Source organism: Nostoc sp. FACHB-152 (assembly GCF_014697475.1).
In the GTDB taxonomy this organism is placed as follows: Bacteria; Cyanobacteriota; Cyanobacteriia; order Cyanobacteriales; family Nostocaceae; genus Nostoc_B.
Genome location: NZ_JACJRV010000009.1, coordinates 115344 through 173014, shown reverse-complemented (window position 1 = coordinate 173014; position 57671 = coordinate 115344). Strand labels below are relative to the sequence as shown.

Sequence of the window (57671 nt, the reverse complement as noted above, 5' to 3'; positions counted from 1 at the left end):
TGATATCAAACTTGTTTTTCCTGTTGCAAATGCACCTACCATACAAACTTTTTTTTGAAGCATATCTATTTAGTTTTATCAATTATCAATACTTGAAAAGAGACGCGACGATTTAACCGTTGGGACTCTAAATTAAATTCGGTCTTGTAAGGTAGTTTAGAGCCTAATGCAACAATCTTAAATTTATTCTTACTCAGTCCCTGATTATTGAAATAAGATAGTATTTTGTTAGCACGGGCTTGGCTAATTAGGATATTTTCTTGTTCTGTTCCCTGATTATTAGTATGCCCTCTAATTTGAATTTGGGCAGCTTTACCTAAATAATTGGCTGTTTTGAATAGTTTGTGAATAATTACAGCTAAATTGGTAAGCCTGTTAGCTTCTCCTGGAATCAACTCACTTTTTCCTTCTTCAAACAGAAATATTGTTTCTTCAATTTGCTTTTTAGCTAACTGTAACTCTCTCAGTTCACTTGGTAAAAGATTTTGCGTTTGGAATTGTGTAATTCCTGGGATAAAACGCCACAGTTTATGTGCGTCTAAAATCCATTGCTGAGGTGCGTAACCATTAGCAGATAAAATGCCTTTATTATCAACTTGTAGCGAAATAGTTGTTGGTGGTTGCAATAGTCTTGCACTTCTTTTAGAGAGTAGTTGAGGCTCAAAAGATAAGTAAGGTTGCCACTTACCAATAACTTTTTGAGGATTTAGATGTGTTTGCTGTATTAAAGTGTTGGGGTCTACAGCTAATGGGTCGCGCATTCCCCAAATAAAATGCCTACCATTTTGGTGCTTAGTATTAATTACCACAATGCCTGGTTGAGAGTTAAGTTTATTGATATAAGCTTGCCAACGGATGTGTTCTCTGAGAGTAAAAAAGCCCCAAATTCCACCAGCGATCGCAATTAAACCTAACAAAGCCCAGGCATAAGTATAATTCTGCTTAGATGCAGTTTTATACTGAACTGTTAAACAGCTGTCTAAATAAGGCTGGCTAGCTTGAAATGGTTCTGTTTCTCCCTCAAAATTATGTAGTTCTGTTCCTAATTTCAGATGAATTTTTTCGATGGCTGCTTGAAAAACTTCTCGTAATTCTTGAGGCGGTTTACCGCGAATTATCCCAGCGATGATTGCTTGTGGCCCGGCTTCAATCCAAATTATCAGTTCGCCAAATCGCAAACTACTTAATGTAGCTTCATTATGGACAGTAAAAGAATCTTTAATAAAATCTTGAATCGCTGTCAACATAGCCGCCACTAAATCTGGGTCTTGAGCGGCTACTTGCTTTAACATTACATGATGCAGTAATAATCCTGTTTTTCTGTGAATTAAAAATATTTGTTCTACTCGATAAAGTAAAGTCCGCAACAGGATAATTTCGGCAAATGATTTCCCTGTACGCTTTGCTTCTAGCCTCCATTTAATGCTTTCTGGCGATAAGCTGTGTTCTAGGGTTTGATTGAGCGATTGCATCATCTCATCTAAAGCTGCGGCGATCGCTTTGCGGGTGGCTGGCCCTATTATGGGAAAGAATGCTTCTGAAAGCACATTTTCGTCTTGGGTGACAGAAGCTTGAATTGCTTCTTCAACGCTGGAAACAATAGCTTCTACTAATTGTTTATCTTGCTTAGAACGCAAAACGACAGCTTCAGGAAGCAAGCGACTGATATCTTCTGGTTGAATTTGGGGATTATTTAATCTTTCGTAGAGTTTATGCAGTTGCGTTGGTTCGACACCAAGAAGGACACTGCGAAGTAAACTCAGTTCATCTTGATTGAGAGAATCTAAGTTAGAAGGTTCGCTATTGTTATTTGTAGTTTCTGGAGAAACTTGATTTGGGGGATAGTCATTCATTGTCTGAATCCCCTAATTTAAAATTAATATACAGTCGCATTCTATAAGAAAAACTGGCGAATAATACTTAAGATTTAGTGTCAGAATTCAGCCGCATCGCTAATTCTGAAAACAAAGCTGCCAGCTTAGAACGGTCTGTTTTCTCTTTTTGTAGTTCTTGCGTTTCTCGTTTCAGTATATTCAAAATTTCTTCATATTTTTGCTGAAGATCATCTTGTAAATTCTTAGATTGGTTAAGTATATGTTCGCGCAATTCTCGTTGACGGTTAATAGTTTGCTCGTCTAGTTGAGCAATTTTATTTTCTAGAGATAGATTAATATTTTTTTGATCTTCTAAGAGCGATCGCACCACTGTATCACGTTCTAATTGCTCTTTTTTCAGCCTTTCTGTTAAAGAATCAACTTCTTGCCTAATATAACTTTCTAAAGCGTCTAAACGCTTGCGAGTTTCATCCCGCACGTTAACAAGTTCATTAATCAAACGTTCTTCTATGCGTGCAAATCTTTTGTCAACCTCTCGTATCTGGTTGCCAAAAAGAATATCTCGCACCTTATCTAAACTATTGCTTTCGCCAATGCCATTACTACTAAATTGCAGCTTGTTATTGTCTATATTTGATACCCCTTGCCCTGGCTCTACCACATTATGATTGATATATTCTTCAGGCGGGTTCATAGGTTTAATCCTTCTTAAAGCTGAATTTGATTTTGTGCTTATATTGTATGATGTTACATTTAGAGTCCGGTCGAAACCTTACATTTCAATATATTGAAACACATTCATAAAGTTCTTCCCCCTCAAGACTTAAACATAATTTATTTTTATTTATGCTAAAGCAGAAATCGCACTAATACATACAAAGACGAAGTTGCCAGTTGCAAAAACATCACTGGAAGACCGTAGTGGAGAAAAGTTTTAAATGAAATGCGACGACCATGCTGTTCTGAAATACCAGCTGCAACTATATTAGAAGATGCTCCAACAAGCGTACCATTACCCCCCAAAGTTGCACCAAACATCATTGCATAAAACATTGGTAAAACTTCAGCCGGAAATTGACCTTGAAAGTCTTGTGCTAAAACTTCTGCTGGTGCTAGTCCGACGGTGACAACATATTGCTTAAGTAACGGTACCATCGCTACTACCAAGGGAATATTCGGTACAACACTAGATAATATCCCTACCAAAAATAATAAAACTAGCGAACCAAGAACAATATTTTTACCTAAAATAATTGCTAAAACTCCTGACAAACCATTAATTACACCAGTTTTTTCTAAACCTCCAATTAACACAAAAATACTCATAAAAAATATTAATGTACTCCAATCTACATCCCGCAAGATATTATTAACTGTATCGATGCGGCTGTGATGAGATAATAACAAAGCCAAAGCTGCACCTAATAAAGCTACAGCCGCAGGTGAAATAGGAACTGGTAAAGATTCGCCAATTACAAAAAATACTAATACGAATGTTATTATTACTGCCCCCGCAGTTAAAACTCGTGGATGATTAATTTTTGGATGTGGCAATTCTTCAAGACTATCAAGTTTAATATGCCAAATTTTACGGAATAAGAATGGTAGCGTTGCTATGACTGTGGCAACTGCAATCACTCCTCCTAAACTTAATTGCCACAAGTAATCGATAAAACTAATATTAATGGCATCTCCAACAATAAAAGTAGCAGGATCACCAACTAAAGTTAATAGACCAGCACTATTAGCTATAAAGACCATTAGTATTAGTAATGGTACAAAATTAATACCTATTTCTTCTGCCATTGGGGGAATTAGAGGTGCTAATAACATAACTGTTGTAGCATTGGGTAACACTGCACAAATAGGGGTCACAATACCAACAATACCTAGTAAAAGACGTTTACCATCGCCTTTAGCTAATATGACTATTTGAGTTGCTATATAATCAAATATTTTAGTAGGTTCAAATGCGCGCACTAAAACCATAACACCAAAGAATAAGCCTAATGTTCCATGACTATTGCCGATATAACCCACAGCGTCTTTTAATGTCATGACGTTGGTGAAAACTAGTAATAATGCTCCTAATAAAGCAGCAATGGTAAGATGCACCCATTCCGTCATAATTAGGATGATTACACCCAAAAACGTAACAATGCTCAAGATAGCTTGCCAATGTTCCACTTTCTTACCCTTGATTTCTGATTAGCATACTACAGAAAAAGCCACCTAAAGTATAGGTAGCTGTCTATAAATCTTATTTAGGTAAAGAATTACTGCAATTTAAGAGGATGTTTTAAAAGTAGTTTGCTGTAATTTAGTCAAATTATTACCCCCCCTTAATCCCCCCTTTACAAGGGGGGAAACCGAGTTCTCTCCCCTTTATAAGGGCAGGGTTAGGGTGGGGTAAAAAATATTTGCTACATCAATCATAACTTTTCAAACAACCTCTAATACAGTAGTTATTCATCAATCCCATTGGGTATACCTAAAATAGCACAAGGGAGATTAAATCCTAGTGTCTGAATAATAGGATGATTAAGAGATTTACAGCCCATAAATAAAACATCAGCCGCTTCTGATTCCACGACTTTTGTTAATTCTTGAGCAACGTTACCAAACCGTAAATGCGATTTAAAAGAACCCTGCCATTCTTCAGCTAAACTTCGGGCTTGCCAAAGAATTTTATCTGCTTTTTCTAATGGTGCTACAGCTTGTTCTTGTAAATTTCGCTTTATTTCTTTTAATTTTGGTTGAGTTAATACGGATGTCGCAGATTGGTATACATCACTTATCCCACATTCACATGGGTTTAAATAAGTTGCCCAATTAAAGTTATCAAGATACTTATTACTTTGGTTATCTTCGACGACATAAACAGCTTGGACTGTCACTTGCTGATTTGTAGCTAAACGTGTTTGGTGAGCAATCCAAAAAGCGAGATCGAGTGCTGTATGACTATTAGGTGAAGCGTTATAAGCAACAATTAAGTTGACAGATTTTGCTGTTGAGATGTTTGTAAAAGAATTTGTTTTTGGCTCTGGTATTAATACCATTTGCTCAACTAAATCATTTCTTCCTATGGCGCTTTGGAGGCGCACTAACATTGGCTTAATGTTCACAGTTTAACTTCTCCTACATGGGAATGATTGACAAATGAGAAGCAGGGTGAATGAAGGCTGAAGTATGAAGTCTGAAGTGTGAAACATAAATTCATCTTCTAGCATTCATCTTTTAACCTTTACTTAAAGAAACCCCAATAACAACTGTTATTACAGCCAAATTTTGGGAGTTCCTTCCATTGCCGACGGAGTTAGCTGACGGGCTAAGACTGGAAGGTGTCTCTCTTGAAGATTAGCCCCTGATATTTGGTTCCTCCATTTCAAATCATTATTGATGGTTGATTTGAATTAGGCTACCCGCTAAAAGAAATAATAAACTAATTTACTCATTTTGGGTGAAGTATCTATCCAGAAAATTCAAGGCATAATTACGCAATTCAAAATATTCTTTGGTATTACGCATGGCGGCGCGATCGCGTGGATGTTCAAATGGTACTTCTAAGATTTCCCCGATATTAGCTGCTGGGCCATTAGTCATTAATACGATGCGATCGCTCATATAAATTGCCTCATCGACATCATGCGTAATCATCATTACTGCTTGCCGATTTTTTTCCCAAATATCTAATACTTGTCGCTGTAATTTACCTCTAGTTAATGCATCTAAGGCTCCAAAAGGTTCATCCATCAGCAACATTTTTGGACGAATTGCTAAAGCTCTAGCAATACCTACTCTTTGTTTCATACCTCCAGAGATTTCATCAGGATACTTATCTGCTGCCGGGGTTAAGTTTACCATTGCCAAGTGTTCGTTAACAATGCTAATTTTTTCAGCACGGGTTGCATTTTTTAACACTTCATCCACGGCTAAACGAATGTTTTCTCTGACAGTTAGCCAAGGTAATAAAGAGTAATGTTGAAATACCATCATCCTTTCTGCACCGGGCTTCCGGATTTCTTTTCCATCTAGCCGCACTGAGCCAGAAGTTGATTTTTCTAACCCCGCAACAATTTTTAACAGTGTTGATTTACCGCACCCAGAGTGACCAATTACTGAAATAAATTCATCCTCCCCAATGCTGAGATTTACACCATCAAGAACAACAAAATTACCTTTATCTGGTGTCGGATAAGACTTGACTAAATTTTCAATTTCTAGAAAGTTATTAGGAGGCATAACTTGCTGATCAGTATTTATTGATGTTGCTGTATATTTAGTCATTAAATACTCCTAAAAAATTTGAACTATTTGTTAGTTAATCTAGGGATTAGAGGTTAGAGGCTAGAGACTAGAAAATAAAAGAGATGCGGGAGATTTGTATGTTTGCTTGTAGGATTTATCTCATGAGTGCTTAGTAAAACATTTATAGTTCCTAGCCTCTATTCCCTAGCCCCTACCTAAGACATGAAAAAACGAATGGGAGAATTTGCCCGAATTTCAAAACTATTGAGATAACCTACGGGGTCGCTGGGGTCAAAGGCTTTTTTGTCAATAAATACTTCTGCCTGTTCGACTTTGTAATCATCTTTGGGACACTCGATACCCATCTCAGATGCTATCTCTCGATATAAATCTGTTCTCCAGCCTTTTGCGGCTAGTTGTTCGGCATTTTTGGGAAATTCCTTGATTTGTCCCCAACGGGCGGCTTGAGTCATTAACCAAATACTTCTCGACCGCCACATAAATGTTGAGTGTTCGCCTGGTTGTTTAGGTATATTCTCTGGAATATCGTAGAAGATAGTGGTGTCCGCAGCTTTGATAGTGCGGTCTTTGCCATCAAAACCGCCGTAATTGTAATTGCCAAGAATTGCTGGGCCTGTAAATTTTGTAATTGGCGCACCCTTCTTTTTCGGTATAGCACCTGTAAAGGAACGGTCTGTAATTAGTTCAGCGACTTCTTGGCGATTTTCTGGCTTACTGCAATATTGGCAAGCTTCAATCATTGCTTTCACCAGAGAACGATAGGTCTTAGGATATTTTTCGATGAAGGATTCCATCACACCCAACAACCTATCTGGGTGTCCTAACCAGACTTCTTTACCTTGGGCGAAGGTAAAACCAACACCTTCATTACCTGTAATTGCTCTGGTGTTCCAAGGTTCAGCTACCATGTAAGCTTGCATTGCCCCAATTCGCACATTTGTCACCATCTGGGGCGGTGAGACGATGATGACGCGAAATTCTTTTAAAGGATCGACACCAGCCGCCGCAGATATATAACGCACGAAATATTCGTAAATCGCAGAACTTAAAACTACTGCCCAAACTTTATTTTCTGATGATTGCTTATCAAAGTAGGCGCGGAAATCTTTGCCAAAGGCTTCTAATGCACCGTCGCCATATTTTTGTTGATACTCGTACCACGGACGCAGCCCAAAATCCCACATGGCTTTGTTCATCGTCATGGCGTTACCGTGGCGGTGAATGGTCATGGCTGCACATAAAGGTGCATGGCGCGCGCCTTCTGCCCCAATTCTGGCGTTGGTGACAGCACCAGATACCACAGGGGAAGCATCCAGGCGACCAAAAATTATTCCATCGCGGGAAGTTGCCCAACTTGCTTCGCGGTTGAGTTTGACGTTTAAACCATACTTGCGAAAGAAGCCTTTTTTCCAGGCGATCGCAAATGGCGCACAATCATTAACAGGAACGTAACCAACAGTAATATCAGGTTTTTCTAAATCGTCAGATTTGACTACGGGTTCGACGGCTAAGGCTTCTTCTGTCAATCCTTTTGCAGACCTATCTCCTGAAATTCCACAGGAAGATAAGGCAACTCCGGCGGTTGTTGTTCCAATTCCTAAGAGAAAATCTCTTCTAGTCCAGTTATTGTCACTCATTGTTATAGTTCTTTATTATGTTCGCGCAGAGGCGCATTCGGCGTAGACGTTCTCGTTCGCGCAGCGTCTCCGTCAGGAGAAGAGTAGGCGCAAAGGTACAAAGCGTCTTATTGTATTGATCTAAATTCTGTTATTTAGCCGTTGTGGGGCGATGAGTTACAAATTCTTGAAGTTTACTGACGGCAAAATCGAGAATTAGTCCGGTTACGCCAATGACAAATACCGCAAGAAACACTGAACTGAGATTTAACCGACTCCATTCATCCCAAACAAAGAAGCCGATACCAATACCACCTGTCAGCATTTCGACTGCAACGATAACTAACCAAGCAATTCCTAAACTAATTCGCAAACCTGTGAAGATATAGGGCAAACTGGCAGGCCAAATAATTTTGGTAATTCTTCGCCAACGGGGCATTTCTAACACTCGTGCTACATCTAAATAATCATTGGGAACGCTGGCTACTCCCAAGGCGGTGTTAATAATTGTCGGCCACAAGGATGTGATGAAAATTACGAAAATTGCTGAGGGGTCTGCCAAGTTGAAGATAGCTAAAGCAATTGGCAACCAAGCCAAAGGTGATACGGGTTTAAATATCTGAATGATGGGATTAAGGGCTAACATTGCTGACTTAGACATCCCAATGAGAAATCCCAAGGGAATTGCTACGATTGCACCTAAGACAAAACCTATTAAGACTCGTCGCAGACTAGCAATTAACAACCAACCAATTCCCAAGTTACCCGGCCCACGTTGATAAAACGGATTTAAAATGTAATCTAGATTTGCTATTAATGCCTCTGGTGGTGTGGGCATTAATTCATGATTGGCTAAGGCAACCACCCACCACAATAAAATAATTCCTAAAAAACCTAGAATAGGTAAAAAGACGACATCCTTACTAATTATGGGCTTTGTCTTTTGCCACGCAGCTTGACTAGCGATCGCTAAAATCGCTGCTAAATTTAATTGCAATATCATCTATAACCTCACCAGATTTAAGTACAGGTACAAAAATCTGAGCAGTACCAGCCTTGGACACTGATGAGATCACCACATTTTAAAAATGCTATCTCTTCAGTCTCCTCTCAATGCCTACGAAGTTAGCTGACGGGCTAGGGCTGAGAGATGCCCCTCTTAAGAAGTATGAAGTCTAAAGTATGAAATTAGTTTAATCAACTTTTAGCCTTTAGCCTTCTTTAAAATACGCCCCAAAATTTGGTTCCTCCGCTTCAGCGTTACGTGCTTTAACGCGCTGAATTAGGCTGACTTACTCTAATTGTTGACAATATAGCGAACTTTAACATTGCTGTCCAGTAAAAACAACTTCTTGGGATAGATCTATTGGTTTATTTAGCGTAATTTAATCCGTCTTTGGGTTGGCAATGAGGTGTAACACATATGCACTCTTGACTGATGAATACTGATACTCAGCTTTACAAACCACTCAAGACTAGTAGGTAAAATCTATCTCTATGAGTACGTAATCTCTTTCTTAATGTAGTTGAAGTATTTTGTTAATTTTGGTGAAAAAACCCCATTCTCGATAAACTAGTTCTAGATAAAAATTTATTCACTAAATCTTTATAAAAATTAACGTAATGGATTTTAGTCTTGTACTAGCTGAAAATACTAACAATATCATCGAGAAATGGGTGGCAGCAGTTCGCCAAGACAGGCTGATTGAAAGTGCTGATGACTTGTCTTACACAGCGATTAAAAATCATATTCCTGATATTTTTAAAGCCATGATTAATGTACTTGCAGAAACTCAGGTGAGTGATGATATTAAATCGATACTTACCGCCAGTTGGCAACATGGCTTACTTAGGGCTGAACAAGGCTTTGACCCTACCGAAATTGCTAGAGAATATCGTTTGTTGCGAACAGTAATATTTGATACTTTAGAAGCAGATTTATTGCAGGGAACACCTGCGGAAATTGTGCGTTATATGCGTTTAATTGATGCTGTAATAGATGAAGCGATCGCTCGATGTTTTAAAAGTTATGTTGATGAGCGTTTGCGAGAATTAAAGCATCTGCATTTATCATTAACTCTGCATAATGAAGAACTCACACGCTTAATTAACGCCAATCAAGATACATTTTCCCAACTAGCCCACGAACTGAAACATCCTTTAACATCAATTATTGGTTACTCAGATTTATTTTTACGCCAACAACGACGTAACTCTAGCATTAAAGATACGTATACTAATTTAGAACATATTGAGCGAGTATTACGTAATGGCAGACATTTACTGCGCTTAATTAATGATGTATTAGAGCTATCAAGATATGATGCTGGAAAGGTACAACTGCAAGTCGCACCCACTAACATACAAGAATTGGTGATTAATGTGTGTGAAATGTTAGAACCTTTAGCAGAAGAGAAAGAGTTACAAATTATTGTAGACTGCGATCGCTGTCCGCAAGAAGTGCTAACTGATGAGTTTCAATTACAACAAATTATCACCAATCTTGTGAGTAATGCCATTCGTTATACAGAGTCGGGCAATGTCAGGATAATATGTCAAACTTTGGACGAAAACAATTGGTCATTTGCTGTTGCTGACACCGGAATTGGTATTGCACCAGAAAACCAAGCGCGGATATTTGAACCTTACTATCGTGTAAGTAAAAATGCTCGATCCTACTTACCTGATAGTACAGGATTAGGGCTAGCGATCGTTTCTCGCTTAGTAAAATTACTCCACGGTGAAATTAACCTACAATCTCAGCTAGGAATTGGCTCTACCTTTACTGTAACTTTTCCCGTAGAAATCAATAGTTGACAGAGCTAATCGCATCCTTCACAAGTTCCTCAAATTTTTTGCCTAAATTAAAAAGTGGGTAACTATAACAAAAAGTTGGGAGGCTTAATGATGGTTAATTACAGGGAAAAAATAATTGCTCTTTGGACAGCATTTCTCTTAGGGACATTATTTCACACTCAACTAGGTTTAATGCCACTTTTTCATGGTTTATCTGTAGCCGAATCTCAACCAGCCTCAAAACTGAGCGATATTTCTGTCATTATGTGGCTAATGTTGGGATTTTTTGTCCTACCAATGTTGGCAATAATTACAACTACTTTTAACGATTCCAAACGCTACCGCGTGTTTCATTTTGCATTGACTATATTTTATAGCGTTATGAACTTGCTTCATGTTGTAGCAGATTTGTTTGTCCAGCCAATCCTGTGGTATCAGATAACCTTGATGGTAATTTTATTCCTCATAGGTTTAATATTAAATCTTGTGTCTTTTCAATGGATGAAATTACAACCTAGAGGTAATAAACCGCAACCAAGACTAACATCTTCGCAAACTTAGAAATTGTGTAAAGCTATAACTTACCTTCTTGTTTCAAATTAGCTAGTGCATTTTCAGCAGCAGCTTTTTCAGCTTCTTTTTTGTTGCGTCCCGTCCCTTCTCCATACTCTTTTCCATCCACAAATACTGTAGCCACAAATACTGGTGCATGAGATAGACCGCCTACTTGTTGAGTAACATATTTAGGCGGATTTGTTGTCACATTGCGTTGTACCCATTCCTGAAAACGGTTTTTTGAGTCTACATTAGAGCGTACTATCACAATATGTTCAGGTACAGAATCAAATAATGGTTCAACAATTGCCCGCACTGCTTCAATATCACGATTGTTATCCAAGTAATAAGCACCAACAACAGCCTCAAAAGTGCTGCTTAGTAAATTAGGGTTTTGAAAACCACCATCTCGAATTGTGCCTTTTCCTAATCGCATTCTAAAATCTAAACCAACCTCTTCAGCAAACTTTGCTAATTGCTTTTCATCTACTAAAGCAGAACGCCGCCGTGTTAATTCATCTTCACCCCTTTCTGGATGACGACGATAAAGATACTCACCACTTAAAAAATTGAGTATAGCATCACCAAGAAATTCTAAGCGTTCGTTATGTTCGCCTTCTCCTGGGTTTTCATGAACATAAGAACGGTGAGTCAGCGCATGACGTAAAAGTTTTTCATCCCGGAATGTTAGAAGTTTATGCATTTTTATTATTTGTTTAGTTGGGAAGAATAGATATTAATAATGTGTGTTTTTTTTTAGCAGAATCAACATTTACAATTTGATGATAGGTAATATACAAACTTACCTATAATACATATAATTATGCCGTTCTACTTAATATCGGTAACAGTAATTTGAGTTTTATTTCTCATTAATTCAGGTAATTCATCTACAAAGTAGAAATTATTTCTACCAACTAGTCTCATTAGTTTTGGACTAGCACTACCTTTTTGAGCAAAAACTATTACCTTCTTACCCATAGCTTGGAGAATTGCAATTAAGCCAGCGTAATCCCTATCTCCTGATACAAGAATAAGTATTTTAGGAATATTTGAGCGTTGCGGAGCAAAAAGTCTCACGCAATCAGCTACTAAACGATGATCTGCACTGTTCAAAGAAGAGTCTGGAACATCAACACTTTCAAAATCAAGTATTTCTAGTATGTCTTTGATACAAACTTGACTAGGATAATGTGAATTATAGTAAAGTTTTTTGTAAACAACTTTTCCTTGTAATTTTGCGAAATCTAGTAAAAGTTTAGCTGTACCTTTAATTTTTTGAACATAAGGAAGTGCAAGCCCAAACAAGTGAATGGTAAGTTTTAAAAGTTCAGCTTTGGCGGAAATACTTTGCTCAAATCTAGAGACAGATCAGGAAAACAAGGCAACGATATAACTTGATTATGTAAAACAATCCGCTTATTTAAATAGCCATACTTACTATAATTATCTTGATATGGTTCGCTGTAACATTCTAAATGACTATCAAATAAATTAAATATCCAATAATCAGAAATACCAGCTTGAGCATAAAGAGGAATTTTTACATCTTGGTCATAACTTAAAGAAGAGTCTGCAACTTCCATTACTAACAAAACATCAGCAGGACTAGGATGAGCCGATAGATAATTATCATCTTGGTTCTGCACAATAGCAAAATCTGGTTCAGGTTCACTATTAGATGGTAAAGAAATTGGATCTTGACATTGCAGAGTAGCTTTTTCTCCTATCAATTTTGGTAGTTCTCGTAATAAGTTTCGTACACAAGTAGCATGAGCAGTACCTTTTGATACCATTTGAATAATTTCCCCGTTGATTAATTCAATGTGGTCATCTTCATGAAAAAAGCCAATTTCCGTGAGTTGGTGATATTCATTTAGCGTGAAGCGTTTAGCTTGAGTAATAGTCATAAATTTTACATCCAATAGCACTATAAATGCTTGTTGAGTCCTGTAATTCTTATTCTAAAATACTTCTAGAACAATTACTTATAATTTGTTTTGAGCGATCGCACTATATAAAATACCCAATATTCTTTTAATATCCTTAATATAATACTCACTTAAATCAATACTCACAACCTTGCCTTCAAGCTTCATGAATTGCCAGATAGTACCAATGGTCACAGCCCCATAGATTGCCTTAATAGTATTGCCACTTTTCTCGTTAAAAACTTGGGCTGCTATCATTTCAGCAATACATTGTGCTAACCCAGACCTTAAATTCTCATTCTTACTTTCTACTAAAACAACCACTGGACTACGCACAATTAGCTGCTCAGGAGAAAGGCTCAAAATAAAATCACAGAAACCATTCAGTCCTCGTTGAGTATCTACAGTAAAATCAACACCCGAAAATAAACTAATCTCATAATTAAATTTTCTTCTAATTTCTAACAAAATTGGGCTAATTATCATTTCACTACGAGCTTTCTCTGAACTGATAGCAACAGCTAAGTCAACATTTTCTCGCAGTATCGTAGTTAACAAATCACTACATTCTTGTGCTGGCACGTTGGCAAATAATCCAGAAGCCTCATCAATAATTAAACCAAAAGAATCAATAACTTCAGTAAGTTTAAAGTCGCTGTAAGCCATAAAAAATAACCTAAATAGGAGGAATAAAATCTAACTTAATTCTAAATGCGCCAGAAATTGATATGCTAAAAACCGAGAGTAGTGAAGCATGGCAGAAATAATTAACAAGTCTTACCTCCTGCCTCCTGCCTCCTGCCTCCTGCCTCCTGCCTTCTTATTAATTTGCAAACAATGCCTGCGCCTACTATCACTCCAAAGATCGCCTCCTTTCCCTTGACTGCCGTAGTCGGTCAAGAAGCGATAAAATTAGCCTTGCTGTTAGCAGCAGTCGATCCTGGTTTGGGGGGAGTGGCGATCGCAGGCCGTCGCGGTACGGCAAAATCTGTAATGGCTCGTGCTATCCACGCCCTACTACCGCCGATTGAAATTGTTCCAGATTCAATTAGCAACTGCGACCCCACCCGCCCCGATGAATGGGATGATTTACTGTTGGCAGAGTATGCCGAAAAAGATATTCAGGATGTCCCTACACAAATTATTCCTGCGCCTTTTGTGCAAATTCCTCTCGGTGTGACTGAAGACCGACTTTTAGGTTCCGTGGATGTGGAACAGTCGGTGAAGCAAGGAGATACAATCTTTCAGCCTGGGTTACTTGCCTCTGCTAACCGGGGTGTACTGTACGTAGACGAAATTAATTTATTAGATGATCAAATATCAAATCAACTATTAACAGTATTATCCGAAGGTCGCAACCAAATAGAGCGGGAAGGAATTAGTTTTCAACATCCTTGCAAATCTTTATTTATTGCCACTTACAACCCAGAAGAAGGCGCACTGCGAGAACATTTACTCGATAGAATTGCGATCGCCCTTTCTGCTGACGGTGTACTCGGCCTAGATCAAAGAGTACAAGCAGTTGAACAAGCGATCGCCTTTTCCCAATCTCCCCAAGAATTTCTCCAGCAGTACAACGAAGACATTGACGGACTCAAAACCCAAATTATCCTGGCGCGGGAATGGTTGAAAGAAGTCACCATCACCCACGACCAAATCGCCTACCTAGTAAATGAAGCAATTCGCGGTGGTGTCCAAGGACATCGCGCCGAATTATTTGCTGTGCGCGTAGCCAAAGCCGCCGCCGCCTTAGAAGGACGCACCACCGTTAATGCCGAAGATTTACGTCGGGCTGTCGAGTTGGTAATTGTACCACGAGCAACCGTAGTCCAGACACCACCCCCCGACCAACCACCACCTCCTCCTCCCCCACCACCACAAAGTCAAGACGAGTCAGAACAAGACCAACAAGAGGAACAAGAAGAGGAAGACAAAGAAGACCAACCAGACGAACCAGAAGAACAAGAACCACCAAGCATCCCCGAAGAATTCATCTTTGACCCGGAGGGAGTGATTCTGGATGAAAGTGTGCTGTATTTTGCCCAAATGTCCCAGCGTCAAGGTAAATCTGGTAGCCGCAGCATTATTTTTTCCGAAGACCGGGGACGTTACGTTAAGCCGATGTTACCCAAAGGTAAAGTCCGACGCATCGCCGTAGATGCTACCCTGAGAGCATCCGCACCCTACCAAAAAGCACGGCGTGAGAGACAGCCAAACAAAAAGGTAATTGTTGAACAAGGTGATATTCGCTCAAAACGCTTGGTACGTAAAGCCGGGGCGTTAGTCGTGTTTGTCGTAGATGCTTCTGGGTCAATGGCTTTGAACCGGATGCAGTCAGCGAAAGGTGCGGTAATGCAACTGTTGACAGAAGCTTATCAAAACCGTGACCAAGTAGCCTTGATTCCTTTCCGGGGAGAACAGGCGGAGGTGTTATTACCGCCAACACGTTCTATTGCTTTAGCAAAAAATCGTCTGGAAAGATTACCCTGTGGCGGTGGTTCACCCTTAGCACATGGTTTGACCCAAGCTGTGCGCGTCGGCATGAATGCTCGGATGAGTGGTGATATTGGGCAAGTTGTAATTGTAGCAATCACCGATGGTCGGGGGAATATTCCTTTAGGGCGTTCATTAGGTGAACCCCAAGAACCAGGAGAAAAGCCAGATATCAAAGGCGAATTATTAGAAATTGCTGGTAGAGTTCGAGCTTTGGGAATGCAATTATTAGTAATTGATACTGAGAGTAAATTTGTTTCCACTGGCTTTGCTAAAGAATTAGCACAAACAGCCGGAGGCAAATATTATCATTTACCGAAAGCTACCGATAAAGCTATTGCCGCCATGACCAAAGGTGCGATCGCTGATCTAAAATCACGATAGTTAGTCATTGGTCAATGGTCGAAGTATGACGTTTCATACTTCATACTACCCTTCGGGAACGCCAAGGGCGAACACACTTCATACTTTTTTAATACCTATGGTTCAGTTTTCTAATAAACGTTTAACCTTGGAAGAGTTTCTTGCACTTCCTGATGAAGATGTTAAATACGAATTTGTTAACGGTGAAGCTGTTCCTAAATATAAAAACGATGAAATGTCACCAAAATTTTTTCATGGTTCGACTACTGTTGCCTTATTGCTCATATTGTCTGCATGGGCAGAAAAAAAAGGGCGAGTAGTAGTTGAGTGGGCAATCAAATTAACACGAAATGAACAAGATTGGGTACCAATACCAGATTTGACTTATGTTTCTTACAACCGTCTTCCTGTTGATTGGTTAAAAGATGAAGCTTGCCCAGTTACACCTGAATTAGTTATTGAAATTATCTCACCCGGCCAAACTTTTGGAGACATGGCAGAAAAAGCTACAGATTATCTTAAAGCTGGTGTTTCTCGTGTTTGGGTAGTCGATACAAAAGCTAGAACTATTACTGTTTTTGCACCGACTTCTTTCCCCATAACTTATCGAGATCATCAAATAATTACTGATGAATTGTTACCAGAGCTTGAAATTACTCCTAATGCTATCTTTCAACGTGCAGGTTTAAATCCCTAAAGTTTAGTTTATTTAAATAGTAAAGTTTTTTGGTGATGCCTACGGCGGGCTATGCCTACGCACACCTAGATTTCCCGGCTATTATAACCGTCAGCATCCTCATTAAAGTGCAGCATAGATATTGGGTTCCGATTCTTTCCCCCCAAACTACCAGCTAGCTTATGAAAAATATTAAAAATTGTTTATATATATATTAATAGCTAAGGTAGTTAGGGCATTGGTAGATGATAAAACTTAGACAGCAAAATAATTTTAACTCTGTCACCTGTTCCCTGTTGCCTACTATAACTGTAGTCAGATATGTTATTGCAGTATTGATTGCTCAAAGCCCTTTAGCAACTGGGTTGATACTTAGCAATCAGCACTTGGCTGTATTAAATATCAAGACCCTGTTGCTACTGCTTGAGGCTGCAAATAACACATCAAATCATTAATACCTTTTTGCAGATATCTTGTTACAGTCATTGGGCTAGTACCAATGTTCTTGGCTGCGTCCTTACGTGAAAGTTCTTTTAAGAAGACCATTTCTACTGCCATGCGGGGCTTTTCTTCTAACATATTGATTGCCCCTTGGAGTTGTTGGCGTTCTTCTTCTTGTTGTTGCATCACAGCAGAACGAGGACAAGGAAGTGCTTCACCTAAAGTAATTTGACAATCAACATAATTAACTGCTGTAGCATCTAAACTTAAAGGCATCCGATTTTGTGCAGCCAACTTAGTTTCTTGCCATTCGTGTACAGATACCTTGAGTACCTTGGCAATTTCTGAATCTTTAGGAGGACGACCTAAAGACAAAGACAATTCTTTGCGAACTTTTTGGCCTTCATTGTACAATTCTTGCCAACGACGGGGGATTTTTAATAACGTACTGCGATCGCGCAAGAAATGTAGCATTTCGCCACGAATATATGGAACCGCAAAGGAACTGAACGCATATCCTTGACTGGGGTCAAAACGCTCAATAGCTCTAATCAAACCGAAATAACCGATTTGTTCTAAATCTTCATAAGGTTCATTACATTGATGGCTAAACTTATGAGCCATCTTCCGCACCAAGCCAGTATGTAACTGTACAAGTTGATTACGAAGTTTAATAGAGGGATTCTGGTGGTATAAGTGTAGTAACTCTATCCCGTCAATTCGCATAGAAGACTCAGTTGCTGCCATATCAATTCCTTTTTATTCACTCCTTTTAAAAAAAATGGAGTTGCGTATATGTTCTTCAAAGCTGTAATTATTTTCCTTAGACCACGCTGATTAAACCATCGTTGTTCCACTGAACTTACTTCGGCTCTATCTTTGGCTTTCAGTGTTTCCACGCATAATTTCACTACGTAAGTTGTTGCAGCTGATTTTTATTTTATATATGAACTTATTTAGTTAATTAATGTTTAGTTTTTGCACCTAACTCTAGCTATTTCTGTAGTTAGATGCATAGCTCATACCAGTAAATTTATCTTTATGCCAGCAATATATAAAAACTCAGTAACCATATTTTTTGATTAATCTTATATATCTCTCAAAAAATAAAAATTAAAGCTAAATAATAAAAATAATGTTTATCTAATAAAACGGCTACAGCCAAAGCATAAGGTAAGTTAGCGGAAGTGGGCGTTATAAAAATCTGACCCTCCAAACGTTTTTTTTGACATTGCTAGATTTAAGTATTTGACGAAAATTTAGTGTATTTTAGCCCTACCATGCAGGCACCAAAGTGGCTAATATCCTAGACAAAACCTATTCATCAAAGACCAAAGCTCATTTTTTTCGTAAAATACCCTAGCTGGTCAAGAGCAATATTGGTAAGAATAGGAATATACAGCACTTTTAAGAGCGAAAAATTCAAGTATGAGCAATACAAGTAACTTTCGTGAAGCTATTCGAGACGCTAGAACTCAAGCCCTCATCGGCCCGAATGTAATTGCTAACGCTTTACCTTACGTCGGTGGTGGTCTTGTCCTGACAGCATTAGGAACCTATGGTGGTTTAGGCGTTATCCGTACTAACCCAGAAATTTTCTTCCCTACCTTTATTGGTGCGGTAATTCTAGAGTTAGTTCTCTTCTTCGTTGCCCAAAACGTTGCTGAAAAAGGCAATAAAGGTATTGCGTTGCCTTTGTTAGCTACCTATAGCCTTTTATCTGGCTATACTCTCAGTGGCTTAGTATTTATTGCCTTGAGAACCCAAGGTGTAGGTATTCAAGGTATTGGTTTGGCTGCCCTCGGTTGCGGTGTCACCTTTATTGTTGCCCGTCAAATAGGTTCAAACCTGTCTGAACAAGACGGAATGGCTTTGACAAAAACCATCAGTCTCGGTGTTATTGCCTTGGTGGTTGTCTGTGCAGTCCAATTTATCTTTGCTTTGTTTGGTGTTTATACCCCATCTTGGCTAGAAATTGGGATTTCTGGTTTGGGTGTGTTTCTGTTTGTGGGAGTATCTGTCGTAGATTTCTACATCCTGCCCCGTACTTACCGCAACGACCAATACCTACCTGCTGCTTTATCGATGTACCTTACCTACATCAACCTGTTTATCTTTATCTTACGGTTGCTGATTGCCATTAATGGTCGTGATTAAGTAACCATAGCTATAAAAGTTTAATCAATATTTAACCGTGGTTGTAAATCAGTAACCACGGTTTTTTTACTACTATGAGAGATTAAAATTTATTTTGGTAGACAATCTATCTCTCAGGGATCACATCAACCTAGAAGAGAGTTGATATCCAAAGTGATATAAACATTTTTTATCCGTATCAGAAATAATAATTTTTTACAGCCAAATACAAGATATGATTACCGTTTTGTAGATAGTATAAACGCTAATAAAAATGTGCGATCGCAGGTTGTTATATCTAAAAATTTTATCCAAAATTGAGAGAAGAATTTTTGGATCTATCAATTTATTATCAAGTTTCATGTCTTGGTATATAGCTAAATGTATAATTTATCCTCCTATTAGGATGCTACATACATCATAAATAGTCATCAGCTAGTATTTACGGTCAAAATTCAAGAAAAATTGTCACAAAATTGGAGTTCAATCTTTGAATTATTATCTTACAGTATGATAATGTAATATTTCCGAAATAAAGAACACTTCAATGGACTTTACAAAACAAAGAACTACGACAGCTAAAGGAGTAGCTATATGTTTGATGTTCATTCATCATTTATATGCTTACAATTATCGCTTGTTACACGGCAATAGTTATATTCCATTCATTCCTACGTTTAATTCGGAGTTCTATATAGCCAGTTTTGGAAATATCTGTGTTTCAATTTTTCTGTTCTTATCTGGATATGGAGTATTTTTAGGATGGTCACGTTCTCAACATTCACCTATACTTTATTCGCTAAAAAAACTTAAAGAGTTTTATCTAACTTACTGGATTTATTTTCTAATTTTTGTCCCAATCGGGTTGATTTTTTTTCAACAAGAAACAGTTTGGAACTCAGATCAAATTCGTTACTCTAAAGATCCAATAACTTTTTTAATGAATTTTATAGGCTGGTCTTCAAGCTACAATGAAGAATGGTGGTTTATTCGGGTATTTATTATAATTTTAGTTTTTTTCTGCCCTGTTTATCTTATATTGGCTGAAAAAAATCCTATTTTTGTTGTTTTTATCAGTTTATTTCTATTGGCTTTAAATTTTAAGGCTAGTCCTTACAAAAACTTATTCAATTTTGCAATTTGGCAACCATCATTTGCTTTAGGAATAATATGTGCAAAATTAAATTTCTTTTCGAGCCGTTATATTCGTTATTTCGATAAAGCAGGCACGATATTTGTTTTATTTGGTCTTTTACTATGTATTTTAATTGATAATTTATGGAAATTGGTAGTTGGTATAAGATTAGATTTTTTAATTGCACCTTTTTTCATATATTTTACTGTTAGAACAGTAAAACTTTTACATCTAGATAACTTATTTACTTATTTAGGTAAATATTCTTTTCCGCTTTGGCTGATTCATTCTTTCTTTTGCTATTACTATTTTCAAGATCTGATTTATTTCCCAAGATGGTCACCTTTGGTATTTTTACTTTTGACGACTATTTCAATAATATCGATTTTAGCCATAGAGCAATTAGGAAAAGTAATTAAAAGGATGTTTAAAAAGCCAGAAAGATTATAAAAAAGCGACTTAAAGTCGCGGCTACACAGGCAAAACCCCTGACGCTCGTTCCGACACTCGAAGACTCGCTATCGCTAACGGGTTTTACGAATGATTTAGGAATCCTATAGAAGGAGTTCAATGGTAAGCTAACCTCGGCGGCTTTCCTGCTTAACAGACAATCTGTAGTTGAAGTTAGAGAATTTGCTCAACTGCCGCTAAAATCAAAAAAACAAATAAAATCTAAAGAGCAAACTTAGAAAATCATTTAAGTAGCTCTTCATTTAGCAACCACTATGGAAGTCTTAGAACTCAAACGCGAAATCGAAACGTTGTCTAGCCGCCTGGGTAAAACCCAGGACTATCTTTGACGTACCTGCACTGACAGCGAAAATTCACGACTTAGAACAAATATCAGCGCAGCCAGAATTTTGGGAAAATCAAACCCAAGCCCAAAAAACGCTGCAAGAACTTAACGACCTCAAATCCCACCTGGAAACTTATAACCAGTGGCGAGCCAGCTTAGAAGATACTAAAGCAGTGGTGGAACTGTTGGAGTTAGAAACCGACGAGTCCTTACTGCAAGAAGCGGAATCTACTATCACTAAGCTGAACCGTGACCTTGATCAGTGGGAGTTACAACAGCTACTTTCTGGCCCCTACGATGCGGAAGGGGCAGTGTTGACAATAAACGCTGGTGCGGGTGGCACAGATGCCCAAGATTGGGCATTTATGCTGCTGCGGATGTACACTCGTTGGGCTGAAGCGCACGGCTATAAAGTAGCACTCAGTGAAGAATCAGAGGGTGATGAAGCTGGGATTAAATCAGCCACCCTAGAAATTACTGGGCGTTACGCCTATGGTTATCTACGGTCAGAAACAGGTACACATCGCTTAGTGCGAATTTCACCTTTTAATGCCAATGGCAAGCGGCAAACTAGTTTTGCTGGGGTGGAAGTCATGCCACAAATAGATGAGTCTGTGCAGTTGGATATTCCAGAGAAGGATTTAGAAATTACTACATCCAGGGCTGGCGGTAAAGGTGGGCAGAACGTCAACAAAGTAGAAACAGCAGTACGCGTTGTGCATTTACCCACAGGTCTTGCCGTGCGCTGTACCGAAGAAAGATCGCAGCTGCAAAATAAAGAAAAAGCCCTCGCTCGCCTGAAAGCCAAACTGCTAGTTATCGCCCGTGAACAAAAGGCGCAAGAAATTGCCCAAATTCGCGGTGATATGGTGGAAGCTTCTTGGGGTAATCAAATTCGCAACTACGTATTCCATCCTTACCAGATGGTAAAAGATTTACGTACCAATGTCGAAACAACTGCGATCGCTGACGTGATGAACGGCGACCTCGATATGTTCATCCAAGCCTACCTGCGGCAAGAAAATCAGTTAGTAGACAGTAACTCTGCTTAAGTAAATAAAGAATCAAGAAATAGATAACTCTGTTACCCATTTCCTGATTCTTTAACCGAAAATCCACAAAATGTCCAGAGAACTCAAAGGAAACTGTTACATTTATATGTAACAGCATTTGTTACGAAATAATTATGAGCAATCCTTCCACGGAACCTCAACCAAGCTACGTCAAACTTGCCATGCGGAACATGGTACGCAAAGGCGGCACTTCTATAAAACATTTTTTATTAAGTACTGTGGGGCTATTAGCCCTGTTAATTGGTCTTGCTTACTTAACCCGTTAAAAACTAACCAAAAATCCAAAGTGCTGAGGAGAGTTTGTAGTTAGTGCAAGTTGAACTAAATTTGCAAGATATTTTTTCCGAGTCTTCCCCGCAATTAGCCGTAAATGTTGAGGCTGAAACCTGGGAAAACTGGTTTCATCGCTGGTTAGAAAATCTTCAACCTCATCTACCACCAGCACCAAGCTATGAAATAGGGCTGCGTTTGACAGACGATGCAGAAATTCAATCATTAAATGCTCAATATCGACATCAAGATCAGCCCACCGATGTTTTGGCCTTTGCCGCTTTAGAAACAGATTTTCCATACCATACGGAAATGCTCGATGAACCTATGTATTTAGGTGATATCGTGATTTCAGTAAATACAGCCCAACGTCAAGCCCAACAACAAGGGCATAACTTAACAACTGAGTTAGCTTGGTTAGCATCTCACGGGCTGTTACACCTTTTAGGCTGGGATCATCCTGATGATGAGAGTTTAATGCAAATGCTCAAGCAACAAGTATTAATACTGAAGACAGTTGGTATTGATATTGACATAGAATATTAAAGTTTTGATGTTTGTCACTGTTAATTCTTAACCATCCTTTTATAATACTCGTGTAGAAAATTGCCGAGAAGTTTATTGGATGATTACAATCGGCGAAGATTCCCAGTTTACCTAACGTTATTGTTGTGTTTCTCAGCTTATGTCCCAACAAGTTTCTCCTCCACCACCCAACCAGTTACCACTGGTAAGTAAGCAAAGGGAATTTTCCTGGCAAGTCGCTGCTAATTTACTTGTGAGTTTTAAGTATGCCTGGGCTGGTATTACCTACAGTTTTCAAACTCAACGCAATTTTCGCATCCATGTAAGCTTTTGTGCATTAGCGATCGCTTTAAGCATCTTCTTACATTTGTCACCTGTAGAAATAGCAGTAATTGGCATCACTAGCGGCTTAGTTCTAGCATTAGAACTGTTAAACACAGCCATTGAATCGCTGGTAGATTTAACCGTGAAGCAGACTTACCACGATTTGGCAAAAATTGCTAAAGATTGCGCGGCTGGGGCTGTGCTAGTTTCTGCTTTAGTTGCCATTTTAGTTGCTGCTACTCTACTGCTTCCGCCATTAGTAGCGTTAATTATGTCAAATTTCTAAGTTTTGACATTAATTACACTCATCCATAAAAATTTCTAAATTAAAAATTAAATAATTACTAACGCTGACGGCTAGAATCTGGTAATGATCACCAGGAGTTTAAGCCGTGATTGTAGTCATCGATAATTACGACAGTTTTACATATAATTTGGTGCAATATTTAGGAGAACTAGCCGCAGAGTTCCCTATAGCATCAGATATTCAAGTTTTTCGCAACGATAAAATCACCATAGAAGAAATTCGGGACTTGCATCCCGACCTTGTAGTTATTTCTCCTGGGCCTGGCCGCCCAGAAGATGCTGGTATATCTCTGGATTTGATTCAACAACTCGGCCCAAGCTTACCAATTTTAGGCGTATGCTTGGGTCATCAAAGTATTGGTCAAGTATTTGGTGGTAAAATCGTCTCTGCTCCAGAGTTAATGCATGGCAAAACTTCTCAGGTGACTCACACTAATGTAGGAGTTTTTCAGGGATTAGAAAATCCGATGACCGCTACTAGATATCATAGTCTGGTGATTGACCGCACAACTTGCCCCGAAGTATTAGAAATCACTGCTTGGGTTGAAGATGGCACAATCATGGGAGTGCGACATCGGAACTATCCTCACATCCAAGGAGTCCAATTTCACCCAGAAAGTGTGCTAACTTCTTCAGGAAAACAGTTATTGCGAAACTTTCTGGAACAATTACAGACGAGAGAGTGATTAATGAAACGACGACAGTTGATGGGCTATGCTGGGGCGGGGTTAGTCACAGCTTTAGCTACTACATTAGGTTCGCACTCCCAAGCTGACGCACAATCTGGTGGTTTATCAGTTCAGTGGTTGGGTCATACGTGCTTTTTAATTACTAGTGGCAAAGTCAAAATTCTCACCAATCCATTCCGCACAATCGGTTGTACTGCTGGTTATCGTGCGCCGAAAGTCAGTGCAAATTTAGTCTTGATTAGCAGTCAATTACTAGACGAAGGTGCAGTAGAAGATCTGCCAGGGAATCCCAAGCTAGTTTACGAAGCAGGAGTTTATGAGTTCCAAGGGATTAAATTCCAAGGAATTTCCACAGACCACGATCGCAAAGGTGGCAGAAGATTCGGTAAAAATGTCGTCTGGAGTTGGCAGCAAGCAGGAATTAACATTCTGCACTTAGGTGGTATTGCTGCACCCATTACTATTGAACAAAAAATCCTCATGGGTCGTCCAGATGTGCTGTTCATTCCTGTAGGCGGTAGTGATAAAGCTTATAACGCCCAGGAAGCTAAACAGGCGATCGATGTGTTAAACCCCAAACTAGTAATTCCTACTCACTTCCGCACCCAGGCTGCTGATGCTAATGCTTGTGATATTTCACCGTTAGATGACTTTCTCAACTTGGTGCAAGGTGTTACTGTACGTCGTAGTAATAGTGACACTATTACAATTAGCTCTAATAAACTACCCCAAGATAAGGTGATACAGGTTTTAAGCTACAAATTTTAAATTGATTTAATGACAGCCTGATAGGACGGTAATGAGCAATTAATATTTTTAAAATTTGTAGAGCAGGTATTATGCCTGCTCTATTAGTTGCAAGTATAAGCTCTCTATTTTACTACCTAAATACCACTGACTTTGGTGAGATGACTGATAATTTTATCTAGTATTTAACTACAATTTAAATGAGATTAACTATAGAGGTAAAAATTTTTACTATAAAGTTTTTTACAAAATCGTATATTTGTTATTTAATTAACAATAGTTTTGGGAACTTTTAATATATATTGTGTAAAAGCTTTTCTCATTAAACCTTGTATATTAAGTGGCGAGTGGCATAGTCATAAATTTATTGGATATGGCTAATGTCTAGCTCGCCTTTTTCAATAATATATACACTCAAGTTTACAGAACTCACGCACAAAGATTGGTAGTGGAGTTTGGAAACATTTTTACTTCCCTGCCAAAGAGACATTTTTAGCGGCTGTAGAAACACCACCATTTAAACTACGGAAATATAGTCCTCCGACGGTTAGCAAAAATACAATATATCCTACTGCTTCCACAACATAAAGATGTTGTCTGTAACCAAATAAGGATTTGAGAATAATCCCAGGAAATTGCTCATCTGGCAAAATATTAGAAGTATTCCAAACCATTGGCCCTAAAATGCAAGAGTGAATTTTGGTAAAGTGTTCATAGTAAAAACACAGGTTTTCTGTAGCACGACTGCTAAGAGCTAAGTTAGCTACAGCTTCGTCAAAGTGTTTTAATGCAGAAACTACTAATCCAGCAACAATCAACACCAATAAAACGCCCATAACTTGGAAAAACTGGCGGATGTTGATTTTGACCCCTAATTTAAATAACAATACGCCAATTCCTGCGGCTACTAGCAAACCACCCAACGCGCCAATTGTCGGAATTAGACCTTGCTGAAAATTAGCAGCAATGAACAGCACGGTTTCAAAGCCTTCTCGGACTACAGCCACTAAAATTAAGCTGAAAACGCCCCAACCAGCATTTGCTTTTTGTGTAAGTGCTTCTGTAACAGCACCTTCAACTTGGGCTTTCATAAATCTGGCTTGTTTAGTCATCCAGATTAGCATCCAACTGAGCATAGCGATCGCCAGCACACTAAATACACCTTCTAGTGTTGGTTCAACTACGGAGGTATATTGAGGATTAATTTTTCCTAGTGCTTGAATTAATACACTAAACAGCACACCTATCAATGCGCTGACGATAATACCAACACCAACACCAGCGTACACCCAAGAATTCAATCGAGATTGTTTGGCTTTTTTTAACAAAGCCAAGACTATACCAACAACTAAGGCCGCTTCTACCCCTTCACGGAGCGTAATTACAAAAGTAGGTAAGGCAGTGCTAAAATTCATTGTTCTGAGTCCAAAGTCAACAGTCTAAAGGCAATAGTCCAAAGTCAAGAGTTTTTTTCCCTTGACTATTGACTATTGACCATTAACAATTAGCTAAAATCTCGGAGCATTTTCTTTAATTCGAGATTATGCATTTCTTCTTGTCCAATCATCCCACGAGCGAATTCTTCTAAGTAAACGCTGGCATTAGTAACAGTATCCAAGAGGGACTTGTATAATTCCAATGCTTTCCTTTCATGGGATAAGCTTTCTGCCAAAATGTCTTTGACAGAATGCTTATAAGTTTCTTCCATCGGTGCAATTCTGAGAGTGGGATGGCCATCTAAACCTGTGAGAATTTCCCCGACTTGCTGGGCATGAAGTAGAGATTCACTCGCCTGCGCTTTGAAGAATGCCACAATGGGAATCCGGTTAGGGCCAGTCACCATCAAGGAATAATGTGTATATCGTACTACTCCTGCTAACTCAAATTCCATGATGGTGTTCAGGAGTTCTATTGTCTTTTTCTGGTCAAGCTCTTGCATCAGTTGTTCAGTTCAGCAAAATATAAATGGAGTGTCATGAGTAATCCATTAAAAACGAAGCATAATCAGAGCTTCACTTTTAACACCTAATTATTTCCTGACTTCTCACCCATTTTAAACTTGTAACTCTGTACTTTCTGTTAGTTTCGAGTCTATCGTTGTGCTTGCGTGTTTGATTTATCAATAGCTATTTGAGAGTTTTGCTCAATAGTTTTTATCAGTTTCGTTACGTCCTCAGGGGTTTTAACTGGTGTAGCAGGAGGAATAGCACTGGGCCAGACTTTCGTTAGTTCAGTCAGACTAGCTTCAATGGCTTTGTGTGCTTCGGGGCTATTTTGAGCTACTTGGCTAGAAACAGCTTTGTATAATTCGTTGGCATAAACGACGAAGCCGCGAGAGTCTTGATATTCGATGGCTGCGGCTATTTTACCATCAGCGATCGCTGCCCCATACTCAGAGTTAGCAGCATCTAACAATCCATTAATTACCTGTAGCACAAACCCTGGCTTCGTGCGTTGGGCTTCTGGTAAAGCGGCGATCGCGCCATCCACAGATTGCACAGAACTGGTAAAATCTGTTTTAACTTTGGCATTCTTCGGGTTAGATTTGACTAAATCTTGCAAACTCACCAAAGTTGTCTTAAATTCTTTTACTTTACGCTCATTTAGTTGATCTTCTACATCAACATAGATTTCTTCAACTGGATGCCCAATATGAGGTTCTGCTTGTTTTGGTTGATTTTGATCTAACAGTTCCTTTGCTACCAAAAGATGTCCTTTCATCAAGCCTAACTTTGTCATGTAATCAACATCTTTGGCTTCACCCGTTAGCACAACTTCCTGAACAGTTACTTGGTCTTTGATTTGGTCAAACTGTTCTTGAGTAATTACTTTTTTGTTAACTAAATCTTCTGGACTAGCATAGGGACGGCTAGCCTGAATTTTGTTTGATAAGGCTGGCACACCTAGTTTGGCTTCAAACTTATCTAACTCTGACAAGATAGCAGTATTGATATTAATTTTGGCTTTGCTACTATGTCCAGCGTGAGTTGTAGCTTCTGTAACTTGGGCTGTTGAGGTGGAGTTAGCACTTGGTGTAGCTGGATTTTCTGCGGTTGGTGTGCTGTTACAAGCACTCAAACTAACAAGTACCGCAGTAGCAATAGATAAACATACATATCGAAATTTTTTCATTTTTGCTCCGATCAGCAGTTGATATAACCTAGGGTTGTAAATTTTGCTATGCTCATTTTGCAGGTAATGCAATACTTTTGCAACTACCTATAAAATCTGTGATTATATTTTTATATTTTTTTCAATATAATTGAGACTCAAAGCCATTAAAATTACTATTTATTGTCTCTCTGAAAGATATTGACTGAGTTATCCCGGCTAAGACTTTTTAAAAGAATTTTGAGAAGAATTATCAGCTATCACTTCAAATTGTCCCATGCAACCATTTTCGGCGATCGCATCTTGGTGAGGATGGAACATATACTTACCTGGATAGCGAAAAGCGAATTCTAAAATGTGCCGTTCCGCGACACCCATAGTGATGACATCGGTTTTGTGGCTAGGTGTCAGCGTCATACCAGTAGGATAAACATCAAAGAAGTTGGCGTGTAAGTGAAAAGTCACTGCGGGATCATATTCAATGATGTTGAGGACATACAGCCGAATCAACTGATTTTGATAAATGGGAATGGAATTATCCATGTAGTAATGTGGTAATCCATTGAAGGCGTAATATTCATTACGGCTATCATCGTTAATGTCATACCCAGCCATCACCAGTACTATTTCATCGGCTGGGGGGCGCGGCTTGGGAGGGTCGATAATAAACATTCCATATAAACCCTTGGCAATATGGCGAGTAACTGGTTCAACATGGCAGTGGTATAAATGAACCCCATAGGGTTCTGCATCAAACTCATATATTGCAGCACTACCGTTGCTGACTGGACGAATACCATCCATACCAGCAGGATGAATACCATGAAAATGTAGAGAGTGGGAATGCCCTGCTTTATTGAGAAATAGTATCCTTACACGTTCACCCTGTTTTGCCCTTAGCGTTGGCCCTGGTATCCGACCATTTAAATCCCAGACGTTGTAGGAAACAGCACTATTGAGTTGAATTACAGATGTACCCGCAGTTAACTGAAATTCTCTAATGGTACGTCCATTTTCCTGCTTGACTGTTCCATAATCAAAATTTCGCAGCATCTGCATAGGATTAGCAACTTGTTTCGTTGCGTCCATCTCCAGAGGCGGTACTTTAACCATTGACTTGCTTTGTGCATTTAGGGTATGCCAAAGTGCCGCCGTACCTGCAACCCCAGCACTACATATACCTAATCTCAGTAACTGACGACGACTTAACAGTTCCTCTTTACCGAGAACAAAGTTATTGGGCATCACCTTACAATTAAAGTTGGCACAAAAAAAGTTGCAAAATATTTGCAACTACAGTCACTTATATTATAAGAAGTAAGAATTATTAGCAATAATGTTTAATAATTATCTAACATCTATCTATGGTAATAGATTAGATAAACCATTGGTGTGAGATCTTTACTCACGCAAAGGGAGCGATCGCTCTACCATTGAGCAAAACAGGGTGTAGGGTGCAGGTATGGGGTATAAGGGTAAGGAGAAAATTGTATTTTTTTAACACCCCGCCCCGTAGCCAACTGGGTTCAAGCCCCCACTAATTTTCCCCTACACCCCACACCCTTCTTCTTGACGTTAATACAAAGCCTTCACCCACTGCCATTCCTGGGACAAACCCTCCGGTAGAGAAATTTGTGGGTCATAGCCTAAAATTTGTTTTGCCTTCGTGACATCCGCAGCAGTGTGACGCGCATCTCCCATTGCTTTGTCGATGTAGTTTTTGTTGATAGGCTTACCAACAATTTCTGACATTGTTTCTAAAACTTCTGCTAAAACTACCCTGCTACCACCACCAATGTTAAAAATTTCGCCCACAGCTTCCGGTACAGTGGCGGCGGCTAAATTGGCAGCGACAACATCGCTTACAAATGTAAAGTCTCGTGTTTGTTGCCCATCGCCATAAATAGAAATTGCTTCATCTTGCAACACAGCTTTGTAAAACTTATGAAATGCCATATCTGGGCGTTGTCTAGGGCCATAAACGGTGAAATAGCGTAATGAGACAACTGGCACACCAAAGTTTTTATAATACAGACTACACATCCGCTCGGCTGCTAACTTAGTGATCCCATAAGGAGACACAGGTTGAGGAATAATGCTCTCATGGGTTGGTAAAGTTTCAGCGTCACCGTAGACGCTAGATGTTGAAGCATATACTAATCTTTTCAGGTTTTTAGCGTCTTTAGCTGCTTCTAACAACACTTGTGTAGCATTAATATTACGTTCAGTATAAGCACGAAAACCTTTACCCCAACTAGCTCTTACTCCTGCTTGTGCAGCTTGATGGTAAATAATCTCAACATCTTGGAGTAATGTTTGCCAAGCTAAAAACTGAATATCCCCTTCAATTAAAGTAAAACTGGGCCAGCAGTTTAAATAGGCAATATTCTTACGCTTCAACATCGGATCGTAATAATCATTGAATTCATCAATGCCAATTACTTCTTCTCCTTGCTGTAACAGTAATTCTGCAATGTGAGAACCAATAAATCCTGCTGCTCCCGTAACGATAATTTTAGGCATACGCTTTCTCTTCCTAGTTTTATTTATAATTCTCTAATAGCTATATTCACAGGTTAATAATTATATAAAATAAATGACATTATTTACTGGTCATTTATAAATTAACTACTTCTATACCGAACAATTCATTATTAATAGTTTCAAAAAATACTAACATCGAAAATGATTTGAGTGTATTTATTGATGTTTATTAAAAATAATAACAACATTATTTATATAATAATTAAAATATTTTTAAAACAATAATTCAGGAATAAAGAAGTAGTTAAATCAAAATTAAAAATAACTATATAAATATGGTTTATTTAATTAAACTACTTGTGTAGTAAGTGAATAAACAACAGCAAAGAAGGCAAGTAACAATGTCTTGATGCTTTTTAAAATTAAGTAAGAAAAGTTTTTTTGCTGCTGATGAAATTAATATTTAGCTGTTGATTAATACATTAGGGGCTTGCATCAGTGCCAAAATTGATGAAAAATTGATCCGCGAGCCGCCCTAGGGTATTCTCGTGTCGCAAAAGACGCAAGAGGAAATCAGTGAAAGTTTTAGTTGTCGGTAATGGCGGGCGTGAACACGCTCTGGCATGGAAATTGTTGCAATCTACCCAAATTGAGCAAGTTGTCTGTGTACCGGGGAATGGTGGCACAGCTAGTATGGCGCGTTGCCAGAACTTGCCCTTAGCAGTAGATGATTTTGAGGGTATAAGCAGCTACGCGCTAGAAAACGGCATTTCTTTGGTTGTAGTTGGGCCAGAAGTGCCTTTGGCAAAGGGAATTACAGACTACTTGCAAGCCAAGGGAATGAAAGTATTTGGCCCTAACAGGGCTGGAGCGCAAATAGAAGCCAGTAAAGCTTGGGCTAAATCCCTGATGCTAGAAGCCGGAATCCCTACAGCTAAGGCGGCGGTATTTACAGAAGCAGCCGCAGCTAAATCTTATGTGCAAGCCCAAGGTGCGCCAATAGTGGTAAAAGCTGATGGCTTGGCAGCAGGTAAGGGTGTAACGGTTGCTGAGACGGTGGAACAGGCAGAGAACGCCATTGATACAATTTTTCAAGGGCAGTTTGGTAGTGCGGGTGAGTTTGTTGTTATTGAAGAATGCTTGCAGGGACAAGAAGTTTCCGTTTTAGCCTTGACTGATGGGTTAACAATTCGCCCCTTGCTACCAGCCCAAGATCATAAACGCGTTGGGGAAGGGGATACGGGCGAAAATACTGGCGGGATGGGTGCTTATGCCCCAGCACCAATAGCTACACCAGAACTGATGGCAAGGGTGCAAACAGATGTGTTAGAAAAAGCGATCGCCACCCTAAAATCCAAGGGCATAGACTACCGTGGTGTACTCTACGCTGGGTTGATGATTACACCCGATGGCAACTTTAAGGTACTAGAATTTAACTGTCGTTTTGGCGATCCTGAAACTCAGGTGATTTTGCCACTGTTAGCCACACCCTTGGAAGAATTAATTCTGGCTTGTGTTGAACAGCGTTTAGGAGAAATGCCCCCCATCGCTTGGCATAGTGGTGCAGCAGCTACCGTAGTGGCGGCTTCTGGTGGTTATCCGGGGGATTATGAGAAAGGGAAGGTGATTACTGGCATTAGCGAAGCCGAAGCAGCTGGAGTCACCGTCTTCCATGCAGGGACAAAATTGAACAACCAACAGCAAATCGTCACTGATGGGGGACGGGTGTTAAATGTCACCGGAACTGGAGAGAATTTTCAACAAGCGATCGCTCAAGCCTACACAGGGCTGAAATCTATCCAGTTTGAAGGAATATATTATAGGAAAGACATTGGTTATCGAGTGCTAAGTGCTGAGTAAATAGTATTAACCTCTAGCCTCTAGCCTAAGCACCTCTAATTCCTACCATGTTCACCTAATTAACTGTTAATTTTTTAGTTGTTGGGGTTTATAACCAAAACTACTAACAACTCTATTTACAATGCTGGCTTTGTTCAAGACAATCCGAGAAGCGATCGCCCATTGGTGGTCAGATTTCACCCTCCAAACTAAGCTTCTAGCTGTTGCCACTTTGGTGGTTTCTTTGGTGATGAGTGGTCTGACTTTCTGGGCTGTGAATACAATTCAGCAAGATGCCCGTCTCAACGACACCCGCTTTGGTCGGGACTTGGGACTGCTGCTTGCTGCTAACGTTACCCCCCTCATTGCAGAAAATAATCTCACTGAGGTTGCCCAATTTTCCCAAAGGTTTTACAGCAGTACCTCTAGTGTGAGGTATATGCTTTACGCTGATGAAACTGGAAAAATCTTTTTTGGGATTCCGTTTTGGGAACCCGAAGTAGAAAACTCTTTGTTGACTATTGAACGGCGAATACAACTACCAGAAGAATATCCTGGTGATGATGATAAGCCAATGGTGCGGCAACACATGACCCCAGATGGAGCCGTTACCGATGTATTTGTGCCGTTAGTGGTCAATCAAAAATACCTGGGTGTGTTGGCTATTGGGATTAATCCCAACCAGACAGCAGTTATTTCTACCAATTTCACCCGCGATGTTACCATTGCCGTATTTATCACAATTTGGGTAATGGTGATTTTGGCAGGTGTAATTAACGCTTTAACCATTACCAAGCCGATTAAAGAATTGCTGGTCGGAGTGAAACAAATCGCCACCGGAAATTTCAAGCAGCGCATTAACTTACCCCTAGGAGGAGAACTAGGAGAGTTAATTCTCAGCTTTAATGATATGGCAGAGCGTCTAGAAAGCTATGAAGAACAAAATATTGAAGAATTAACAGCAGAAAAAGCCAAATTAGAAACTTTAGTTTCTACCATTGCCGATGGTGCGGTGTTGATTGACAACAATATGCAAGTAATTTTAGTCAACCCCACAGCCCGCAGAATTTTTGGCTGGGAAGGCAATGATGTAGTAGGTAGCAATGTTTTACATCAATTACCCCCAGCAGTACAAATGGAAATTACTCGCCCTTTGTATGAAATGGCCGCAGGTGAATGCGAAAGTGCGGAGTTTCGCATTCATCTGAATCAACCAACTAAGCGGACTGTGCGAATTTTGTTGACTACAGTTCTTAACTTGCAACGCGAAAGTATTAAAGGCATTGCGATCACTGTGCAAGATATCACGCGGGAAGTAGAACTTAACGAAGCTAAAGGCCAATTTATCAGCAACGTTTCTCATGAACTGCGGACACCACTATTTAATATCAAATCTTTTATTGAAACTTTGCATGACTACGGCGAAGATTTAAGTGTAGACCAACGACAAGATTTTCTGAAAACTGTTAACCATGAAACCGATCGCCTGACTCGCTTGGTTAACGATGTTTTAGACTTATCTAAGTTGGAATCTGGTCGTAGTTACAACTTTGATGGCGTAGATCTTTCCCAAGCCATTGAACAGACATTACGAACTTATCAACTCAACGCCAAAGATAAAGGTATAGAACTTCTGCAAGAAGTTGCCCCGAATTTACCACTAGTTAAAGGTAACTATGATTTGTTACTGCAAGTATTAGCTAATTTGGTAGGTAATGCCCTGAAATTTACGAAAGCTGGCGGCAAAGTCGCCATCCGTGCTTATCAATTAGCTCCTAAATCTAGCCCTCACAACCCGTCTGGGCAAGTGCGAATCGAAGTTTCTGATACTGGCATTGGCATCGCCTCAGAAGACCAACAGGCAATTTTTGACCGCTTCTTCCGTGTAGAAAACCGAGTTCATACTTTAGAAGGTACAGGTTTGGGTTTATCGATTGTCAGGAATATCGTGGAAAGACATGGAAGTAAGGTTCATTTAATTAGTGAAGTGGGAGTTGGTACAACTTTTTGGTTTGATTTAGGTTTGTTTGAGTAAACAATCCATTTGAGATTTTATATCGAACCACATAGATGCAGAGAACACAGAGGAGTAAGACTTTTAAAGAATTATTCGTAATTTAGGTCTAACATTGGTAGTTTAAGTTGTTGCTAAAGCGATGATTAAACAAATAACTAATAAACCTAAAAACAATAGCAAACCTTGATTGCGTTTTATCCAGCTTTTTACAGTTATTTCATAACTGTTGTTATGAAGTTGCTGTTGTTGCTGTAATTTGTGTTCTTCTATATTTTGATAAAGGGTACAATCTTTGGCGTAGGGACGCTGCGGAAAGTTACAGGTATCATCAATATGGTAAGTGCAGCGATCGCACAAATATTCATCCCCAGTAGCACGGTGTAATGGTATACCAGGATGACCAAAGGCTTTCAGGGTTGTCCGGCAATGGGGACAAGTAATAGCCTGGCTATCAACTGATTGATGGCAGCGCGGACAAGATACAGTAGCCACAACTTGACTGCAAATAAGTAAACATCCTGATTTTAACGAAACTCTAATTTCTCGTCTGAACTTATATAGCAATAGCCCTAAAAGACTCTTAACTCTGTCAAAAAGAAGGGTGTGGGGTGTAGGGGGTAGGGTGCAGGGGAGAAGACGGCATTGGTCGGGGCTTAAAAGCTTGCATAGTGCAATCGTCCTAAAGTACGGGGCGTATGTTTCCCACCCTTCATTGGGCTTTCTCTACACCCTACACCCCGCCCCAACGGGGCTTGCTCACCTCTTCCGTGCTATAGATAGTTTCTGTATCCTCCTGATTACGGTAAAGTTGCAAAAGAATGTGCATCTCAGCCAGGAGGAAAGAGTCGTGAAAGCAGTTTTAATGACAGCAGCAGGTAGTCCTGAAGTTCTGCAATTACAGGATGTACCAACCCCCAGCATTCCTTTAGATAACACTCAAATTTTAGTCCGCTTGGTAGCTGCTGGCATTAATCCGATTGATACTAAACTTCGCAAACGCGGTACTTTCTATCCCGATCAAATGCCTGCAATTTTGGGCTGTGATGGTGCAGGTGTTGTGGAAGCTGTGGGTGCTGGGGTGCAGAAATTTCGTCCGGGAGACGCAGTATATTTTTGCTATGGTGGCTTAGGCGGACATCAAGGTAATTATGCAGAATATACGGTTGTGGATGAGCGATTTGTCGCGCCTAAACCAAAATCTGTATCTTTTGCAGAAGCTGCTGCTGCACCGTTAGTATTAATTACTGCTTGGGAAGCTTTATATGAACGGGGAAGATTAGAACCTGAGGAAAAGGTGCTGATTCATGCTGGTGCTGGTGGTGTTGGCCATGTAGCGATTCAGTTGGCGAAACTTAAGGGTGCGACTGTCGCCACTACGGTAAGTTCTCAAGAAAAGGCAGATTTTGTTCAACAATTGGGTGCAGATTACCCAATTTTTTATAAACAAACAGATTTTGTGCAAGCCACTTTAGATTGGACTGGCGGTGAAGGTGTAGATTTAGCTTTTGATACTGTTGGCGGGGAAACTTTTGCTAAAACGTTCCCGGCGGTACGGGTGTATGGCGATATTGTGACGATTCTGGAACCTGATGCGAATACTGTTTGGAAAGTTGCCAGAAATCGTAATCTTCGCATCGGTTTAGAGTTAATGCTGACTCCGATGTTGTTGGGGTTGGATGAAAGTCTTCAGCACCATGCGGAAATTTTAGAACAGTGTGGTCAGTGGATGGATGAAGGGAAGTTAAAAATTCAGGTTAATCATCAGTTTGCTTTAAAGGATGCGGCGAAGGCGCATGAACTAATTGAGACTGGTGCGATCGCAGGTAAAATTGTGCTGCTGATTAGTAATGAATGATTTTTAAAGCAAAGGTACACGGAGGTAGTGAGGTGAAAAGGCAGAATGCAAAATTAGATACATAAAGTTTATACATCCTGCCTTCTACCTCAAAACCTAACTATCTTTCTCTAGTTAGAGGACAAAAATTATTCAAAAGATAGAAGAAAAATTTATTTTAAATTTATAAGCTAATAATACAAGTTAATTAGTTTATTAATTTGATTTTAAAACTAAATTTTAAACACATTTGGTTACAACTAAGCAGGTTGTAGCCAAATAAATATATTCCTGAAATTTTTAACTGTGAAGAAATGGAGAGTATTGATTGTGAATATAAATTACAAAAATTATGGTATTTGGGTACAAAAGCTGAGTGGGGCAAAAGGTGCGCTCGCTTTAGCTTTAATCACAATCCTCCTTCCTGGGTGCGGCTATGGCGAACCACAGGCTATTACTCCAGCAACACAACAACAATTAAAAAACCAAGTGAGTAGAGAAGTAGTAGATGATGAAGTTGAAGAAGTAAAAGATAAAACAGACCAACTTATTGGTAAAAACGTCACTATTAGAACTAAACCAATTAGATTAATTGGCCCTACAAGTTTTACTGTAAGGGACGAAAAATTAATTGAGGATAAAGATATTTTAATTATTAATGCTACTGGGCAACCTTTTACATTGCCGAGTACAAATGAAATACCAATTCAAATCACTGGACAAGTTCGCAGATTTGATTTAGCACAAGTTAATCAAGATTATAATTTAGACTTGCAACCAGACTATTACAGAAACTATAATAACCAACCTGTGATTGTCGCGAAGTCATTAGCTTTATCTCCTGTGCCTGGTGAACTGACTACTAACCCCAGCCAATATTATGGGAAGACGCTAACAGTCACAGGTGAAGTTGAAAATATTAATAGCCCCATCGCCTACACCTTAGATGAAGACAAATTACTAGGTGGCGAAGACTTACTGGTATTACATACACAGCCACAAGTAAAAGTTACGCAGGGTGAGAAAGTAACTGTTACAGGGGTATTGCGTCCAATGGTAATCGCTGATTTACGAAGAGATTATCAACTAAATTGGGATGCAAATTTACAGCAGCAGCTACAAGCAAAGTATCGGAATAAACCTGTATTAGTAGTTCAGTAGAGACGTAGCAATGCTACGTCTCTACAGGGTGGTGTGTGGAATTTAACTTCTCAAGTTAACACCGAATTTTTCTACTAAGGCTTCCCGAACTTTGTTATGTACAGGTTCAACCTCGGCATCGGTGAGGGTGCGATCGCTTGCCCGATATACTAGACGAAAGGCTAAACTTCGTTGTCCTTGAGGGACGTTTTCGCCGCGATATTCATCAAAGATTTCTACAGATTCCAGTAAGCCCTTACCTGCTTTGGTAATGGCTTTTTCAATTTCTGAGACAGAAATTTTCACTGGGGCGAAAAAGGCAATATCGCGATCACTCGCTGGATAAGTAGAATAAGGTTTGAATGTCGGAATCAGAACTTCATCTTGATCTAAAGCATCCAACAGCACATCTAAATCCAACTGAAATAGGTACACTGAGTCTGGTAAGCCTTTGTCTTGGCGCAGTTGGGGATGCAGTTGTCCAAATACACCCAGTCTGTTTCCACCTATCCACAGAGAAGCGGTGCGTCCGGGATGTAAACGCTCATCACGACAATCGGGTTGATATTCTACTTGTATGCCCAATTGCTGAAAGACGCTTTCGAGAATACCTTTGGCTTCAAACCAAGTCATCGGTTGTTCGCGTCCACCTTTTGACCACTTGCCGAGGTTTCTGTCTCCTCCTAAGATACCAGCGATCGCATCAGCTTCTTGCAAACCGTCTTCTTCTTGCCAGAAAATTCGTCCTGTCTCAAAGCCGTTAAGAGAACCGTTACCTTGTTCTAAATTGTATTGAAAAGCATCAATCAACCCAGCAATTAAATCGGTGCGTAATGCCGAATATTCTGTAAATAAGGGGTTACTTAATACTATCTGGCGATCGCTTCCTGGTTTCACCAAAGAATAGTGAATTAATTCTGTTAAACCTTCTGCCCGTAGCGAAGCGCGTAACTTCCGCAGCAATTCTTGGTCTATTGGGAGATAGCCAGCTTCCGATTTGTGGGGTAATGTATCACAGAAATTGTCATAGCCGTAAAGGCGGGCAATTTCTTCAATTAAATCAATTTCCCGTTCTAAGTCGCGGTAACGATAGGGAGGGACAGATACATTCCAAGTGCGTTCTCCCGATGGTGTTAGCTGACATCCCAAGGCGGTTAAAATACGCTCAACATCGCTTGCTTGTAATTCGCCTGTGTCTTCACCTAAATCAATTGGCCCTAGCACCTCATTTACTCTATCTAAACGCAGTGAAATTGAACGACTCCAGGTTGCAGGGTCGGGACGAGTATCGGCAATTTCTTGATGAACAATGACACCGTTAGCTAATTCGCTAATTAAAGCTAAAGCGCGACGACAAGCGATTTCTAATTCTGCGCGGTTCACGCCTCGTTCGTATCTCCCGGAAGCTTCACTGCGTAACCCCACACTCCGGGATGAACGACGAATAGCAACAGAATCAAACAACGCTGCTTCTAAAACTAAGTTTTGCGAACCGTCATGGACTTCGGTTTCTTCTCCCCCCATGACTCCTGCTAAAGCTATAGGTTTATCGTTAGCTGTGATTAACAAATTCTGTGTTGTTAGGGTGCGGGTTTGCCCATCTAAGGTTTTTAGGGTTTCTCCTTGATTAGCAAAACGCACACCGATGAAATTGCCATTACCAGCAACAGCTTGTAAACGGTCTTTGTCAAAGGCGTGTAATGGTTGTCCCCATTCCAACAATACATAGTTAGTAATATCAACTACATTACTAATTGGGCGTACACCCGCAGCCCGCAAGCGTTGTTGCAACCAGTCAGGAGAAGGGGCGATTTTTACCTGTTCAATTACTGTACCAATGTAAGCCGGACAAGCTTGAGTATCGGAAATTTTTAAAGCTAACTTACCTGCATTTTGAGTTACTGCGACTTCCCCAGGTTCAGGAATACTCAGCTTACCACCAGTTAATGCTGCTACTTCCCGTGCTATGCCTACCATACTTAAAGCATCAGCGCGGTTAGCAGTAGCCGTAACATCTAAAATTACATCATCTAAACCCAACAACGGGCGGACATCACTACCCACTGGCAGATTTTCCCCAGGAAAAATATGAATTCCGTCAACATCGCTAGGCAAACCGAGTTCTTTTAAAGAACAAATCATCCCCTGAGAAGGGACACCGCGCAATTTTGCAGGTTTAATTTTTAAATCGATGTTAGGTAAATATGTGCCGACAGTGGCGACTGGGACGTAAATATCTGCCCGGACATTGGATGCACCGCAGACAATATTTAAAGTCTCATCTGCACCGACATCTACTTGACACACACTTAATTTATCAGCGTTGGGGTGGGGTTGACGCTCAAGCACTCTCCCCACAACAACGCCATTTGCCCAAGTGCGGCGGTCTTCAATATCTTCTACCTCAAACCCGGCCATTGTCAGGGTATGAGCTAATTCTTCTGGGCTTAGTTTTACTTCTACTAGTTCCCGCAGCCAGTTCAAAGAAATACGCATGGAGTGTGCTTGTTTTAGGAATCGTCGTTTGCTTCAATTTTAGGGTGTCTGATTGCGATAGCTCATCACTGCATCAGGCTAACCCATTCACTTGAACGATCCTACTACGTTGCACTTAAAAACTATGACTATAAATCTAGATAGTATGAGGTGCGTTAGGCTAACGCCCTAACACACCCTACTGGACTACTTGATTAAATAAAAACCTTCTGCCTTCTGCCTTCTAACCCCTGCCTCCTCTTAGTCATACAACCAAGTATTTGCAGCGAAATCATCTTTGGTTTCTTCTGGCATATTGGGTAGTATGTCTGGTGAAAGGTGAGATTTTCTGTAATCATCTGGTGAACGGTGGGATTTTCTGTAATCAACTACTGGCTTATAACTTTCCTTTGGCTGCTGTTTAACAATACTTGCCTTTGGTTGTTGCAAAGCTTTATTTTCTTCTATTAATTTGGAATTAGCTTCTGCAAGGTGGAGTGCTGTTTTTTTGGTTTCCTCAAGTTCCTTTGTGATGCGTTCTAGCGATGCTTGCTCTGCGGATAAAGTAGATTGTAAATTTTTAATTTGTTTTTGGAGAGCTTTTTCGGTTGCCTGATTTTGTTCTAAAGTTGTTTGTAAATCTTTAATAGTAGCTTCTAAGTCTGCTTTGGTAGGGGTATTACGTTTAGCAGATGTTTCTGTTACTGAGTCTTCTTCTGTTGCAGTTGTTTGTTCAACAACTGGCACAGCCGGGACTTCAATTGCACCTTCATCTTTTGCACTGTTTGGTGTTAATTTTTGTGCTTCTTCTTGAATTAAGTCGGAAAGATTTTGTTTCCTAGCCATTATTTTCTCCAATCACGCTGTAGTTCATCAGCCACGCGGCGGTAGTCTGATTCCGCCTCCCAAGCATTCTTTCCTCGCCATTGATTAATTGCTACACCCTCTAGTGCGGCTCGTTCGTGAGCTTTATAGGTACGGATGAAGCCTTTGCAAACAGGAATCCCTAGCTTTTGGATAGTGTTTTGCGCTTCCATAGCTTCACCAATACTCCGCGCATCGACTTTAGTTAAGAGTACACGATGGGGAACTCCTGTAGGGACGACTGCTGATTTAACTGTGTCAATGAGAACAGCTAGATCCATTGCGGCTGGGGGTGTAGGTAAAACTATATAATCTGCGATCGCTACTACTGTTGCTAATGCTTCAGAGTGCAGCGCCGGAGGCGTATCTACTACAACTAAATCGTAACCTTTTATTTTGCGTAAATTTCCTAAAAGTTGAGGATCTGTCTCTTGGGATAAATCAAATCCCATGTCTTTATCATTGCGTCCAAACCACCAGCTGGCAGAACCTTGAATATCTGCATCTACCAGCAGCACTTTCTTTTGCTTGGCAAACTGTGCAGCTAAATTAATTGAGGTAGTCGTTTTGCCGACTCCTCCTTTACCGTTGAGGATAGCGACGATTTTTGGCACTTCTTATACAATTTTGGATTTTGGATTTTAGATTTGGGATGGGAAATTGCTTTCAGTGTATGGCTTCTATAAATCCATTTGTCGCATTCTTGTTTAAATTGCTTTGGCTTTTTATTCCTGCCATACAAAAATATACCGCTTTGCGTGGCCCACAGTCACAGAAAAACTCGCAACAATAAAAATGAGTAATTCTTAACTCTTGCAAGATTATATGACAGTCACTTACAGTTTGCCTGATGGGCCAAGAGTTCCTTACTGGCGAAGAGTAATTAAGTTTATTGCTCAACCAATAGAGTATGTCGAAGATTTTGCCCAAGTTTACGGCGACAACTTCACGATTTGGGGAAACAGGGAAAACCAATTAGTTTATTTCAGCCATCCCCAAGCACTAGAAGAAATTTTTACGGCTGATCCCAGTTATTTTGAGGCTGGTAGAGGAAACCAAAGTTTAAGATTTTTGCTTGGTGATAATTCGCTCATTTTACTAGATGGCGATCGCCACCAACGCCAAAGGCAATTACTCACGCCGCCTTTTCATGGCGAGAGAATGCGCGCTTATGGTCAAACTATCCAGGACATCACCCAACAAGTTAGCAATGAGTGGGTGATAGGTAAGCCCTTCAATATCCGCGCCTCTATGCAAGAAATCACGATGCGTGTCATCTTGCGAGTCGTGTTTGGTGTAGATGAAGGAACAACGTTTCAACAACTGCGCCAATTACTAACTTCTGTGTTAGAAATCATGGGTTCGCCTTTGATGTCTGCTGCTATTATTTTTCGCTTTCTGCAAAAAGATTGGGGTGCATGGAGTCCTTGGGGTAAGGTTACACGCCAACTAAAACAAATTGATCACCTAATTTATGGCTTAATTCAAGAACGCCGGGCTGAATCTGGGCAGCATCGCCAAGATATCCTGAGTTTATTGATTTCTGCCCGTTATGATGACGGTCAGCCAATGTCCGATGCCCAATTACGCGATGAGTTAATGACAATGTTGGTTGCAGGACATGAAACTACCGCTTCTGCATTAACTTGGGCTTTTTATTGGCTTGACCGGTTACCAGAAGTCCGCGAAAAGTTACTCCAAGAATTGCATACCCTAGGAGTTAACCCAGAACCAACTCAGATTGCCAAATTACCTTATTTAACAGCAGTTTGCCAAGAAACTTTGCGGATATATCCAATTGTACCGACTGCTTTTTTTAGAGTAGCCAAATCACCAATTGAAATTATGGGTTACAAGTTACCCAAAGGAACACTCATCATCCCTAGTATTTATTTAGCGCACCATCGAGAAGAAGTTTACCCACAGCCGAACTTATTCCAACCAGAACGCTTTTTAGAAAGGCAATTCTCCCCATACGAATATATACCTTTTGGTGGTGGAAATCGCCGTTGTATTGGTTTGGCGTTTGCCCAATATGAAATGAAAATTGCTTTAGCAACTATTCTGTCTCAGTTTCAGTTGTCTTTAGTTAAAAAACGCCCTGTGCGGCCTGTGCGTCGTGGTTTAACTTTAGCTGCGCCAGCCGGAATGCGGATAGTAGCAACACCGCAAGTTAAGCAATCAAGCTAAACAGACAAAAAACGCCAAGAATCAATCAGAAACTTGGCGTAAAGCAATTTGCATGAAGATCACGGAAAGAAACTTAACTTGTCAAATTTAAGCAAGATGGCGGTAACTACTAAACGGTAAGCCAGTCCTTTGCTTAACTTCAATCATTGATTTGTACTCGCCTCGGAGTTCTCTTTCGGCTACAATTTTTTGGGCGATCGCTGCATCTAATCCAAACGCAATTAATTCTGAGGTTGAGTATGTATTTAACCGTCTCCAAGAAAAATCAGCTTCTTTTTTGTAGTTGTAACTGAACGTAATAAGTAAGGAAATACGCTGTATGTGTTTTTCTGGTATCCCGGCAATTTCTATTAACTCTTCTTCGTGCGTAAAGATATATCCCTCATTCAGCAGTGATTCAATATTATTCGCATAAACTATAGGTAGTCCCAAACAATTTACCAGTTCATGTTTAGAGCAATTGTTAATATCTAACTTTTCTCTATTAACAGCAATTAAATTGGCTAGTTTATTATCTTCTGGCAGCATCAAATTTTTGGGATAAGTTTTGATTAAAAAACTTTTTTTAAGGTAAACAGCACTAGCAATTTGAGATAACCAGATTACAGTCAATACAGAATCATTGCTAGAGAGAAAAAAAGCTATTCCAGTTAGACCAAGACCTAGCATAATCCAAATCTTAGTTCTAGATTTGTAACCTGCATAAGCAATAGATAATCCCCCAAATATGGGGATAACTGAAAACCATACCCAAGCAGGAGTTTGTTTAAACCAAGAATTAGCTTGTGACACTGCGATAAATGAAGTTTATAATTTTTCCTATATATTTTTCAAAAGTTTTTGCCGCTTTTCTTCATATTCTTCGGCGGTAATTACACCAGAATCATACAGATTTTTTAAATCAGCTAAGGCACTAGTTGTATCCTTTACGGAGCCTCCTGTACTTGACCTACCTTGGTTAAACTTAGTATCAAAATCTTCATCTTTCATGCAAATGAGTATGAATAACTCGACAAAAGCAATTATTGCTGGAATCAAAGTCCAGCAAAACAATAAATATAGTATGCCTGCTACATTTTGCCCTAAATAAAATTTATGGATGCCTATTCCACCACCAAAAAAACAAAGTAAGATTGCTGTAGTTTTCGTTTTCATTAATTCTCCTTACATTTTTATTTACAACTCTTCATTTTGAAGGCAACAATTATGTTTTTTTATTCATTAAATAAATCAAAAGTGTACATAATTGGCATTCCATTAATGTGAGATAGCCCTTAATCAAATAGTTAAATTCTAACTGGGAATTAAAATAAAATATCAAGCCGCCAAGGGCAATATAAGGTAATAGGCGTAGCCGATTAAATTGAAATTTTGGACTATTCAAAATCTGCATCAATTTTTTGATGATTTTAACAATAGTTGCTTTGCTATAAATAATCAGTAAATCAACTCAGCAACATCGTGATTATTCAAAGGTGATTTTATGGCGTAAATCTCATAGTTGCCACGATAAATTTACGGAAATAGGTTTAAACCTGAAATAATACTTCCGTAGAGTTTCTGAAGACTAGTTTTAAGACTGCAATCTGCCAGATTATTGAGTTGTGTTTATTATTTAATCAAATTAATGTTACTGAGTGCGACTGGCCAGATTCCCAACTTCATTTTTATGTCTCGTTACGCTTTAAAATTTATGAGCAAAATCACCAAATAAAAAATTGATTTGCAAAATAAAATTACATATTTTTTTAATTGGCTGTTGACTGCTCATCGTCAAACACTAGCAAACCTTATGAGTATTATAAACTTTTCTAAAGTTAAATATATATTAATGTTTTTAAGATATAAGTTTATTTAAATTAATGTTCAGAATCTAATTCTGTACTAGTTAGCATAAATAGCATTCAATTTGTTTGCAATTTCTAACAAAGCTATAGAAACCATTGACAGTCAATTTAGAGGTTAAATAAAATACAAATGGATGTGGATTATAGCTAATAGCAAAAGCTGCATAATTCTTGGTTGAGAGAATAAAAATCAGCAACACATAAGAATTAGGATAAAACTCATGAAAGCTAAAATTACTGCTGCTTTGGCAATTGTGGCAGCTGTTGTCAGCTTAGAAAACCCAGTTTTAGCTCAGTCAACAAACGCTCCTAGCGTTAATAGACAAAACTATAAAGTTACTAGTGATTCTCTAGAAGGAATTGGTGACAGAACAGCCCAAGAGGACTTCAACAAGTTCTTTGAGGGTGGAAAATCAACCAATATCTCTAACAATAATCAAAGAAATCAATTACCCTCAAATGGATTGCGCTTAAACCAATCCTTATCATTGCCTAGCACTCCCATTTTATTACAGCCGGCTCAGTCTACAGATAGCAACGATGGAGTACAGGTGCAGTTAGATTTGGGGAGTTAAGTCAGACAAAAGCATCGTAAATCAACATAGCAACCCTATTTGATTTAGGAATTTACTTATGAATACAGCAACCAGGGAACAAGGAACAGCGTGATGGCTGTCACTTGTTCCCTATTTTTGAGCCTGTTCATCCAAGATGGAGAAGTGCGATCGCCTGATTATCTCAGCAATTCTGGGGTATCTACCGTAGCTTATGGTAGTTTTATATTGCAATATGTAAACTTTACCGCCTGACTGGAGAGCAAAACCTTGGGTATAGAACTACGCAGTTTCGTATTTCTTGACAGCTTGCAACCGCAACACGCAGCCTACATGGGAACAGTAGCTCAAGGTTTTCTGCCCTTACCAGGAGATACATCATTATGGATTGAAATTTCTCCGGGTATTGAAATCAATAAAATTACCGATGTCGCACTCAAAGCTGCGTCTGTTCGTCCAGGAGTCCAAGTCGTTGAGCGGCTATATGGTTTATTAGAAGTTCATTCCGGCTCCCAAGGCGAAACGCGCACTGCTGGCCAAGCTATTCTAGATACTCTCGGAGTGAGACGCGAAGAATGTCTCAAACCACGTGTAATATCTAGCCAAATTATCCGCAACATTGATGCTTACCAAACTCAACTAATTAACCGCACCCGGCGAGGACAGCTACTACTAGCCGGGCAAACATTGTATGTATTAGAAGTTGAACCTGCTGCTTACGCTGCACTCGCAGCCAACGAAGCCGAGAAAGCAGCTGCGATTAATATCCTGGAAGTGCAGGCTGTTGGTAGCTTTGGCAGATTGTATTTAGGTGGACAAGAACAAGATATTCTAGCAGGTGCAAGGGGAGCGTTAGCGGCGATTGAAAGTGTAGCTGGTCGGACAAATCCTCATGGTGGCCGCCAGGAGTAATCATCATGTCTGCTGAAAGACTTATCATTAAAACCGCAGGGGAGCGGGGGAGCAGAGGAGATATAAAGGAGCGAAAATGGCAAATCAAGAGCATCTGGTTTTACTGAGAGCAGGTGCAGTTACCTGGAGTGAATGGAGACAGAAAAATCCGCAAATTCAACCAGACCTCAGTGCTGCAAACTTGCAAGGAGATAACCTTAGAGGCGCGAATCTCCAGAAAGTCAACTTGGCCAAAGCAGAATTGAGTCATGCTTTACTCGTGCGCGCCAACCTCAACGGTGCAGACTTTAGCGGTGCAAACCTTTATCAAGCAAAGCTCATTGAAGCCAACTTGAGTGCGGCGAATTTTAGTGTAGCTAATTTGAGGGGTGCAACTCTGACACAGGCAGATTTAAATCATGCCAATTTTATCGGTGCTGACTTGAGTGAAGCAAATTTGAAAGAAGCTGCGATCGCCCATGCTATTCTCATAGGCACTGATCTTAGAGATGCTAACCTCAGAGGTGCTGATTTAGGTGCAGCCAAACTCATCCGCGCTAACCTCGCCTACGCAAACCTAGTTGAAGCTAACTTAATTACAGCCGATCTCAGTAAAGCTAACCTCTACGAAGCGACCTTGATAGGAGCTTACCTGTACAAAACAGACTTGTGCAATGCAAATCTTAGCCATGCTCACCTCAGTAGTGCCTACCTGTTACAAGCGAATCTCAGTGAAGCGGACTTGACAGGTGCTAACTTGAGTTATGCTCACCTCCAAGGAGCAAACTTAGCAGGTGCGAACTTGGCAGGTGCAAACCTCGCTGGTGCTAAACTGCGGGGAGCTAACCTTAGCGGTGCAAATCTTGAGAATGCAATTTTACCTGAAGTGTTTAATTAATATTTAATTACATTTTTTCACATAACTAAATAACTATGCTTTACGTCATTGGCCCTACTTTGCAGAAACAAATGCGTAAAGCTAATTTATACTTTCAAATAGCAATGCCAGAATTTGAGTTTTTAATAGTTATAATACTTGTTTCAAAAATTGCTGGTTATTGCTGAAGGTATGACAAAAAATATTTATCTTCCGTCAACTCTCCGTATTAGTTTTAACCTATAACCATAGGGGATTGCATAGAAATTACTCTGGCATGGTATCTCAACCGACGCTTATGCAAATAAACTTGAATAAAGCGGAGATATGGCTATGTCAAATAGCATACTTGCTCAAATATCCAGTACTAAAATAATTTTTGGATTTTTTAGTCCATGAAGCGGCGGATTTTACGGCAGCCAAGTTTTATTGGCTTAATGAGAATGCCGCTCCGTGTAGTGTTGGTAGTTCCTTTTGTATTGCAAATTTTTGTATCTGTAGGGCTAACGGCATTCTTTTCCTTAAAAAATGGGCAGAAAGCTGTTGATGAGGTGGCTCTGCATTTAAGAAATGAACTAACAAATCGGATTCATGAATACATCACCGATTACATGGAGGAACCCCAACTCGTCACACAAATTAACGCTAATTCAATTCATAGTGGTGAGTTGAATTTGAAAGATCCCAAAAGTCTAGAACGCCATTTTTGGCAACAAATGCAATTATTTCCCTATCTCAGCCCGATCGCTTTTGGAAGTGAGCAAGGGGAAATTTATGCGGTAGATCGCTTACGTGATGGTTCATTAGTCATCCGAACTAAGAACCAATTAACGGCCGGTAAATACCATACTTACACTACTGATAGCCAAGGTAATCGCACTAAATTAATTCAAGTTAGCACCGCTTTTGATCCCCGGACTCGCCCCTGGTACACAAAGGCTGTGAAAGCCAGCAAAATCACTTGGACTGAAATTTATCCCTATTTTTCTTCATTAGGTTTGGCAATTAGCTCTACCCAACCTATTTATGGGCAGAATGGTAATTTGTTAGGTGTAACTAATGCAACTTTATCTCTTTCTCAATTAAGTAAGTTTCTGCATGGTCTAAAAATTGGCCGTTCAGGCAAGACATTCATTATTGAGCGATCTGGTAACTTAGTAGCAAGTTCGACAAATGAAAAACTTTTTATACTTAATAATCCAAAAGCACAGGGAAAGCACCGACGGCTGTCAGCACTAGCAAGCAGCGATCGCACAACTCGTTTGACAGCACAATATTTAAACAAAAACTTTGGTAACTTTCAGAACATTGATTCTAGTCAACACCTGGACTTTCAAATTGACGGTAAGCGGCAATTCATCCAACTATTACCATTCACAGATGGCAATGGCCTAGATTGGATAATTGTCTTGGTAGTTCCAGAAGCCGACTTTATGGAACATATCGAAGCCAACACCCGAACTACCATTGTGTTATGTATAGCAACATTGATACTGACTACAGTTACAGGAATTATTACTTCTCATTGGATTAGCCAACCCATTAGTCGCTTAAGTACAGCCTCCAGAGAAATTGCTAATGGCAGATTAGATCAAACTGTAATAGTAGAGGGCATTGAAGAACTAAGAGTTTTGGCTGAGGCTCATAACCAAATGGCTACTCAATTACAAGAGTCATTTGCTGAACTATTAAAAACTAACCAACAATTAAAAGCTGAAATTGCCGAGCGTCAACAAGTAGAAGTAGCTTTGCGGCTGAGTGAACAGCGATTTCGATTAGCAATTGATAATATTCCCCATCCATTTATAATTTATGATGCCGAGCGGCGGTTACAGTTTATTAATACTTTTGGTGTTAACCGCAGTGGTTATTCTGAAGAAGCCCTGATTGGTCATACAGACGAAGAACTCTTTCCCTCGGAAGTTACAAATACTTATTTACCACTGCTGCAAAAAACTGTAGAGACACGTACCATCCAAACTGGAGAGTGCCAGATTAACTTGCCCGGTGGCCCCTTCACAATAATTGTGACTTACGTTCCGCAGTTGAATGAATCTGGGGAAATTTATGAGATTCTTGGTCACACTTATGATATTACCGATCGCAAACGGGTAGAAGAACAATTAGTGCATAACGCATATCACGATGCATTAACAGGTTTACCAAATCGAGCTTTATTTATCGAGCGCCTAAAATATGCACTCCAGCAAGCTAAACGGCAGGAAAACTATCTATTTGCTGTGCTATTTATTGATTTGGATCGGTTTAAGGTAATTAATGACAGTCTAGGACACGTCATCGGAGACCAATTTCTGCTGACTATTGCTAGTAGGTTAGAAGTCTGTATACGCCCTACAGATACATCTGCACGATTTGGTGGTGATGAATTTACGATTTTACTTGATCCAATTCAAGATGTTTCAGACGCTATTAAAGTAGCTCAACGCATTCAACAGGAATTAGTATTACCTATTGAGCTTAACGGGCAAGAAGTGTTTACGACAGCAAGCATCGGTATTGCCTTAAGTTCAACAGTAGCCTATGACCAACCAGAAGACCTACTGAGAGATGCTGACACGGCAATGTACCAAGCCAAGTCTCTAGGGAAAGCGCGCTATGAGCTATTTAATTCAGATATGTATGCATCGGCTTTAGCCAGATTGCAGTTAGAAAGTGATTTGCGTCGTGCCATTGAACGTCAAGAATTTCGAGTTTATTATCAACCAGTTGTTTCGCTGACTAGCGGCTTGATTGTAGGTTTTGAGGCTCTGGTGCGTTGGCAACATCCAGAACGCGGTTTGATTAGTCCTACAAAATTTATTCCTTTGGCGGAAGAGACTGGGCTAATTGTCGAGATTGGCTACTGGGTATTAAATGAAGCTTGTAGACAAATGCAAACTTGGCGTAGGAGCGATTGCAGCAATTCTCTAGAAAAAATTAGTGTCAATCTTTCTGTGAAGCAATTTTCTCTCCCAGATTTGACTGAGCGGATAGGACAGATTTTGGATTCTACTGGTCTTGAATCCAGCAGATTAGTATTAGAGATTACCGAAAGTGCAATTATCGAAAACAGTGATGATGCAACTTCTACACTCACAAAGCTTCGAGATTTAGGCATTGAATTAGCGATCGATGACTTCGGTACAGGCTACTCTTCCCTAGGTCGTCTTTATACCTTGCCAATTAGTGTATTGAAGATTGACCAATCCTTTGTCAAACCGATGAACACTGATAAAAGAAATTTAGACATTATTGAAATTATCATCACCCTAGCTCACAAACTAGGTATGTATGTGAATGCTGAAGGAGTAGAGACACAAGAGCAACTAGAGCTTTTAACAAGGTTGAATTGTGAATATGGTCAAGGATATTTTTTCTCAAAACCATTGGATAGTTCAGCTGCGGCAGCATTAATTATGGCTAATCCTCAATGGTGAAGTTTTTTGGATTGGCAATGAAAATTTTCTTACTACTTGACATAAGTACCCAATCTATTTAAAAAGATTATTCGGCAAACACTTTAGAGTAAAATTAATCCTTTAGATAGAGGAGGGCAAAGCCGATGACTCGTGTCATCATTGTGCGTCACGGTCAAAGTAGCTACAACGCCGAAAGGCGGATTCAAGGACGCACTGATGCGTCAAGATTAACAGAAAAAGGTCGTAATGATGCCAGCAAAGTAGGCAAAGCCCTCAGTAATATTTTATTTCAGGCGATTTATTGCAGCCCTCTGCAACGAGCCAAACTCACAGCCGAGATTATTCAAAGTGAATTGGCTAATTCTCAAGAGTCTGCGGTTGTTCAAACTTCCGATAAGTTATTGGAAATTGATCTACCTTTGTGGGAGACAATGCTCACTGCTGAAGTCGAGGAAAAGTTTGCTGAAGATTACCGCATTTGGCACGAACGTCCTCACGAATTAGCGATGCTAGTCAAAGATAGCGAGGGAACCAGAGAACATTTTCCTGTCCTGGCTTTGTACAAACAAGCGCAGCAATTTTGGCAAGAAACTCTGCCCCAACATCAAGGTGAAACTATTCTCATCGTGGGGCATAACGGGATTAATCGCGCCTTAATTAGCACAGCATTAGGCATTCCTCCCAGCCGTTACCATTCTATTCAGCAATCTAACTGTGGTGTCACTGTATTGAATTTTGCTGGCTCCTTAGGCGAACCAGTTCAACTAGAATCGATGAATCAAACGCAACACATGGGCGAAGCGTTGCCCTCCTTGCGTCCCAGTCATCGTGGAGTGCGGTTGTTGTTGGTGCGTCACGGCGAAACAGAATGGAACCGCCAAACCAGATTTCAAGGGCAAATTGACGTTCCTTTGAATGACAATGGCAGAAATCAAGCCCAAAAAGCAGGTGAATTTCTCAAAGATATAGCCATTGACTTTGCTGTAAGTAGTTCAATGCAACGTCCCAAAGAAACCGCCGAGATTATATTGCGTCAACATCCAGACATTAAATTAGACCTGCAAGATGGTTTAAGAGAAATTAGTCATGGTCTTTGGGAAGGCAAATTAGAATCAGAAATTGAGCAAGAATTTCCTGGCGAATTGCACCGTTGGCGGACAACCCCGGCTGAAATTCAAATGCCAGAAGGGGAAAATTTACAACAAGTTTGGGAACGTAGTGTTGCGGCTTGGCAATCGATTGTGCAAACAGCATTAGATAATCAACTCAAAACTGGATTAGTAGTCGCTCACGACGCTACTAATAAAACCTTGCTTTGTCATATTCTGGGTTTACCAGCAGATAACTTCTGGAATTTCCGTCAAGGTAATGGGGCAGTTAGTGTAATTGACTACCCTAATGGACTTGAGGGTTTCCCTGTGTTAGAAGCAATGAACATTACGGCTCATTTGGGTGGTGGTGTGTTAGATAAAACAGCAGCTGGAGCATTATAAAACAGTAAGGAGTGAAGAGGAAGAAATGAGGAACTAAGCCAGGCGTAAATATTAAAGCCTAAATAGCTCATAACTCTTAACTCCTAACTCATCACTCCTAACTCATGATTTTTATGACTGAACTTTTACAACAAGTACGGATAATTGATGCAGTTTCTGGAACTGACCAAATAGCAGATGTCCTGATTGCTGATGGTAATATTCAAGCTGTAGCTGCACAAATTTCTGATATAACTGCCGATATTCAAGTTAGAAATTGTCAAGGATTAGTTCTAGGAACTGGATTAATAGATTTATATAGTCACTCTGGCGAACCAGGATTTGAAGAACGAGAAACTTTCTCTTCTCTATTACAAGCTGCGGCGGCTGGCGGCTTTACTAGAATTGGTATTTTACCTGATACATCTCCGTCTATTGATAACCCTGCACTGGTGGCACAGTTGCAGAAAATTTGGGCAGAGGAGCGGAGGAGCAGAGGAGCAGAGGGGAGTTTAGATACTTCTTCTCCCCTGCTCCCACGCTCCCCAGATCCCCTGCTTAATATCTGGGGTGCAATTACCTCGGATGTGGCCGGAAAGCAAATGACGGAGTTAGCAGATTTAGCAGCTGCGGGAGTTGTTGGCTTTACTGATAGCCATCCTTTAGATAATTTGGGTTTAGTGCGGCGCGTATTGGAATATGTGCAGCCCTTGGGTAAACCTGTAGCTTTTTGGCCTTGCGATCGCCAGCTTACATCCAATGGTGTCATGCGTGAAGGAGTAGACGCGTTGCGTTTTGGTTTACCACCCATCCCCGCCAGTGCGGAAACAACTGCGATCGCCGCTTTGTTAGAATTAGTTGCGGCTACTGGTAATCCGCGAGTTCACATCATGCGTGTTTCTACAGCCCGGAGTGTAGAATTGATAGCCTCAGCTAAGGCGGCTGGTTTACCTATCACCGCCAGTACAACTTGGATGCATTTATTATTAGATACTACAGCCGTTAAAAGTTACGATACCAGTTTGCATTTAGATCCACCTTTAGGGACTTCTAGCGATTTAAAAGCTTTACGTGCAGGAGTTCGTACAGGCGTAATTGATGCGATCGCGATCGACCATGCACCCTATACTTATGAAGAAAAAGTCCAAGCTTTTGCAGAAGCACCAAGCGGCGCAATTGGTTATGAACTAGCCTTGCCTTTACTGTGGCAAAATCTAGTAGCCACTGGAGAATTTACAGCCCTAGAATTATGGCAAGCATTAAGTAGAAATCCCGCAGAGTTTTTAGGGCAGAAATTGAATCCCATTAAACCGCAACACAAAGCAGAATTAACTTTATTTGATCCCGAAAAAATTTGGCAAGTTGACAGAAAAAATCTGCACACACTTTCTACTAATACACCTTGGTTCGGCAAAGAATTACAAGGTCGTGTTGTGCAAACTTGGTGTTAGGACAGGTGATAGGTTACAGGTTACAGGATTAAAAGTCTTTTACCGAATATTTGGTTAATGGTTTACAGCCCTTATTTGCCTATTGCCTATTGCCTATTCTCCGCTATCACAAGAATAACTGATGGTTATTAACCATTGACAAATTACGAATGACAAATGACTCTTGAATAGGATTGTACTGATGAACACGAAAAATTTAAGCAGATGAATGCCAAGATCAAATAAGAAAGCCCCAAGGGTATTGAAAGTACTATGCCAGAAATACACCAATCTATTGCACAGCACTACCACGAACGTACTAAATATGACCCTGAGACTCTAGCCTCTAAAAGCCAAAGGCTAGATTGGGCTAAACAGCCAGTACCTTTTAAAGAGTATAAAATTGGGTCGGCTGTTGATCTCAAACCTTATTTGCAAGAATCACAAGCAGTCGTTGCTGATAAACCAGATTTTCAATGGTGGCAAAGGCTGTCTCGGTTATTATTTCGTAGCTACGGGTTAACGGCGAGAATGCCTTCTATGGGTAGCGCGGTATATTTGCGCTCTGCGCCTAGTGCTGGGGGTTTATATCCGGCTGAGGTGTATGTAGTTTCCCGTGGTACACCTTTACTACCAGCAGGACTTTACAACTACCAGTGTCGCACTCACTCTTTAATACTGTATTGGGAAAGTGATGTGTGGACAGCTTTGCAAGATGCTTGTTTTTGGCATCCTGCTTTGGAAAATACCCAATTAGCAATTGTGGTGACTGCCGTTTTCTATCGTTCAGCTTGGCGATACGAAGATCGGGCATATCGGCGGATTTTTCTGGATTCGGGACACTTGTTAGGCAATCTTGAGTTAGCAAGTGCTATTACTGATTATCGCCCTCACTTGATTGGTGGTTTTGTCGATGAAGCGGTAAATGACTTGTTATATATTGATCCCCAACAAGAAGGCGCGATCGCAGTCCTCGCTCTGGCAGACTTATTAGATATCAAACAAAATTTGTCTACTGGATGCACGGCTTTACCTTCAGCTACGGAAACAAACTACCCTCAAATTCCCGACGGCGAATTGCTGAAATATTTTCATCGTCAAACTCAAATTCAACCTGGTGTCACTGGGAAGCTGAATTTACCAGCTATCAAACAAGAAAGGTCGTTAGAAGATAAATATAATTTTCCTTTCTGTCTGAAAATTCCTACAGCTACCACACCAATTGACTGGGGAGAAAATCTTGCGGGGTTGGAAGCCACTATCCATAAACGCCGCTCTACCCGTGCTTACAGTGGCGAAGATTTAACCTTTGACGAATTAAAGGCTGTACTTGATTTTACCTACCAACCACAAAATTATATTGAGCAACATCTTGACGCTTCTCCTGATTACTTTGACTTGAACTTGATTGAAACATTCATTGCTGTTTGCGGAGTCAAAGGTTTAGACGCTGGTTGTTATTATTACGCACCCAAAGCTCAAGAATTGCGGCAGATTCGGTTTAAAAACTTCCGGCGGGAGTTACATTATCTCTGCTTGGGGCAAGATTTAGGTAGGGATGCAGCCGCAGTCGTTTTTCATACCGCAGATCTCAAAGCAGCTATTACCCAGTATGGCGATCGCGTTTATCGTTACTTACATATGGATGCTGGGCATTTAGGTCAACGCTTAAATTTAGCCGCAGTTAATCTTAATTTGGGTGTCAGTGGAATTGGTGGTTTTTTTGACAACCAAGTGAACGAAGTTTTAGGTATACCTGCTGATGAAGCTGTTTTGTACATTACCACATTGGGAAGACCAAGGTAATATATTATTGTGTTCATTTGCGGGCTAATTGCTAGACTCGGAAGAAAGAGTTTTTGCTATTTTCTCAAGTATGAGAAATAGTAACTGATTAATTATCAAATAAACTGCAAAAATAACGAATCTGCCTCTTCGTGCTTTTGCGGTTTATTTGACCGTTTAAACCTTTAATAACGAACTTTTATGCCATCACTTGTTAGAGTATAAGCCAACAAGGTTTATTGAGTTAAAATTAACGATTGAAGTCAGTTCTAAATCCCCCTTTTTGAGGTGGATTTCTAGAGTCTAATCTCCTTTTTCCAAGGGGGCTAGAGGGACTCAAAACCTTAACTTAAAAGTATTGGAGTAGAAGCTAAGATTGAACGTATATTATTCGATATGATATTTACAGGCGTTTGTGTAAACCTGATGAAAAAGATATATTGGTAGCCATCATACCGCCACTAGTGAAGACAACAAGCAACAATTATTGGCGGAATTTTAGCTACTATAAAAAATTTAGCTTCATTATTAAATGCTGGGTTTTAAATGTTGTATTTAAAATTTAATCAATTAAGCAGGATTAAATAATAAGTTAAAGTAATAAATCAAAATCAGGCTGTATTTAGTATACTTAAAATTGCTATCTATTGCTTTTTGCGTAAAAAATATTTGTTATTGAAAATACAAAAAGAATTTACAATTTATTTTGTATGCAATATTTATGAATAGTTTCAATGTCAAACTTGATTTAACGGAAAATTTCAATAATTGCATGAATGATAATTTCTTATTTACTCATAATCCTCTACCTATGTGGATATATGATACAGATAATCTGCAATTTCTAAATGTGAATGAAGCTGCTATTAATAAATATGCTTATTCAAAAACAGAATTTTTACAGATGAAAGTAACTGACATACATTCAGCAGAATATAGACAGCAATTCTTAAAAAATATAGCTACAAGTCAGAAAAATATTAGTTTTAATAGTCAATGTCAACATTATTGCAAGGATGGAAAAATAATTAATGTTGAAATTTTTACCCATTTTATAGAATATGAATCTAAAAATGCTCATCTAGTTTATATTAAAGACATTACAGAAGACATAGAGACAAAACTTCTAGAACAAAACGAGGTTCTTCAAAGCCTTTTAAATCAGCTACCATTAATGATTGCCCTAATTAACACAGCAGGAAAATTACAATGGGCAAATCAAGAATGGGAGAGAGTGACTAATTGGAATATACAAGATTTACAAAGTCGGGATTTGCTATCAGAATTATATCCTGAGCCTCAAGACCGCCAAAATGCGTTGGATTTTATTCAATCAGCAAAAAGTAGTTGGGCTGACTTTAGAACTCAAGTGCGGGATGGTCAGATAATAGACACATCTTGGACTAATATTAAGTTACCCAATGGTCAAATCATGGGGATTGGACAAGAAATCACAGAACGTAAACAAATTGAGCGGACATTAAAGACTCAGTTAGAACGAGAGCAATTAATCCGAACTGTGATGCAGCGAATTCACCAATCTTTGAATTTACAAGATATTCTGAATACCATAGTTGAAGAAGTACGGCATTTGCTGCAAGTAGAACGGGTACTTGTTTATCAGTTTGCTCCTGATATGAGTGGTAAAGTTGTAGCAGAATCAGTAGAAGCTGGATGGACAACATCTTTAGACATCCAAATTGAAGATACCTGTTTTAGGGATGGGGCAGGAGTAGAGTACTATCAAGGACGTAAGCGAGCAATTCCCAATATTTATGAAGCCGGACTCACCCCTTGCCATATTAAGCTGTTAGAAAGGTTTGATGTCAAAGCAAATTTAATCGTACCCATCTTATTAGAAGTCGGTGAAGATAATCCTAGCTCACGCCTTTGGGGATTACTTATCGCCCATCAATGTGTGAGATTCCGGGAATGGGAAGAAAACCAATTAGACTTGCTAGATCAACTTTCCGTTACAATTGCGATCGCAATTCAACAATCTACGATCTTTCAACAAGCCCAAAACGAACTAGCCGAACGTCAAAAAGCCGAACTGCAATTAAGAAGTGCTTTGGCGGAAAAAGAAGTTCTGCTCAAAGAAGTGCATCACCGCGTCAAAAATAATTTGCAGATTGTCTCTAGTTTATTACAACTCCAGACTCACACTCTCAAAGACCCAGAAGTAATTAAAATTTTTCGAGAAAGCCAAAATCGCATCGAATCAATCTGTTTAATACATAAAAATTTATATACTACACAGAACATTGGGCAATTAGATGTAGTTGACTATATCCAAAATTTAGCCAATAACATCATGCTGTCCTACCGATTAGGCCCAGAAAGTATTGAGTTAGTAACTAATATTGAAGCGGTAAGCCTGAATGTTGACCAAGCGATCGCTTGTGGGTTAATTATTAATGAATTAATCTCCAACTCACTCAAACACGCTTTTCCAGATGGGCAGAA

At 39.7% G+C, this 57671-nt stretch carries 50 protein-coding genes and 2 riboswitches (2 of these 52 cut by a window edge); of the genes, 26 read left to right on the top strand and 24 right to left on the bottom strand.

Annotated elements, in window-relative coordinates:
• From H6G76_RS10835 to ntrB, 8 genes are all read right to left on the bottom strand, one after another.
• Positions 1–63, bottom strand: partial view of a Rab family GTPase gene (locus tag H6G76_RS10835; RefSeq protein WP_190699616.1) — the start only. It extends 435 nt beyond the left edge of the window; only the first 63 of its 498 coding nucleotides appear in the window; it begins with the start codon at positions 61–63; the stop codon falls past the left edge of the window.
• Between the two features lie 2 nt (positions 64–65).
• On the bottom strand, positions 66–1853 hold the full coding sequence (locus H6G76_RS10830; protein ID WP_190699613.1) for an OmpA family protein: 1788 nt from the start codon (positions 1851–1853) through the stop codon (positions 66–68).
• Positions 1854–1920: 67 nt separating this feature from the next.
• The gene (locus H6G76_RS10825; protein WP_190699610.1) at positions 1921–2529 is read right to left on the bottom strand and encodes a hypothetical protein; all 609 of its coding nucleotides are present in this window, start codon (positions 2527–2529) and stop codon (positions 1921–1923) included.
• A gap of 155 nt (positions 2530–2684) precedes the next feature.
• Positions 2685–4022 (bottom strand): ArsB/NhaD family transporter, encoded by a 1338-nt coding sequence (locus tag H6G76_RS10820; protein WP_190699607.1) that lies wholly within the window; start codon positions 4020–4022, stop codon positions 2685–2687.
• 278 nt (positions 4023–4300) lie between these two features.
• Complete coding sequence (locus H6G76_RS10815) at positions 4301–4945, bottom strand: universal stress protein (RefSeq protein WP_190699657.1); 645 nt, start codon at positions 4943–4945, stop codon at positions 4301–4303.
• Positions 4946–5128: 183 nt separating this feature from the next.
• Positions 5129–5265, bottom strand: a riboswitch (cyclic di-AMP (ydaO/yuaA leader).
• A 17-nt stretch (positions 5266–5282) separates the two neighbouring features.
• Positions 5283–6122, bottom strand: coding sequence for an ABC transporter ATP-binding protein (locus H6G76_RS10810; RefSeq protein ID WP_190699604.1), 840 nt, complete (start codon positions 6120–6122; stop codon positions 5283–5285).
• A gap of 176 nt (positions 6123–6298) precedes the next feature.
• Positions 6299–7741 (bottom strand): ABC transporter substrate-binding protein, encoded by a 1443-nt coding sequence (locus H6G76_RS10805; protein WP_190699602.1) that lies wholly within the window; start codon positions 7739–7741, stop codon positions 6299–6301.
• 130 nt (positions 7742–7871) lie between these two features.
• Complete coding sequence (gene ntrB / locus H6G76_RS10800) at positions 7872–8723, bottom strand: nitrate ABC transporter permease (RefSeq protein ID WP_190699600.1); 852 nt, start codon at positions 8721–8723, stop codon at positions 7872–7874.
• A gap of 96 nt (positions 8724–8819) precedes the next feature.
• Positions 8820–9019: riboswitch (cyclic di-AMP (ydaO/yuaA leader) on the bottom strand.
• A 324-nt stretch (positions 9020–9343) separates the two neighbouring features.
• Here ntrB and H6G76_RS10795 point away from each other — a divergent pair.
• Positions 9344–10537 (top strand): sensor histidine kinase, encoded by a 1194-nt coding sequence (locus tag H6G76_RS10795; RefSeq protein ID WP_190699598.1) that lies wholly within the window; start codon positions 9344–9346, stop codon positions 10535–10537.
• Between the two features lie 87 nt (positions 10538–10624).
• On the top strand, positions 10625–11077 hold the full coding sequence (locus H6G76_RS10790; RefSeq protein WP_190699596.1) for a hypothetical protein: 453 nt from the start codon (positions 10625–10627) through the stop codon (positions 11075–11077).
• Between the two features lie 13 nt (positions 11078–11090).
• Here H6G76_RS10790 and rnc read toward each other — a convergent pair whose 3' ends face one another.
• From rnc to H6G76_RS10770, 4 genes are all read right to left on the bottom strand, one after another.
• Positions 11091–11774, bottom strand: coding sequence for a ribonuclease III (gene rnc, locus H6G76_RS10785; protein ID WP_190699594.1), 684 nt, complete (start codon positions 11772–11774; stop codon positions 11091–11093).
• A gap of 128 nt (positions 11775–11902) precedes the next feature.
• Complete coding sequence (locus H6G76_RS10780) at positions 11903–12379, bottom strand: NYN domain-containing protein (RefSeq protein ID WP_190699592.1); 477 nt, start codon at positions 12377–12379, stop codon at positions 11903–11905.
• Positions 12380–12393: 14 nt separating this feature from the next.
• The gene (locus tag H6G76_RS10775) at positions 12394–12981 is read right to left on the bottom strand and encodes a Uma2 family endonuclease (RefSeq protein ID WP_190699590.1); all 588 of its coding nucleotides are present in this window, start codon (positions 12979–12981) and stop codon (positions 12394–12396) included.
• Between the two features lie 78 nt (positions 12982–13059).
• Entirely contained in the window at positions 13060–13668 is a 609-nt protein-coding gene (locus H6G76_RS10770; RefSeq protein WP_190699587.1) for a hypothetical protein, read from the bottom strand.
• Between the two features lie 171 nt (positions 13669–13839).
• Between H6G76_RS10770 and bchD the strand changes: the two genes are divergently transcribed.
• Both bchD and H6G76_RS10760 read left to right on the top strand, forming a co-directional pair.
• A complete protein-coding gene (gene bchD, locus H6G76_RS10765) occupies positions 13840–15879 on the top strand; it encodes a magnesium chelatase ATPase subunit D (protein WP_190699584.1) in 2040 nt (679 codons plus the stop codon).
• 97 nt (positions 15880–15976) lie between these two features.
• On the top strand, positions 15977–16555 hold the full coding sequence (locus H6G76_RS10760; protein WP_190699581.1) for a Uma2 family endonuclease: 579 nt from the start codon (positions 15977–15979) through the stop codon (positions 16553–16555).
• Positions 16556–16936: 381 nt separating this feature from the next.
• Here the strand turns inward: H6G76_RS10760 and H6G76_RS10755 are convergent, their stop codons facing one another.
• Positions 16937–17722, bottom strand: coding sequence for an RNA polymerase sigma factor SigF (locus tag H6G76_RS10755; RefSeq protein WP_190699578.1), 786 nt, complete (start codon positions 17720–17722; stop codon positions 16937–16939).
• 681 nt (positions 17723–18403) lie between these two features.
• On the opposite strand from H6G76_RS10755, the gene H6G76_RS10750 reads away from it, so the two are divergent.
• From H6G76_RS10750 to H6G76_RS10715, 8 genes are all read left to right on the top strand, one after another.
• Complete coding sequence (locus tag H6G76_RS10750; protein ID WP_190699575.1) at positions 18404–19132, top strand: Bax inhibitor-1 family protein; 729 nt, start codon at positions 18404–18406, stop codon at positions 19130–19132.
• 526 nt (positions 19133–19658) lie between these two features.
• On the top strand, positions 19659–20696 hold the full coding sequence (locus H6G76_RS10745) for an acyltransferase (protein WP_190699572.1): 1038 nt from the start codon (positions 19659–19661) through the stop codon (positions 20694–20696).
• A 275-nt stretch (positions 20697–20971) separates the two neighbouring features.
• Positions 20972–22094, top strand: a protein-coding gene (gene prfB / locus H6G76_RS10740) for a peptide chain release factor 2 (protein ID WP_190699569.1) whose coding sequence is annotated in 2 segments (ribosomal slippage) — positions 20972–21043 and positions 21045–22094 — 1122 coding nt in all. Because the reading frame shifts where the segments join, the coding sequence is not laid out codon by codon here.
• Positions 22095–22228: 134 nt separating this feature from the next.
• Positions 22229–22381: a DUF3285 domain-containing protein gene (locus H6G76_RS10735; protein ID WP_190699566.1), complete on the top strand. Its 153-nt coding sequence runs from the start codon at positions 22229–22231 to the stop codon at positions 22379–22381.
• Between the two features lie 43 nt (positions 22382–22424).
• Entirely contained in the window at positions 22425–22931 is a 507-nt protein-coding gene (gene ybeY / locus H6G76_RS10730; RefSeq protein WP_190699563.1) for an rRNA maturation RNase YbeY, read from the top strand.
• Between the two features lie 139 nt (positions 22932–23070).
• Positions 23071–23520, top strand: a complete 450-nt coding sequence (locus H6G76_RS10725) for a diacylglycerol kinase family protein (protein ID WP_190699560.1) — start codon at positions 23071–23073, stop codon at positions 23518–23520.
• A gap of 106 nt (positions 23521–23626) precedes the next feature.
• A complete protein-coding gene (locus H6G76_RS10720; RefSeq protein ID WP_190699557.1) occupies positions 23627–24226 on the top strand; it encodes a glutamine amidotransferase-related protein in 600 nt (199 codons plus the stop codon).
• 3 nt (positions 24227–24229) lie between these two features.
• Positions 24230–24997 carry an MBL fold metallo-hydrolase gene (locus tag H6G76_RS10715; RefSeq protein ID WP_190699554.1) on the top strand — a complete coding sequence of 256 codons (768 nt, stop codon included), beginning with the start codon at positions 24230–24232 and terminating at the stop codon, positions 24995–24997.
• A 446-nt stretch (positions 24998–25443) separates the two neighbouring features.
• Here the strand turns inward: H6G76_RS10715 and H6G76_RS10710 are convergent, their stop codons facing one another.
• The 5 genes from H6G76_RS10710 to H6G76_RS10690 form a co-directional block, all read right to left on the bottom strand.
• Entirely contained in the window at positions 25444–26391 is a 948-nt protein-coding gene (locus tag H6G76_RS10710) for an FTR1 family protein (RefSeq protein ID WP_190699550.1), read from the bottom strand.
• Between the two features lie 89 nt (positions 26392–26480).
• Positions 26481–26915, bottom strand: a complete 435-nt coding sequence (locus H6G76_RS10705; protein ID WP_190699547.1) for a bacterioferritin — start codon at positions 26913–26915, stop codon at positions 26481–26483.
• Between the two features lie 152 nt (positions 26916–27067).
• On the bottom strand, positions 27068–28108 hold the full coding sequence (locus H6G76_RS10700) for a helix-hairpin-helix domain-containing protein (protein WP_190699544.1): 1041 nt from the start codon (positions 28106–28108) through the stop codon (positions 27068–27070).
• A 198-nt stretch (positions 28109–28306) separates the two neighbouring features.
• Complete coding sequence (locus tag H6G76_RS10695) at positions 28307–29332, bottom strand: multicopper oxidase domain-containing protein (RefSeq protein WP_190699540.1); 1026 nt, start codon at positions 29330–29332, stop codon at positions 28307–28309.
• A 330-nt stretch (positions 29333–29662) separates the two neighbouring features.
• Positions 29663–30610 (bottom strand): NAD-dependent epimerase/dehydratase family protein, encoded by a 948-nt coding sequence (locus tag H6G76_RS10690; RefSeq protein ID WP_190699537.1) that lies wholly within the window; start codon positions 30608–30610, stop codon positions 29663–29665.
• A gap of 537 nt (positions 30611–31147) precedes the next feature.
• Here H6G76_RS10690 and purD point away from each other — a divergent pair.
• Both purD and nblS read left to right on the top strand, forming a co-directional pair.
• Complete coding sequence (gene purD, locus H6G76_RS10685) at positions 31148–32431, top strand: phosphoribosylamine--glycine ligase (protein WP_190699535.1); 1284 nt, start codon at positions 31148–31150, stop codon at positions 32429–32431.
• 121 nt (positions 32432–32552) lie between these two features.
• Entirely contained in the window at positions 32553–34445 is a 1893-nt protein-coding gene (gene nblS, locus H6G76_RS10680) for a two-component system sensor histidine kinase NblS (protein ID WP_190699532.1), read from the top strand.
• Positions 34446–34547: 102 nt separating this feature from the next.
• Here nblS and H6G76_RS10675 read toward each other — a convergent pair whose 3' ends face one another.
• On the bottom strand, positions 34548–34919 hold the full coding sequence (locus H6G76_RS10675; RefSeq protein ID WP_190699529.1) for a zinc ribbon domain-containing protein: 372 nt from the start codon (positions 34917–34919) through the stop codon (positions 34548–34550).
• Positions 34920–35274: 355 nt separating this feature from the next.
• On the opposite strand from H6G76_RS10675, the gene H6G76_RS10670 reads away from it, so the two are divergent.
• Both H6G76_RS10670 and H6G76_RS10665 read left to right on the top strand, forming a co-directional pair.
• Positions 35275–36282 (top strand): zinc-binding dehydrogenase, encoded by a 1008-nt coding sequence (locus H6G76_RS10670; protein ID WP_190699526.1) that lies wholly within the window; start codon positions 35275–35277, stop codon positions 36280–36282.
• Between the two features lie 309 nt (positions 36283–36591).
• Positions 36592–37422 (top strand): hypothetical protein, encoded by an 831-nt coding sequence (locus H6G76_RS10665; protein ID WP_313934764.1) that lies wholly within the window; start codon positions 36592–36594, stop codon positions 37420–37422.
• A 42-nt stretch (positions 37423–37464) separates the two neighbouring features.
• On the opposite strand, the gene pheT is transcribed toward H6G76_RS10665, so the two are convergent.
• The 3 genes from pheT to H6G76_RS10650 all read right to left on the bottom strand — a co-directional run bounded on the left by pheT (position 37465) and on the right by H6G76_RS10650 (position 41354).
• The gene (gene pheT / locus H6G76_RS10660; RefSeq protein WP_190699523.1) at positions 37465–39897 is read right to left on the bottom strand and encodes a phenylalanine--tRNA ligase subunit beta; all 2433 of its coding nucleotides are present in this window, start codon (positions 39895–39897) and stop codon (positions 37465–37467) included.
• Positions 39898–40137: 240 nt separating this feature from the next.
• Positions 40138–40722 carry a hypothetical protein gene (locus tag H6G76_RS10655; RefSeq protein ID WP_190699520.1) on the bottom strand — a complete coding sequence of 195 codons (585 nt, stop codon included), beginning with the start codon at positions 40720–40722 and terminating at the stop codon, positions 40138–40140.
• On the bottom strand, positions 40722–41354 hold the full coding sequence (locus H6G76_RS10650) for an AAA family ATPase (protein WP_190699518.1): 633 nt from the start codon (positions 41352–41354) through the stop codon (positions 40722–40724). Before H6G76_RS10650 ends, H6G76_RS10655 begins: the two co-directional genes overlap by 1 nt.
• Positions 41355–41565: 211 nt before the next feature.
• Between H6G76_RS10650 and H6G76_RS10645 the strand changes: the two genes are divergently transcribed.
• Positions 41566–42930 (top strand): cytochrome P450, encoded by a 1365-nt coding sequence (locus tag H6G76_RS10645; RefSeq protein WP_190699516.1) that lies wholly within the window; start codon positions 41566–41568, stop codon positions 42928–42930.
• Between the two features lie 87 nt (positions 42931–43017).
• Here the strand turns inward: H6G76_RS10645 and H6G76_RS38020 are convergent, their stop codons facing one another.
• Positions 43018–43722 (bottom strand): helix-hairpin-helix domain-containing protein, encoded by a 705-nt coding sequence (locus tag H6G76_RS38020; protein ID WP_190699514.1) that lies wholly within the window; start codon positions 43720–43722, stop codon positions 43018–43020.
• A gap of 27 nt (positions 43723–43749) precedes the next feature.
• Positions 43750–44085, bottom strand: a complete 336-nt coding sequence (locus H6G76_RS10635) for an NINE protein (protein WP_190699512.1) — start codon at positions 44083–44085, stop codon at positions 43750–43752.
• A 913-nt stretch (positions 44086–44998) separates the two neighbouring features.
• On the opposite strand from H6G76_RS10635, the gene H6G76_RS10630 reads away from it, so the two are divergent.
• From H6G76_RS10630 to H6G76_RS10590, 9 genes are all read left to right on the top strand, one after another.
• Complete coding sequence (locus H6G76_RS10630) at positions 44999–45352, top strand: hypothetical protein (RefSeq protein WP_190699511.1); 354 nt, start codon at positions 44999–45001, stop codon at positions 45350–45352.
• A 93-nt stretch (positions 45353–45445) separates the two neighbouring features.
• Entirely contained in the window at positions 45446–45586 is a 141-nt protein-coding gene (locus H6G76_RS10625; RefSeq protein WP_190699508.1) for a hypothetical protein, read from the top strand.
• A 15-nt stretch (positions 45587–45601) separates the two neighbouring features.
• Positions 45602–46243, top strand: a complete 642-nt coding sequence (locus H6G76_RS10620) for a hypothetical protein (RefSeq protein WP_190699506.1) — start codon at positions 45602–45604, stop codon at positions 46241–46243.
• 76 nt (positions 46244–46319) lie between these two features.
• Positions 46320–47120 (top strand): pentapeptide repeat-containing protein, encoded by an 801-nt coding sequence (locus H6G76_RS10615; RefSeq protein WP_190699503.1) that lies wholly within the window; start codon positions 46320–46322, stop codon positions 47118–47120.
• 374 nt (positions 47121–47494) lie between these two features.
• Positions 47495–50536, top strand: a complete 3042-nt coding sequence (locus H6G76_RS10610) for an EAL domain-containing protein (protein ID WP_190699500.1) — start codon at positions 47495–47497, stop codon at positions 50534–50536.
• A gap of 125 nt (positions 50537–50661) precedes the next feature.
• Positions 50662–52011 carry a histidine phosphatase family protein gene (locus H6G76_RS10605; RefSeq protein ID WP_190699498.1) on the top strand — a complete coding sequence of 450 codons (1350 nt, stop codon included), beginning with the start codon at positions 50662–50664 and terminating at the stop codon, positions 52009–52011.
• Positions 52012–52115: 104 nt separating this feature from the next.
• On the top strand, positions 52116–53441 hold the full coding sequence (locus H6G76_RS10600) for a dihydroorotase (RefSeq protein WP_190699495.1): 1326 nt from the start codon (positions 52116–52118) through the stop codon (positions 53439–53441).
• A gap of 252 nt (positions 53442–53693) precedes the next feature.
• Complete coding sequence (locus tag H6G76_RS10595; RefSeq protein ID WP_190699492.1) at positions 53694–55226, top strand: SagB/ThcOx family dehydrogenase; 1533 nt, start codon at positions 53694–53696, stop codon at positions 55224–55226.
• A gap of 751 nt (positions 55227–55977) precedes the next feature.
• Positions 55978–57671: the 5' portion of a histidine kinase dimerization/phosphoacceptor domain -containing protein gene (locus tag H6G76_RS10590; protein WP_190699490.1), read on the top strand. 226 nt of this gene lie beyond the right edge of the window; 1694 of the gene's 1920 nt are visible here — the first part of the coding sequence; the start codon lies at positions 55978–55980; its stop codon lies beyond the right edge, outside the window.

Excerpts from the sequence above, each read along its gene's own strand:
- H6G76_RS10830 (WP_190699613.1), bottom strand. The coding sequence starts at position 1,853 with ATGAATGACTATCCCCCAAATCAAGTTTCTCCAGAAACTACAAATAAC.
- H6G76_RS10825 (WP_190699610.1), bottom strand. The coding sequence starts at position 2,529 with ATGAACCCGCCTGAAGAATATATCAATCATAATGTGGTAGAGCCAGGG.
- H6G76_RS10815 (WP_190699657.1), bottom strand. The coding sequence starts at position 4,945 with ATGTTAGTGCGCCTCCAAAGCGCCATAGGAAGAAATGATTTAGTTGAG.
- H6G76_RS10810 (WP_190699604.1), bottom strand. The coding sequence starts at position 6,122 with ATGACTAAATATACAGCAACATCAATAAATACTGATCAGCAAGTTATG.
- H6G76_RS10805 (WP_190699602.1), bottom strand. The coding sequence starts at position 7,741 with ATGAGTGACAATAACTGGACTAGAAGAGATTTTCTCTTAGGAATTGGA.
- ntrB (WP_190699600.1), bottom strand. The coding sequence starts at position 8,723 with ATGATATTGCAATTAAATTTAGCAGCGATTTTAGCGATCGCTAGTCAA.
- H6G76_RS10795 (WP_190699598.1), top strand. The coding sequence starts at position 9,344 with ATGGATTTTAGTCTTGTACTAGCTGAAAATACTAACAATATCATCGAG.
- H6G76_RS10790 (WP_190699596.1), top strand. The coding sequence starts at position 10,625 with ATGATGGTTAATTACAGGGAAAAAATAATTGCTCTTTGGACAGCATTT.
- rnc (WP_190699594.1), bottom strand. The coding sequence starts at position 11,774 with ATGCATAAACTTCTAACATTCCGGGATGAAAAACTTTTACGTCATGCG.
- H6G76_RS10775 (WP_190699590.1), bottom strand. The coding sequence starts at position 12,981 with ATGACTATTACTCAAGCTAAACGCTTCACGCTAAATGAATATCACCAA.
- H6G76_RS10770 (WP_190699587.1), bottom strand. The coding sequence starts at position 13,668 with ATGGCTTACAGCGACTTTAAACTTACTGAAGTTATTGATTCTTTTGGT.
- bchD (WP_190699584.1), top strand. The coding sequence starts at position 13,840 with ATGCCTGCGCCTACTATCACTCCAAAGATCGCCTCCTTTCCCTTGACT.
- H6G76_RS10760 (WP_190699581.1), top strand. The coding sequence starts at position 15,977 with ATGGTTCAGTTTTCTAATAAACGTTTAACCTTGGAAGAGTTTCTTGCA.
- H6G76_RS10755 (WP_190699578.1), bottom strand. The coding sequence starts at position 17,722 with ATGGCAGCAACTGAGTCTTCTATGCGAATTGACGGGATAGAGTTACTA.
- H6G76_RS10750 (WP_190699575.1), top strand. The coding sequence starts at position 18,404 with ATGAGCAATACAAGTAACTTTCGTGAAGCTATTCGAGACGCTAGAACT.
- H6G76_RS10745 (WP_190699572.1), top strand. The coding sequence starts at position 19,659 with ATGGACTTTACAAAACAAAGAACTACGACAGCTAAAGGAGTAGCTATA.
- H6G76_RS10735 (WP_190699566.1), top strand. The coding sequence starts at position 22,229 with ATGAGCAATCCTTCCACGGAACCTCAACCAAGCTACGTCAAACTTGCC.
- H6G76_RS10725 (WP_190699560.1), top strand. The coding sequence starts at position 23,071 with ATGTCCCAACAAGTTTCTCCTCCACCACCCAACCAGTTACCACTGGTA.
- H6G76_RS10715 (WP_190699554.1), top strand. The coding sequence starts at position 24,230 with ATGAAACGACGACAGTTGATGGGCTATGCTGGGGCGGGGTTAGTCACA.
- H6G76_RS10710 (WP_190699550.1), bottom strand. The coding sequence starts at position 26,391 with ATGAATTTTAGCACTGCCTTACCTACTTTTGTAATTACGCTCCGTGAA.
- H6G76_RS10705 (WP_190699547.1), bottom strand. The coding sequence starts at position 26,915 with ATGCAAGAGCTTGACCAGAAAAAGACAATAGAACTCCTGAACACCATC.
- H6G76_RS10700 (WP_190699544.1), bottom strand. The coding sequence starts at position 28,108 with ATGAAAAAATTTCGATATGTATGTTTATCTATTGCTACTGCGGTACTT.
- H6G76_RS10695 (WP_190699540.1), bottom strand. The coding sequence starts at position 29,332 with ATGCCCAATAACTTTGTTCTCGGTAAAGAGGAACTGTTAAGTCGTCGT.
- H6G76_RS10690 (WP_190699537.1), bottom strand. The coding sequence starts at position 30,610 with ATGCCTAAAATTATCGTTACGGGAGCAGCAGGATTTATTGGTTCTCAC.
- nblS (WP_190699532.1), top strand. The coding sequence starts at position 32,553 with ATGCTGGCTTTGTTCAAGACAATCCGAGAAGCGATCGCCCATTGGTGG.
- pheT (WP_190699523.1), bottom strand. The coding sequence starts at position 39,897 with ATGCGTATTTCTTTGAACTGGCTGCGGGAACTAGTAGAAGTAAAACTA.
- H6G76_RS10655 (WP_190699520.1), bottom strand. The coding sequence starts at position 40,722 with ATGGCTAGGAAACAAAATCTTTCCGACTTAATTCAAGAAGAAGCACAA.
- H6G76_RS10645 (WP_190699516.1), top strand. The coding sequence starts at position 41,566 with ATGACAGTCACTTACAGTTTGCCTGATGGGCCAAGAGTTCCTTACTGG.
- H6G76_RS10635 (WP_190699512.1), bottom strand. The coding sequence starts at position 44,085 with ATGAAAACGAAAACTACAGCAATCTTACTTTGTTTTTTTGGTGGTGGA.
- H6G76_RS10630 (WP_190699511.1), top strand. The coding sequence starts at position 44,999 with ATGAAAGCTAAAATTACTGCTGCTTTGGCAATTGTGGCAGCTGTTGTC.
- H6G76_RS10625 (WP_190699508.1), top strand. The coding sequence starts at position 45,446 with ATGGCTGTCACTTGTTCCCTATTTTTGAGCCTGTTCATCCAAGATGGA.
- H6G76_RS10615 (WP_190699503.1), top strand. The coding sequence starts at position 46,320 with ATGGCAAATCAAGAGCATCTGGTTTTACTGAGAGCAGGTGCAGTTACC.
- H6G76_RS10610 (WP_190699500.1), top strand. The coding sequence starts at position 47,495 with ATGAAGCGGCGGATTTTACGGCAGCCAAGTTTTATTGGCTTAATGAGA.
- H6G76_RS10605 (WP_190699498.1), top strand. The coding sequence starts at position 50,662 with ATGACTCGTGTCATCATTGTGCGTCACGGTCAAAGTAGCTACAACGCC.
- H6G76_RS10600 (WP_190699495.1), top strand. The coding sequence starts at position 52,116 with ATGATTTTTATGACTGAACTTTTACAACAAGTACGGATAATTGATGCA.
- H6G76_RS10595 (WP_190699492.1), top strand. The coding sequence starts at position 53,694 with ATGCCAGAAATACACCAATCTATTGCACAGCACTACCACGAACGTACT.